This is a genomic window from Aeromonas sp. CU5 (genome assembly GCF_002586745.1).
Lineage (GTDB): Bacteria > Pseudomonadota > Gammaproteobacteria > Enterobacterales > Aeromonadaceae > Aeromonas > Aeromonas sobria.
Genome location: NZ_CP023817.1, coordinates 3,403,272 through 3,460,942, shown reverse-complemented (window position 1 = coordinate 3,460,942; position 57,671 = coordinate 3,403,272). Strand labels below are relative to the sequence as shown.

Below are 57,671 nucleotides of genomic sequence, written 5' to 3'. Positions count from 1 at the left end.
CAGCAAGGGGTGATGGAGGCGTTGCAGGGGCGAGGGCAGGTTCGTGGTGTCATCTGACTCAGCTGGGAAGTTGGCTTGCAATGGTGAGTCCGTCTTTTATATGGAAGCTAATTTGCTGTTTATGTTAATATTTCACACATTTAACCACTATTGATGGGCGAGCTTACATGAAACAACTGTTCAGGCGATCGACGCCAAGCCGCCAGGTGGGGCTGTTGCTGGCCAATGACAGGATCATGCTGGCAGCGGTGGGCAATTCCCCCGTTTTTGCGACTCGTTCTATTAACGGCCCACAGGAGTGGGCTGTTGCCATCAATGAGCTGTTCAGTCGTCATGGGCTGGCCAAGTCTAAGGTGCGGGTAGCCCTCGCCGCCAGCCTTTATCAACAGATCCAGATCGACAAACCCGCAGTGCCCGATGCCGAGATGGCGGGGGCGCTCCCCTGGGCGGTAAAAGATTATGTCAGCGAGCCGGTACTGCAACTGGCAATGGATTATGTCGATTTGCCCACCCCGCCTGCCGGTCGTCCGCGCATCAATGTGATTTGCCTGCCCAAGAGCCGGGTGCAACAGCTGGCCGATGCCATCAATGGTATTGCCACCCTGCAATCCATCATCAGCGACGAGTTGGCACTGACCTCTCTTTATGAGGCGGACGAGACCGTGCGCATGCTGCTGTGGCAGCCGAAGGGACAGGATCTGCAACTGCTGGTCTTCCATCAGGGGGGGCTCTGCTTCTCCCGCCAGCTGCGCGGTTTTACCAGCCTGACCGGGGAGCATGAGCCGGACAGCATGCTGCTCGACTCGCTGGCGCTGGAGATCCAGCGCTCTCTTGATTATTTGGCGGGCCAGCTCAAATTGCCCGAGTTGGGACAGATGCAGTTTGCCGTCGCCTCACCCTTTATCGGTACCCTGGTGCGTCACATGGAGCAGACCTTCGGCTTTGCCGTCTCCGCCATGGCCAACAAAGCGGTGCTGGCCGGGGTCGAGTACCTGTCGGCCTATGCCGCCGCCATCGGGGAGGATGCGTGATGAAACGTCAGATAAACCTCTATGGCGCCGAGTTTCGCCCCAAACGGCAGTGGGCCAGCCTCAATCAGATGGCGCTGGTATGGTGCTTCGCGCTGCTGCTGATCTTGCTGGCCGGCGTCGGTTACAGCTGGCAGCAGCAACAGGTCAGCCGGGCGCTGGCGCAGCGCAATGTCGAACTGGATCTAAAACGCGGCGAGGCCCAGCGACTGGACGCCGAGTTGGCGCGCCATCAGGCGGATCCCCGTCTGCAGCAGCAACTCACCAACCAGCAGGATGAGCTGACCGCCAAGCAGGGGCTGATGCGCCAGCTGGGCAGCCTGACCCTGCAAAAATCCCAGGGCTACGCCAGCCTGATGGCGGACTTGTCCCGCATTCGCAACAGCAACCTCTCGTTGCAGCGTATTGAAATCAACGAAGGGCGGATCAACCTCTCCGGCTTTGCTGGCCGCAGTCAGGATGTGCCGGCCTGGGTCAACCGCTTCAAGCAGACCCCGAGTCTGGTGGGCAAGGAGTTTGGTGAACTGACCCTGAGTCGTGACAAGGAGGGTCGTCTGACCTTCCAGTTGAGCGGCATCGCGCGGGAGAAACCCTGATGAACCTGAAAGCACAATGGCAAGCATGGAGTCAGCGCATCGCCGTGTTGAGCCAGCGGGAGCGGGTGTTAATGCTGCTGACCGGTCTGGTGTTGCTGGGGGCTGCCGGATTTTATGGTTGGCTCGATGACGCCGATATCCGTTTGCAACAGGATCGCATCGCCCTGAGCGCCGCCGAGCGCGACCTCGAAATCATGACGCTGGAAAACCTCGGCAAGCAGGCCCGGCTCAAGCGGGATCCCAACCAGGGGGTTCACGACCAGCTGGCGCAGGTAGCGGTCGATCTGGCCCGGGTCGATGGTGAGCTCAAGGCCCAGACCGTCGATCTGATCCCGGCCCACGAGATGCCGCTGGTGCTGGAGGCATTGCTCTCCCGCTCCGCCAATCTTCATATGCTGGCCCTCAGTTCGCTGGAGCCGACCCCGCTGATGGCGGGAGAGCAGCAGGTCAATCTCTATAAACACGGTATCCGGCTGCAACTGGAAGGTGGCTATTTCGATGTTTATCAATATCTTAAAGCGCTGGAAGCCTTGCCGCGCCACTTCTACTGGAAGCAGTTCGACTATCAGGTCAAGGCCTATCCCGGCGCTGTGGTGGAGATGGAGATCTACACCCTGAGTACCAGCAAGGAGTTTATCCGTGGCTAGAGTGTTTGCATTGTGCTGTTGCCTGTTCAGCGTGCTGGTACAGGCGGAGCCGGTCGAGGTATTGCAGGATCCCACCGCGCCGCTGGCGGATGTGGCGGTCGGTGCCAGAGCGACTGGCGAGAGCAGTGCCGGGTTGCCGAAGCTGCAGAGCGTCATACTGGGTAATGGCCCGGCACTGGCAGTGCTCAATGGCAAGAGTTATCGGGTCGGGCAGCAGGTGGATGGCTATATGCTGCTGGCCATCAATGCCGATGCCGTGGTGCTGGAAAAGGCGGGAAAACGCCATACGGTGGCGCTGTTTGCCAGCAAGATCCGGGTTTGAATCGGTGTTGCCTCCTGTGAGGTGAGCCTGTTTTATCGAGTTTAATTGCAAGTCAGGGTGCCCTAATTACATGAAAACACACCGTCTCTGTCTGATCACCGTGGCCATGATGGCCGCGGGCTGTACCACGTATCAGCACCCCGAGCCGACCCAGGCCAAGGATGCGCTCAAGCATGCCATGAACGAACAGCAGAAGCAGGCTGCCCCTCTGACGACTCTGCCCAAATCAGTGCAGAGCGAATTGCTGCAACTGAACCGGCCCCAGATGCCGGTCGGCATGCCTGAGAAGCGGCTGCGGATTGCGGCCAATGATGTGGAAGCGGTGGAGTTTTTCGGTTCCCTGTTCAAGGGCTCCCGTTATAGCGTGGCAGTCCATCCCGGGGTTGCCGGGCTGGTGTCGGTCGAGCTCAAGGATGTGACCCTGCCGGAAGTACTGGCGGTGGTGGGTGACATGTATGGCTTCGATGTGCAGCGCAAGGGCAATATATTCCATATCTATCCGGCTGGCCTGCGCACCGAGACCATCCCGGTCAACTACCTGATGATGTCCCGTCGTGGTCTCTCCCGCACCTCGGTCAGCACTGGCGGGGTGACGGCCAATGACAGCAATAACAGCAGCAGCGATAGCAGTTTTGATAGTGCGTCCAACAACAGCGGCAGCAACAGCTCATCCAGCAGCAGCTCGGGCGGTGACAACAACAACGGCACCCGTATCGAGACCGATACCAACAGCGACTACTGGACCGATCTGCGCGACTCCCTGCAGACCCTGATCGGCAGCGGTGACGGCCGCGCGGTGATCACCAGCCCGCAGGCGGGTCTGGTCACCATTCGTGCCTACCCGAAAGAGCTCAAGGCGGTCCGTGAGTTCCTCACCCAGTCCGAAAGCCACCTCAAGCGTCAGGTGGTGCTGGAGGCGCGGATCATCGAAGTGGCCCTCAACGAAGGCTACGAGCAGGGGGTGGACTGGAGCGGTCTCTCCGCCAGCTGGGATGGCAACAAGGGAATCACCGGTGGTGGCTCGGCGGCTAATTCAGGGTTGCCCACCACACCTAACCAGATTTTCAGCGCGCTGGGGGGCGGTGCAGGCTTTACCATCTCCGACGGCAACTTCAACGTGGCGGTCAACCTGCTCAAGACCCAGGGTGATGTGAATACCCTCTCCAGCCCCCGTGTCACCGCAACCAATAACCAGAAGGCGGTGATCAAGGTGGGGACGGACGAGTATTACGTCACCAATGCGTCCACCACCATTACCACTACCTCGACGGGCACAGACAAGACGCCCAATGTGGAGCTGACCCCCTTCTTCTCCGGTATCGCGCTGGACGTGACGCCGCAGATCGATGAAGAGGGTAAGGTGCTGCTGCACATCCATCCCTCCGTTATCGATACCGAAGAGCAAAACAAGGTGATCGACATGGGCACCTCGGGTGGCAAGTTGCAACTGCCGCTCGCCAAGAGCTCGATCCGCGAGTCCGATACCGTGGTGCAGGCCAATAACGGCGACATCATCGTCATCGGCGGCCTGATGAAGACCGACAAGCAGGAGATCGTCAGCAAGGTGCCGCTGTTGGGTGACATCCCCTGGATTGGCGAGGCCTTTACCAACCGCCGTGAAAGCACCAAGAAGGTGGAGTTGGTGATCATGCTCAAACCCACCGTGGTGGAGAAAGATACCTGGCAGAATGAGCTGAAACGATCCTCCGATCTGCTCGACAAGTGGTATCCGGCCAAGGGCTAAGCCATGACACACGACGCGGTCGCCCTTATCCCGAACGGCCTGTGCTGCCTTGCCAGCACCGGCTGCTTGCTCGCCGTGGCAGGTGATGTCTCATGTACCTGAGCCACTTCGGCCTGCAGGAGGCGCCGTTCAGCCTTACCCCCAATACCGGCTTCTACTACGGCCTGCCGCCTCACGAAGAGGCGCTGCAGGTGCTCAACTGGGCGCTGGCGCAGGGGGAGGGGTTTATCAAGGTGACCGGCGAGGTGGGCACCGGCAAGACCCTGCTCTGCCGCAAGTTGCTAAGCGAACTGGGCTCGGAAGCGTGTCCGGTGCGGCTCGCCTGGTTGCCCAATCCCCACCTCACCCCGGCCGAACTGCGTATCGCGCTGGCGCTGGAGTTGGGCTTGGCGGTGCGGGATCAGAGCGAACTGGATCTCACCGATCGGATCCATCGCCACCTGATCAGCCTGCATCAGCAGGGCAGTCGGGTGGTGGTGCTTATTGACGAGGCGCAGGCGCTGCCGGACGAAACCCTAGAGGCGATCCGCCTGTTTGGCAATCTCGAGACCGAGTCGAGCAAGCTGCTGCAGATCGTGCTGTTCGGCCAACCGGAGCTGGATGCCAGACTGGCCAAGCCGCACCTGCGCCAACTACGCCAGCGGATTGGCTTCTCTTACTGCCTGCGTCCGCTGCGTTTTGACGAGACCCGCGCCTATCTGGAGCACAGATTGCAGGTCTCCGGTTATCGCGGTGCGCCGCTGTTTGCCAGCAGCGCCATGCGCAGGTTGTGGCGGGCATCGCGCGGTATCCCGAGACTTATCAATGTGCTGGCGCAGAAGTGTCTGATGCTGGCCTATGGTCAGGGGGCGCGCCAGATCGACAGCCATCTGGTGCGGCTCGCCATTCGTGATACCGAAGATGCCAGCCGCCTTGCGCCGTGGCGCTGGTGGCCGTTGTTACTGCTGCTGGGGTGTGCCCTGGCTTATGGAGTCTGGCCATGAGTGTAATTAACCAGATGCTCAAAGATCTGGATCAGCGCCAGCAAGGATCCGATGGTGCTGCCGTCTATATTGCTCCTGTACGCCAGCAGGGATGGTGGATGTTGCTGCTGACCCTGATCTGCGGGTTGGCGCTGGGGATCCTCGGTTGGCGAAGCTGGATCTACTGGCAGCAGACCCATTTCGTTGCGGCAACCAGCGCAGTGGTCGCCCCCGATGTGGTGACGCGGGTCGCCGCGCCGGTGAGTCAGCCCGAGCCGGTCGAGGTGGCCGCAGCCCTGCCATTGCCACGTCACCAGGCTACCGCTGACGACGTGGCCGACGAAGATCAAGATGCTGTGTATCAAGAGGCAGTGGATGACGAGAGCGAGCTGGCTGATGGCGCGCCTTTCGATGCCTCCAGTGATGTCGATGAGTCTGAACCTAGCGCTGAAGAGCTGCAGCCCGAGCTCTACGCCGAATTGGCGGCAGAGCAGCAGGCGGTCGCCGCTGCCCCGCGCAAACCGAGTGTATTGAAGATTGAGACGGTGGAGCTGTCGGCCAAAGAGCTGGCGGCACTGGCGGAGCGCAAGGCAACCACCGCCATGGCCAAGGGCAGCCTGCGCGATGCCCAGGACAACTACTATCAGGTGTTGGCCCACGACCCTTATAGCCAAGGCGCGCGCGAGCAGCTGGCCGGGTTGCTCTATGGCGAGGGCCGCCTGACCGAGGCCCGTCAGCTGCTGGAGGAGGGGATCCGCCTCAACCCGCAACAGCCTGATTTTCGCCTGCTGCTGGCCCGCCTTGCCATCAGCGAGGGACAACAGCAGCAGGCCCTTGGCTGGTTATCCGGTTATCAGCCGGATCTGGCCAGCAACATGGACTATTACGCCACTTGGGCCGGGTTGACTCAGGAGCTGGGCCAGAATGCCGATGCGGCGGCGCTCTACGTGAAGCTGTTGCATCAGCAGCCGGATCAGGGCCGCTGGTGGCTTGGCCTCGGTGTTGCCGAAGATGGTCAGGGCCACAGTCAGCGGGCGCTTGATGCTTATCGCAATGCGCTACTGCACGGCAACCTCGGCGAGGCGTCAACCAGCTGGCTGGAACAACGTATTGGCCAACTAGCCCCGTGATAAATCGCAGGTTCGATTAGCGAAGCGGGCTTGGTGGCGGGTTTTGAATCACATTTATCGGAGTAGTAATGGCACAACCCAGACTGAAAATGCGCCTCGGCGACCTGCTGGTACAAGAGCAGATCATCTCTGATGATCAGCTGCAGCTTGCCCTGCAGCAGCAGCGTCAGACCGGTCGCAAGCTGGGCTCGACCCTGATTGACCTCGGTTTTATCAGTGAAGTGCAGTTGCTGCAGTTCCTGGCTCGTCAGCTGAATGTGCCCTTCTTCGATCTCAACAACCTCACCATTGACGCCGCCGCAGTGCCGCTGCTGCCCGAAGTGCAGGCGCGCCGTTATCGGGCGCTGGCGGTCAATCTGACCGATGACAGGGTCACGGTGGCGATGTCGGATCCTGCGGATCTGAGCGCATTGGATGCCATTGCCGCCCTGCTCAGCCCGCGCATCATGGTGCTGGCGGTAGCACGGGAAGGGCAACTGCTGGAGTACTTCGACCGCCTCTATCGCCGTACCCGCGAGATCGAGAGCTTCGCCGAACAGCTGCAGGAGGAGTATCAGGACTCCGGTTTCGAGCTGGGCTCCAGCAATCTGGGTGCCAACGACGAGGGGGAGGCGACGGTGGCCAAGCTGCTGCGCTCCCTGTTCGAGGATGCGGTGCAGGTGGGGGCCTCGGATATCCACATCGAACCGGACGAAAAGGTGCTGCGCATTCGTCAGCGGATCGACGGCATCCTCCACGAGAACATCCTCAACGAGGTGCGGATCGCCCAGGCGCTGGTGCTGCGCCTCAAGCTGGTGGCCGGGCTTGATATCTCCGAGAAGCGCTTGCCGCAAGATGGCCGCTTCAACATGAAGGTGCGTGGTCGTGATGTGGATGTGCGGATGTCCACTATGCCGGTGCAGTATGGCGAGTCGGTGGTAATGCGTCTGCTGGATCAATCCTCCGGCATCCTGTCACTGACTGACAGTGGCATGCCACCGGATATCCTGACCCGTTTTCGCCGCCAACTCCATCGTCCTCACGGCATGATCCTGGTGACCGGCCCGACCGGTAGCGGCAAGACCACCACCCTCTATGGGGCGCTCTCCGAGCTCAACCAGGCCAGCAACAAGATCATCACGGTGGAAGACCCGGTGGAGTATCGCCTCTCTCGCGTCAATCAGGTGCAGGTTAACCCCAAGATCGGCCTCACCTTTTCTCAGGTGCTGCGCTCTACCCTGCGTCAGGATCCGGACATCCTGCTGGTGGGGGAGATGCGGGACAACGAAACCGTGGAGATTGGCCTGCGTGGCGCCATCACTGGTCACTTGGTGCTGACCACCTTGCACACCAATGATGCCATCACCAGTGCCCTGCGCTTGATCGATATGGGCGCGCCGGGTTATCTGGTAGCGAGTGCGCTGCGCGCTGTGGTCGCACAGCGGCTGGTGCGGCGGGTATGTGAGCACTGCGTCGAGGAGAGTGCGCCGGACGAAGGGCAGGCCACCTGGCTCACCGTGCTCTCTGGCGAAGCGCCGGGTCAGCACACTTATCACAAGGGCCGGGGCTGCCAGAGCTGCAACTTTACCGGCTATTCTGGCCGGATCGGGGTGTACGAACTGCTGGAGCTGGATCAACCGATGATGGATGCCTTGCGCCGTAACGATGCAGAAGGATTTGCCAAGGCGGCGCGCCAGCACGAACATTTCCGCCCGCTGGCGCTGACGGCGCTCGATTATGCTCGCCAGGGGATCACCTCGGTGGACGAGGTGCTGCGACTGGCCGAGGATCTGGGGTAAGCCATGACTCACTTCATTGCCAACACCTGCTATGGCTGCCATGACGCTAGCGCGCTGTGGGGCAGGTACATCTTATGAGTTCCTTTGCCTACAAGGGTCGTGACAGTCAGGGCAATGCCACCAGTGGCGTCGTTGAGGCGGCCAACGAGATGGCCGCTGCCGAACAGTTGATGCGCCGCGGGGTGATGCCGACCGAGCTTAAACCGGGCAAGGCCAAATCTGCCGCCATCGACTGGTCACTGCTGCTGGAAGGGGGCGTCAAGCTGGACGAGCTGGTGATCTTCAGCCGCCAGATGTATGCCCTGACCCGGGCTGGTATTCCAATTCTGCGCGCCATCGCCGGATTGGAGGAGAGTTCCCACAGCAAGCCGCTCAAGCGGGCACTCCATTCACTGGGGGAGGATTTGGGTAACGGTCGGCCACTGTCGAGCTCGATGCAGGCTCACCCCAAGGTATTTAATAGCCTGTTTGTCGCCATCATCCATGTGGGTGAGAACACCGGTCAGCTGGAAGAGGCCTTCTTGCAGCTTGCCACCTATTTCGAGCTGGAGCTGGAGACCCGCAAGCGGATCAAGACCGCCATGCGCTACCCCAGTTTCGTGATGATCGCCATCGGCATCGCCATGGTGATCCTCAATATCATGGTGATCCCGGTGTTTGCCGGTATGTTCGCCAAATTCGGGGTGGAGTTACCGCTGGCGACCCGCATCCTGCTTGCCACCTCCCACTTTTTCGTCAACTACTGGTGGCTGCTGCTCGCCATGCTGGCGGGCATGGTGTTTGGCTGGCGTCGCTGGGTTGCCACCACCAAGGGCAAGCTGACCTGGCACAGATGGCAACTCAAATTGCCGATTGTCGGCACCATCATAGAGCGTTCCCTGCTGGCCCGGTTTGCCCGCAGTTTTTCGATGATGCTTAAAGCCGGCGTCCCGCTGAATACCGCCTTGACCCTGGTGGCCGATGCAGTGGATAACGCCTTTATGGCTGGCAAGGTGCGGGACATGCGCGCCGGTATCGAACGGGGCGAGAGCCTGCTGCGCACCGCCGGTAGCAGCGGCTTGTTTACCCCGCTGGTGATGCAGATGATTTCGGTAGGGGAAGAGACAGGTCAGGTCGATGACCTGTTGCACGAGGCGGCCGAGTATTACGAGCGGGAGGTGGATTATGACCTCAAGAGCCTTACCGCCCGCATCGAGCCGATCTTGATCGGGATCGTGGCAGTGATGGTGTTGATCCTGGCGCTCGGCATCTTTACGCCAATGTGGGACATGATGCGCGCGGTTCGCGGTAAGTAATCTTGCTGGAACTGGAGATCTTCACGTCTGAGTGGTGGGACATGATGAGAGCGGTAATAGGCAAGTAACTCGATATCTTCATGTCCCGGTGGTGGGGCATGATGCGTGCCCTCAGAGGAAAGTGACACCCAAAGCGTGGGTGCGGGAAGCAAAGGACGAAATGAGCAGACAGACGCAGCAAGATGATCGCTGGCTGGCGGGATATCGGCAGGTTGCCGCTGTGATCCTGCTGCTGGTGATTGTCGCAACCCTGGTGCGCAGCTATCAGAGCAACCGGGAGGAGGCGCAGCAGCTCACCCTCACCCTGCTGGGAGAGCAGTTTGCCGAACGGGCACAGCGTTTGCACGGACGTTGGCTTGATGAGCGGCGTCCACCAGTGCTGCATGTGGTGGGAAAGGGGTGGCAGTTTGACGCCCGCGGTTGGCCCTTGGGGCTCGTGCCACTGCAATCCCCTTCGGAAAATTGCCGCCAGTTGTGGTTGGCACTGGTGGGTGAGACGGACGGTGGCATGCCTCCGCTGCAGTTTCTGGCCAGCTCTGATGGCAGCGGTTGCGAGATAGGTTGGGACAGCTATTGGCTCTTTTATCAGTTTGCTGACGGGCGAGTGATAAAAAAGCCTTGAATGAAGCTAATCATATGGTCCAAGTACATGATTTTTTTAGGCCAGCATGGAATAATGCCGGCCCTTACCAAGGGAGCATGTCAATGAAACCAATGGCACCATCAATGCCACAGAACGGGATGATGAGAGACGCATCAGGCTTCTCCCTGATTGAGCTGGTGATCGTGATCGTGATCCTGGGGATCCTGGCGGTAACCGCGTTGCCCCGTTTTCTCGATGTGACAGATGAAGCGAAAAAGGCCAGTGTGGAAGGGGTTTCCGGCGGTTTTGCTACCGGTGTCTCGCTGGTGCGGGCCCAGTGGGAAGCGGAGGGGCGAGCCAAGCAGGACAGCCTCAATACCGTGCTCTATGATGGCAGCCGTTTCTATCTGACCACGCCGACCGAGACCCAGATCAGCAATGGCGAACTGTCCCCCGGTTATCCGATGGATAGCGCCGCCAGCGGCACACCGGATGTGGACCCGACCAATCTGACCGCAGATCGTTGTCTCAATATTTGGGAGGGGTTACTGCAAAACCCGCCCAAGGCTACGGCCAGCTTCAATGAAGTGCGCGGTAGCGGGAATGACCTGAAATACTATGCCACAGTGAGCAGTAATGGCCTGAGTTCGGTCTGCCGCTACTATCTGGTCAATAGTCTGAGTAAGGGCAGTGATGGCAAGTATCAGGATCCGCAAGGCAAAACTGATGCATTTATGAGTTTCAGTTACCGTCCGGCATCCGGTCAGGTGACCACCAATATTAATTAACAGAGGAAAGTGAAATGAAAAAACAGGCGGGTTTTACCCTGATCGAACTGGTTATCGTGATTATCATTCTGGGTATTCTGGCGGTCACCGCTGCACCCAAGTTCCTGAATCTGCAGGATGATGCCAAGAAGTCTGCTGCTCAAGGCGTACAGGCAGCTGTGAGCAGCTCTGCACAGTTGGTCTATAGCAAATCAGCATTGGCTGGCGTTGAGCGTAGCTCAACAGCTGCGATCAGTAGCAGCGATGGTACTAACATTTCTGTTGTTTACGGTTATCCGGCTGCGACCAGTGCAGGTATTCAGAGTGCAGTTACCATTGATGGCTCCTGGTCTGGTGCTGCATCTGGTGCTAACTATGTATTTGCTACCAGCGGTTCCAAATGCACAGTGATATATGCTCCTGCTAGCAGCACCGCTGGCGCAACGACCACTTTGAGTGGCGGATGCTAATTTATCGTTAGCTTAAGTGAGGCGAGGTAACTACCTCGCCTCACTGTTTATAAACAGGAACTGAGGATGCAACGAGGCTTTACCCTGATTGAACTGGTACTAGTGATCCTGTTACTCGGGATTCTGGCCGCCTTTGCCGTGCCCAAATGGCTGGGCAAAGGCGGCTTTGAAACTCAAACCGTGCGTGACGAGCTGCTGACCCGGCTGCGGTTGGTACAGACCGTCAATATGCATGAACCCGCCAACCGCTGTACCCAGCTGGTGGTCGCTTCTCCCCGTTTTGCCCACCGCACTTATACCGCGTGTCCCGACCGCGATGATCTGGATACCAATAGTGGTTGGGATTCCAATTTGGAGACGCGTGGCCGTCTGGTTGTTCCTTCGGTGGGGATAACTCTTTCTCTGAACAACCTCAGCAGCTTCGTGCTCCGCTTCGATCAGATGGGGCGGCCGCTTGACAAGTGTGCTGGTGGCTGCGAGCTGCAAGTGAGTGATGGTCGCGAAACCAGCCGCATCAAGATTGAGTCAGAGGGGTTTATTCATGAGATCCCTTAAGCGCGGTTTCACCCTGATTGAGCTGATCGTTGGCATCGTGCTGCTGGCTGTGGCCTTGACCGGCATTTTGGGGTTGCTCATTAATCAGGCGCCGCAGGCGGTGGATCCGGTGCAACAGGTGCGTGCCGCCCAGCTGGCCCAGCGCCTCTCCGGTGAGGTCCTGCAAAAGTCGTTTGATGAACAGTCGGATCATAACGGAGGCCGTTATCGTTGCGGTGAAACCTTCAATAGCCAATTTTACGGGGACTGCAGTTGCCCTGTTGGTGTGGCCTGTACCCAGCAGCCTCCTGCTCCAGTAATCACCGGTTGGCAAGCCAGCGCTTATGGCCCAGATAGTGGTGAAGCGGCACCCTACACCTTTAATGATGTGGATGATTTTGATACTGCAGGCAGCTGGCAACAGGCTAGCTGGTTTACGCAAACCAGCGTGGTGACGAATAACGACGATGAGTATCGCAACTATCAGGTCAGGATCGCCGTTACGCCGGATAACCTGTTTGGAAGCCCAGGTCTTAAGGCTGAGTCTATCGGCAAGCGGATCCTGTTGCAGGTAAAGCTGCCGGATGGGAGTGTGCTCGACTTCTCCTTCTATCGGGGGAACTACTGATGGACCGCTCCGCTGTCGGGTGTTGCCTGCCTGCCCGAATGTCTGCTCCTGCAGCTACTTCCGACGTCCGATTACGCCTACCGGCTAATAGAACTTGCGGCAAACCTCGGGGTAACAGCGGTTTTACCTTAGTTGAGCTGGTGATGGTGATCCTGCTGCTCGGTATCATGGCGACCTTTACCAGCCAGTTTATCGGCATTGGCACCCAGATTTATGGTGATGCCAGCAGCCGTGAGCAGCTGATGAGCGACGCCCGCTTCGCCATGGAGCGGCTTAACCGCGAACTGCGTGATGCGGTGCCGGGCTCGGAGCGAATTGAAGATCAGGGTGGCAACTGGCTGGACCAAGGCCCCTGTCTGCGGTTCTGGCCGATCAGCAACTCCGGCCGCTATCTTGCCCTCAATCGCCCGTCTGGCTCCTCGTCCACACTTGAGCTGGTGATGGTAGCGCCGCCGGTAGCGGTCAAGAAGACGGACGATTGGCTGGTGGTGTTTCCCCAACCCGTTTCCAGTGGTACGCAGTCGATACGGGACCGCTGTGATTATGGCCGCTGCGTGGCGCAGGTTGAGACGGTGGGGGCGGTGATTTCTGGCGCCCAAACAATAGGGTATAGCGGTGCGCAGCTGGATGGGCAGTCGCCCGGTATGCGGGCCTATTTTGCTCGTGAGCAGGTGCGTTACTGCGTATCTGGGGGGGCGCTATACCGAACCAGTGCCGGGATCAGTGCCGCTGGCAGCACCTTGCCGTTAGGAGTCCTGATGGCCGAGTCACTGCGGCCTGGCAATGTCTTCTATCGGGAAACATCGGCGTTTAATGTCGAAGGGGAGTTTGGCATGCGCTTTGTCTTTGAGCGCAAGGGCGAGTCGGTCACCTTCAACCACAAGATAGAGGTGCTGAATGTCCCTTGATCCGCACTCTTTCGGCCGGATGCGCGGCAGTGCCCTGATGATCGCCCTGTTCGTGATTGTGGTCATGGCGCTACTGGCTGCTGCCATGGGCCGTTTTTTGGTCGATAGCGGCGAGAAAAATACCGTGGAGGTGCGCAGCGTGCGTGCCTTGCTGGCTGCCCAAAGCGGGCTTGAAGTAGCGTTGTACCAGCTTTTTCCCAACCGACCGACTCAGACTGCCCCTCTGGATCGCTGTGACTGGGTGCGCTTACCGCCCTCGTTTGCTGGAGTTGCCGGTTTGGCGCCGTGTCAGGTGGTCGTTCAGTGTTCTCAGATACCCGTGACCTACAATGGTGGCCAAGCCAATGGCTATCGTCTCGAGAGTGTCGGAACCTGTGGTAGCTCTGACCTCAACAGTGCCAACCCCGATTTTGCTGTAAGCAGAACCTTGATGGCAGAAGCTTATGATGGAGCTAACCCATGATTCGTTACATGATCAATTTCTGTATTCTAATTGGCCTCTTATTTAGCTCGCTGTTATGGGCTGATGTTTTTTTGCCAGGTAAATTTTACATTGGTAATAATAATGGTGATGCGTTACTCCCTACTGTAATGGTGCGGCAGAGCGGGGGGGTATTTATCCCTGTTGCACCAATTAATTTTTCACTATCAGAAGCATTAACTATTAGTGAGGTGCAACTGGATGGAGCTGCAGGATTAGATGCTGGGGTTAATGTTGTTATATGGAATGAAAACGCTGATGTATTGTTTGACAAGAAGGCAACCGATTTAACACCAGACCTCATATCCAGTCCAATATCGCTTCCAGCTGGCGAATATAAAATGGCGGTTTGGGGGGGGTGCTTCAGAAATGGTATATATCAGGGGCGTTATCAATTAAATTGTTCTGACTGGGATGATTTTCAGTTTAATGGTATAAGGCTCGTGTCTGCAGGAATAAGTGATGCTTTTCATTTTATCGAGCGAACTCATCTTGGTGATAACTCGGATGGAAGTCGTTGGTATCCACCTTCTCCAAGTGGAACGTACGTTAAGCACTTATTTACACTCAATCAAAAATCAAAATTAAAAAATCTCAGTTTATTTAATTTAAGGGACTGGGGTGTGCCGAATGGCAGTCGGATGTTTATAAGGACGCAAGGGTCTGTCGATACACCGCTGGTCTTCTATTTTTCTGGAAATGGTGAGGTCAACTGGCCAATTGAGTACGAGTTAGCTGCGGGTACCTATGAGTTATGGTTAGAGACATTAGGGAGAGGAGATCTCGATGATATTTCTTGGGATGACATCATCTTACGGTATGAACCGAGACCTCAGCAAAATGACTTTTCTGCGATTTGCAAGCAAGCATTCCCTTATCCAGCACAAGGGCGAGCAGCAGATCATAATATCAATTTTGGTGGTGGTAACCCTGATGAATTATTTGGTATTGTGCTGGGTACAACGCAGGGTAGGCTGGGCTATAAAAATGATGGCCAGATAAAGGGTAGTTATCGTAAAGCGTGTGATGGGGGTGTGTGCCTGCCTACCGCAAACACGAATAGCTTGTCGTTGCCTGTTTCTCGTTTCCCATTGCCATCTGGCCCAGATATAGCCGTTCAGTATGGTCAAGATAAGCAATTGACGACATCAGATGGTATGCGGTTCGGCACAATAACGACAAACTACTACGCGTCAATAGATATAAAACAGGCTGGGATCACTATAAAGAAACTTGATTTGGGTAGTGGTCGTGGCGGTAAGCCTTATACGGTACGTTTGGCAGCAGGGGACTACTGGATTGAAACCTTGGCCATGAATGATGATACATTAATTGAGCTGTCAGGACCTGTCAGATTATTTGTGAAAAACTTAAAGATGGTGGGTGGTAGTTTTATTAATAGTAAAGGAGTAAATCAGCGGGGGGATATCGGGAAACTACTACTTGTTACATACGACTCGTTGAGTATGGGCGACAAAGCCACCATCAGTGGCTTGGTTTATCAGCAGGAGGGGGGGGGCAAGGATGCTTTTATTATGGGGTCCTCTTCCTATATCCATGGCCGTGTAAGCTCACCTAGTATAGCGGTTGGCAAACATTCAGTTATCGACTCTTCTGGATACTCATGTGGTGGCAGCGAGAAGCAAGTTGATCATTATGAACTGCACTATGGTGCCCAGACGCTGACCTGTGAAGTGGCTAATGTGCAGCTCAAGGCGTGTGCCAATGACGAATGTTCAACCTTGTTTGATCTCGGCGCTAACGTGACGCTGTCACCCACGCAGGGGTGGAGTAGTAATCCGGTCGTGATGGGTTCTTCAGGTAGTGCCGCGTTGAATTTGCAACGTTATCAGGCTGGCGCTATCCCGCTTTCTATTGTTACAGCAACGCCCTCTGCTCCGCTGCGTTGTTTTAAAGATGGCGTGCTTGACGCCAATTGCACAATTTCATTTGTCGATGCCGCATTGCGTTTCAATGTGCCCACCTTCTATGCCGGTGCCTCGGGTGTCACCTCGATTCGCGCTATCAAATCAAACGATTCGGGGGCGACCAAGGTATGTGTGCCATTACTGACCGGTAATCAGACCCTCCAATTTGCATCGACCAAGGTCGTCTCTGAGGCCACTAGTGCCGTGCCGACGGTCAATAGCACAGCTATCGCGCCATCAGGAGACGTTAAAGTGGAGTTTAATAGTGATGGTGTTGGCCAACTGACCGTGGAATACCCGGATGCGGGGGTGTTGCGGCTGGATGCGACTTTCCAGAAAAGCGATGCTACAGGCACGCTCAGGCTTACCGGCAGCGATACGTTTGCAGTGTTGCCCAGCTCTATTTTATTGCGAAGTAAGGATCAACCTGCTTGTAGCGGTACAAATGATACAAGCTATATGGCCAACTGTGGCGTGTATAGCAAGGCTGGTGCAGAGTTCACGCTGCAGGCCCAGGCGCTTAATCAACTGGGGGACCTTACCCCCGGTTTTGGCGCGACAAATTTGGCCGTGCAATGGGCGAGGCTGGCCCCACTAACAGGCGTGAATGGCACTGTGTCACCGGCCTTGTTATCTATCTCTAAAGGCGTGAGTAGCACGATAGCAAAGTGGGATGAAGTGGGGGTGCTCAAGGCGGGTATTACTGATTTTGTGCCCTATCCAGGTTATCAGGACGAGACGCCCCAGTTGAAGGTGCCATTGCGCTGGAGCGCCCCCATCGGCCGTTTTGTGCCTTGGGATTACAGTTTGAGTGGTGGTTTTATCACGCCAGCCTGCAATGCCTTTACATATATGAGTCAACCCTTTGCCAGTGGCTTTGTACTCACTGCGCGCAATCTGCAGCAAGGAACGACAAAGAACTATCAGGGGGCGTTCGCTAAAGGGGTTGCTGAGATGGTGGCGGCCAATGCTCTGGATGGGGTTGCGCGTGACAAGCGTATTACACTATCTCCCTCGCTCAGCTGGGCAAGTGGTATTGCGAGCGTTAATCAGCAGTCACCTTTCGGGCTGAATACCCGCTTTGATCGTGCTGCTAGTCCAGAGGCACCGTTCGCTTCGTTGAGCTTTGGTATCAAAGTCGATGATAAGGATGGCAGTAACACGCGCTTAGCGACGCCGAATATGAATGCGGCTGTAGCAGGAGCCTGCGCTGGGGCTAGTTGTGATGCAGTGCGGCTGGGCACTCAAAAACTGTTGTATGGCCGCCTTTTGGCAGGGACTGAAGCCGGGGTTGCCTCTGCACCGCTGGCCATTCCACAGCGGATGCAATATTACGAAGCGGGTAACTGGCTGCTGAATAAGGAAGACCAATGTACCCAGCTCTCTTTGGCCAATCAGGGGTTCACTTTCATCAACCCGAGCCAGACCTTTGATGCGGCGACCCGCGAGTTGAATCTGGGGGCGGGTCGCAAGATCAAGCTGGGGTTGGGAAGCTCGGCACCGGGTGGTGATGCTGCATTGGCGAAAGACGGGGAGATCCTGTTCCACTTTGCCAAGCCGGACATCTCGGTGCGCATCCCCTACAAGGTCGATTTGGCAAAACAGCCGTCGCAGCCCCTCTGGTTGTCTGACCCAACGAGTGCCAATGACGGCAACCTGCAAGGTGAGGCCATTTTCGGCTCCAGCCGTGGTAATGACAGAATTATTTATCGACGTGAAGTGATGCAGTAACGGAGGTGGGGGGATGGATCTTCAGGATCTTACCCCCTATCTCCTTGTTTATTAGCGTTTGTAAGCCCGTGGCAGTGAGTGATGACTCGCATTTTTGTCGCGACTGATTGACTGGCGACAGTTTGAGCGCTTGCCCATTGGGGTGGGCATTGGTAAAGTTAGCCGGTTTTCTGCACCTCCAAATTCTTAGGATTTCCCGTAGCCATGTTTAAAAAGCTCAGAGGCGTTTTTTCCAACGATCTGTCGATCGATTTGGGAACTGCCAACACCCTGATCTATGTAAAAGATCAAGGGATCGTCCTTAACGAACCCTCAGTTGTCGCCATTCGCACAGAGCGCGGGAACGCCAAATCGGTCGCTGCTGTCGGTCATGCCGCCAAGCAGATGCTGGGCCGTACCCCAGGCAACATCTCTGCCATCCGCCCGATGAAAGATGGCGTGATCGCTGATTTCTACGTGACCGAGAAGATGCTGCAGCACTTCATCAAGCAGGTTCACGACAATAACTATTTCCGCCCTAGCCCCCGTGTGCTGGTGTGTGTGCCGTGCGGTTCCACTCAGGTCGAGCGTCGCGCCATCAAGGAGTCCGCTCTGGGCGCCGGTGCCCGCGAGGTCTACCTGATCGATGAGCCTATGGCTGCTGCTATCGGTGCTGGCCTGCCGGTCTCTGAAGCGACCGGTTCCATGGTGGTTGATATCGGTGGTGGTACCACTGAAGTGGCCATCATCTCCCTGAACGGTGTGGTCTACTCCCAGTCCGTCCGTATCGGTGGCGACAAGTTTGATGAAGCTATCATCAGCTACGTCCGTCGCAACTACGGCAGCCTGATCGGTGAAGCCACTGCCGAGAGGATCAAGCACGAGATCGGCTCCGCCTATCCGGGTGAAGAGGTGCGCGAGATTGAAGTGCGTGGCCGTAACCTGGCGGAAGGTGTACCGCGCAGCTTTACCCTCAACTCCAACGAGATCCTGGAAGCGCTGCAAGAGCCGTTGTCCGGTATCGTCGCTGCTGTTATGGTGGCGCTGGAGCAGTCCCCGCCGGAACTGGCGTCCGACATCTCCGAGCGCGGCATGGTGCTGACCGGTGGTGGCGCACTGCTCAAAGACATCGACCGTCTGCTGATGGAAGAGACCGGCATTCCTGTTGTCGTTGCTGAAGATCCCCTCACCTGTGTGGCCCGAGGTGGCGGCAAGGCGCTGGAGCTGATTGATATGCACGGTGGCGACCTGTTCCACTACGAATAAGACCCAAAGCCGGCCAGCGTGCCGGCTCTTTTTTGACGACCCATGAAACCCATTTTTGGTAGAGGCCCTTCGCTTCAGTTACGGTTGTTTCTCGCCGTCATCATCTCCATCGCTGCCATCGTCGCGGATTCCCGCTTCGGTGTGTTTACCCACGTCCGCGTCTACCTCAGTTCGTTAGTCAGTCCCCTGCAATACATGGCCAATGCGCCCGGTACCCTGCTCGACACCATGTCGACCCAGGTGCAGACCCGTGCCGATCTCATCGAACAGACCAAGCTGCAGGAACAACAGCTGTTCACCCTGCGTTCCCGTTTGCTCAAGATGGATCATCTGGAGCACGAGAACCAGCGGCTGCGCGAGCTGCTCGGTTCGCCGGTGCATAAAGAGTCCCGCAAGATGGTGGCCGAGCTGCTGTCGGTGGATTCCGACCCTTTTAGTCATCAGGTGCTGATCAACAAAGGCGCGCTGAATGGCGTCTATAACGGTCAGGCGGTGATCACTGATCAGGGGGTGATTGGTCAGGTGCTCCATGTGGGCTCCACCACCAGTCGCGTGCTGCTGATCACCGACTCCAGCCACGGCATTCCGGTGCGGGTGCTGCGTAACGACTTGCGCGCCATCGCCTCCGGCAGTGGCGAGCTCGACACGCTGGAGCTGCGCAACCTGCCGCGCAACACCGATATTCAGGTGGGTGACCTACTGGTTACCTCGGGTCTTGGCGGCCGTTTCCCGGAAGGGTATCCGGTGGCGACCGTGACTCGCTCCGAGTATGTGGAGGGCAAGCCCTTCGCCCAGGTCGAAGCCAAGCCGCTGGTGGAGCTGGATCGCTTGCGTTACTTGCTGCTGCTGTGGACCGACAAGAACCCTGAAGTGCATGATGAGGATGGTGAAGCTGCCGCGCCGGCTACGTCCGCCGCAGGAGCGACGCGCTGATGTTACAACCCGCCAGTGGCAGGATCTGGATCTGGATTTCGATCCTGCTGGCCTTGAGCCTGTCGATCCTGCCGCTTCCTTTCGAATTTGATCCCTTCCGTCCGGACTGGTTGGCCATGGTGCTGATCTACTGGGCGCTGGCTTTGCCCCATCGCACCAACGTTGGTACCGCCTGGGTAGCTGGTCTGCTGCTGGATGTGCTGCTTGGCAGCACCCTCGGTGTGCGGGCGATGGCGATGGCCATCACCACCTATCTGGCAGCCTTCCAGTTCCAGAAGATCCGCAACTTCTCCCTCTGGCAGCAGGCGCTGATCATCGGTTGCCTGTCGCTGGTGGGCAAGATGACGATATTCTGGGCCGAGCACCTGTTCAGCCAGGCCAGCCTGAATCTTGCCTATTTCTGGTCGACGTTGACGACGATGTTAATATGGCCTTGGGTGTTTCTGGTGCTGCGCAACCTGCGGCGCCGCTTCAACATTAGGTAAAAATGAACAAAAACAACGAACCACAACTCTATCTCGCCTCGGCTTCTCCCCGCCGCCGTGAGCTGCTGACCCAGCTTGGCTACCGCTTTGAGGTATTGAAACTGGATGTGCCCGAGCAGCGGGAAGAGGGTGAAAAGGCGCAGGATTATGTCTGCCGCCTCGCCCGTGACAAGGCCACCGCCGGTGTCGCCGCCGCGCCGACGGCTTTACCTGTGCTCGGTGCCGACACTATTGTGGTGCTGGGGGATCGGGTGCTGGAAAAGCCATCCGATCTGCTGGACGCCAAAGATATGCTGGAGGCGCTCTCCGGCAAGGTCCATCAGGTGATGACGGCAGTGGCGCTGGCCAGCAAGGATCGTTGTGACGTTCGTCTGGTCAGCACCAACGTGGCGTTTCGCAAACTGGACGAGGCCGAGATCGAGGCCTACTGGCAGACCGGAGAGCCCTGTGACAAGGCCGGGGCTTATGGCATTCAGGGCATTGCCGGCAAGTTTGTCAGCCGTATCGAGGGGAGCTATAGCGCCGTGGTCGGCCTGCCCCTGCTGGAGACGGACCTGTTGATCAAGCATCATCTGGAACAGCTCAAATAATTTCCCGTCAGCTGTGCTCTGCTGCGTTTCCCTTGCGCGCGTTGTACCGGATTGGCTCTATAGAATTCAAAACTGGAACAGGCAAGGTTACTTATGTCAGTAGAACTGCTGGTTAACGTTACTCCCTCTGAAACCCGGGTTGCGCTGGTCGAAAACGGCCTGCTGCAGGAAGTGCATGTCGAGCGTCAGGCCAAGCGCGGCATTGTGGGCAATATCTACAAAGGCAAGATCAGTCGGGTGCTGCCCGGTATGCAGGCGGCATTCGTCGATATCGGCATGGACAAGGCCGCTTTTCTCCATGCCTCCGATATCGTGCCTCACACCGAATGTGTGGCAGTAAAAGAGAAAGAGCAGTTCCAGGTCGGCAACATCGCCGAGCTGGTACGCCAGGGTCAGGACATCATGGTGCAGGTGGTGAAAGATCCGCTCGGTACCAAGGGGGCCCGTCTCACTACCGATATCACCCTGCCCTCCCGCTATCTGGTCTTTATGCCGGGCAGTGCCCACGTCGGCGTCTCCCAGCGTATCGAATCCGAAGGGGAGCGGGAGCGACTCAAGCGCACCGTGGCTAGCTATGTAGATGATCTGGGTGGCTACATCATCCGTACCGCCGCCGAAGGGGTAGGTGAGCAGGAGCTGGAGCAGGATGCAGCCTTCCTCAAGCGACTGTGGCGCAAGATCCTCGAGCGCAAGCAGAAGTATCCCCCTTGCAAGATCCTCTATGAGGATCCCAGTCTGGCGTTTCGGGTGGTGCGTGACTTTGTCGGTGCCGAGCTCGACAAGATCCGGGTCGATTCACGCCAGAGCTTCGATCAGCTCAAGCGCTTCACCGAGGAGTACGTGCCGGAGCTGGCCAACAAGCTGGAGTATTACTCTGGCGAGTCGCCGATCTTCGATCTCTATGATGTAGAGAACGAGATCCAGCGGGCGCTGGAGCGCAAGGTGGAGTTGAAATCTGGCGGTTACATCATCATCGACCAGACCGAAGCCATGACTACGGTGGATATCAACACCGGCGCCTTTGTCGGCCATCGCAATCTGGAAGAGACCATCTTCAACACCAACGTCGAGGCAACGGCGGCCATTGCCCGTCACCTGCGGCTGCGCAACCTCGGCGGCATCATCATCCTCGATTTCATCGATATGCAGTCCGAAGATCACCGCCGTCGGGTGCTGCACAGTCTGGAACAGGCGCTGTCCAAGGATCGTGCCAAGACCAACGTCAACGGCTTCTCCCAGCTCGGTCTGGTAGAGATGACCCGCAAGCGCACCCGCGAGAGTCTGGAGCATGTGCTCTGCTCGGAGTGCCCGGAGTGCAAGGGGCGTGGTCGGGTCAAGACGGTGGAGTCGGTCTGCTTCGAGATCCTGCGCGAGCTGATCCGGGTCAACCGTGCTTATGATGCGGATCAGTTCACCGTCTATGCGGCGCCAGCCGTGGCCGATTATCTGCGTGGCGAAGAGTCCCACAGTCTGGCTGAGCTGGAGGTGTTCATCGGCAAGCAGGTGAGGGTGGTGAGCGAACCCCTCTGCGGTCAGGAGCAGTTTGACGTGGTGATGATGTAATTGGTCTATCGCTGGCTGAGTCGGGGCTGGTTTGCCCTGGGGATCCTGTTCGTACTGTTGGCCATGATGGTCACTTTGGTGCGGGTCGGTGGTCCTTTGCTGAACCAATACCGGGAGAGTCTGATCCACACTCTGCTGGGGGATTCACAACTCAAGGTCAGCGTAGGTCAGGTGGGACTGGACTGGACACAGTCCGGCCCTGCCCTCGAACTGCAGCAACTTGCCATCGCCCCGGATTCGGGGCGTTTTACCGTACAGCTCGGCAAAGCCTGGGTGCATCTCGACTTCTGGCGCACCCTCAATCAGCTCAAGCCGGTGTTTGGCGAGCTGATCCTCAGCGACGGCGACATTACCCTCGATTTCAGCCAGCCAGCCAATAGCCGCGAGCCCGAGGGAGACGCGCAGCAAGGTGCCTTGCTGCGCTTTCTGCTGACCCAGCTCACCACCTTTGATGTACATAACACCCGCCTTAGTGTCACCACCTCCGTTGGTGATTTGCGGGCCCTCGATATTGCCCAACTGCGCTGGCAGAACCGCGGCAAACGCCATCAGGGGGTCGGCAAGGCCTATCTGATCAACGGGGTGGGCGAAAGCACCATCGACCTGATCCTCGAAGTCGAAGCTCCCAGCGCTCGCCTCGACCGTCTCAAGGGGCAGCTCTATCTGGGCGCCCGCCAGCTCGATATCAGCCCCATTCTTGCCAAAATTCATGCCGGTGAGCCGAAACTGGCGGGCCAGATCGATTTTCAGCTCTGGAGTGAGTTCGACCACGGCAAGCTGGGCAACACCTTGCTGGAATTTGGCAACAACTACCTGATTTGGAAGGATCTCAAGGATCAGAGGCTGCATCGTCTCGGGCTGGATGGTGGCAAGATCCAGTTGCGCCGTGATGGCCAGAACTGGCAGTTGGCCAGCCACAATGTGATTTTCAAGCTGGATGACAAGCCCTGGCTACATAGCCGGTTGCAGCTGGAGCGGGTCGGTGAGCGAGTGCAAGGCTATGTGCCGCAGATCGATCTCGATCAGATCGCCCAGCTGAGCCAGCTGGTCTCCGGGATTTACCCTGCCCAGAGTGAACTGCTCAAGCAGAGCAATCCCAAGGGCAAGCTGACCGATTTGACCCTGCAGGCCGATGCCGGGTGGCAGGATCTCTCCCTCAGCGGCCAAATCGCCCATGTGAGCTTGAACGCCTGGCACGATGTGCCCGGCTTTGGCGATCTCAACGGTGAGTTCTGGCTGACCCCCAAGGGGGGCCGCGTCAGTGTGGCACTGCTCAGCGACAAGCTGGATCCGGCCCGCCATTTCAAGGAGCCGATCCCGGTGGACCGCCTCTCGGCCCGCCTCGACTGGTGGCGTGAGGCGCAAGGGTGGGTGCTCTATGGCCAGGATATCGCGCTGGATAACCCGGACCTGACTCTGGCCAGCCGCTTTCGGCTCGATCTGTTCGAACACCCCTTTCTGGCGCTGACTGGCCGCATCGACGTGAAGAACGCGGGCAACGCTGATCGCTACTACCCGTTACAAGTGATGGACAAGGGGCTGGTGGACTACCTGAGCGGCGCACTCAAGGGTGGCAAGGCCAAGGGTGCTGACCTGCTCTGGTATGGGGAGTTCAGGGATTTTCCTTATGAGCAGGGCGAGGGCATCTTTCAGGTGGCGGTGCCCCTTGAGCAGGCCACCTACCAGTTCTTCCCCGGTTGGCAATCGCTGACTGACTTGCAGATCGATCTGCTGTTCCAGAACGCCAGTCTCGATATGCGCAGCCGTTCGACCATGCTGGGCAAGGCGAGCTCTGACTCGGTGCATGCCTGGATCCCGAGCCTCTCTCCCGGCGGCCATCTCTACGTGGATGCCAAAGTGCAGGGTGAGGGCCAAGCCATCAGTGACTACCTGCAGGACTCCCCGCTGGGCAGTTCGGTGGGGCAGGCGCTGCGGGAGATCGAGATCCGCGGCCCGATGGCCGGTTCGGTCAAGCTCGATATCCCTCTCGATGGCGAGAGCGAGGTGAAGGCGAGCGGCGATGCCATCTTCAGCAACAACAAGGTGCGGGTCGCCAGTCTGGATCTGCCGCTGGAGAAGGTGCAGGGGCGCCTCGAATATGACAACGAGCAGACCCGTTTCAGCAATCTCAAGGCGAGCCTGTGGAATCAGCCGCTGACCCTCGACTATCAGGGGCGTCAGCATCCGGATCACTATCAGGTCGACCTCAATTTCAAGGGGCAGTGGGATAGTCGCCGCCAGCCAGCAGCCATCTCCTCATTCGGTATCCTCAACGGCCGCAGCAACTGGGGCGGCAAGCTGGGGCTGACCCTGCCCGAGAGCAAGCCGTTCAGCTTCCAGCTGGCGATGGACTCCAACCTGCAGGGGATGGGGCTGGATCTGCCGTTGCCGCTGGCCAAGGTTGCCAGCAGCCGTCTACCGCTCAAGGTGATCGCCCGTGGCCGGGATGGCAGCGCCGACATTCGCGCCGTGCTGGGTGCCGATGTGGATATGCAGACCCGACTGGTCTACGGCGAAGGGGTGCCCTACCTCAGTCGGTTAAGGGTCGATGTGGGGCAGCCTGGCGCCCGGGTACTACGGGATGTGCCCATGCTGCTTGCCATCAACCAGCAGGAGGCCGACGTGGGCGGCTGGCTGGCGCGACTCAAACAGTGGTTGCCGGCGCAGAACCAGACCGGCAATGCGGTGGTCGGCCCCTCCTTCCTGCCGCAGGAGTGGTGGGTAGACGGTCAGTTGGCCCGCGCCTATATCGGCAGTGCTACCCTCAAGGCGACCCGCTTCACCGTGGGGCCGACCAATCAGGCGACCGAGGTGATGATCGACAGCCCCGATGTGATGGGGGTGATCCGCCTGCCTGCGGTGGCCAATCGCCCGGTGGATGCCAAGTTTGCCCGCATCCACTGGTCCGGCAAGAGTTCGGATCTCAGCCCAGATCCTGATGCCAAGCAGGACAACGCCATCATGGCCTCCATTCCCTGGCTGCAGGTGAGCTGTGTCGATTGCCGCTTTGGCGAATTGCCGCTCGGTGAAGTGAAAGGGGAGCTGGTGCCCGGCGCCAACAAGGTGACCCTCAAGGGGCTGGATGTGCGGCTGGCGGGTAGTCAGCTCACCGGCAGCGTCGATTGGCTGGCTGATGGCAACCGGATGCAGACCCGCGCCCGTGGCAAGCTGACCAGCAATAACAGCGAGCTGCTACTCAAGCGGCTCGGCTACACCTCGCCCATCGGCGATGCCCCCGGCTCCCTCGCCTTTGATCTGAACTGGCAGGATGTGCCCTATCGTCCGAGCCTGCCGACTCTGGGGGGAAGTGCCAACTATCAGCTGGAAGGCGGCACCCTGCGGGAGGTCAACGACAAGGGGGCACGGCTGCTCTCCCTGCTTAGCCTCGACTCCCTGTTGCGCAAGCTGCGCCTCGATTTTCGCGATGTGTTCGACAAGGGCTTCTACTTCGAATCCATGTCCGCCTCTGCCACCATCAAGCAGGGGCAGGTCAGCAATGATGATTTCTATATGAAGGGGGCGGCAGGTAACCTGCGCGGCGAGGGGATCGCCGATCTGGTGCGCTGGCAGCTCGACTACGAGCTGAGCTTCTCCCCCAATCTGGGGGGCACCTTGCCGGTGGTGGCGGCCTTCTCCATCACCCCGGTCACAGGCCTCTACGTGCTGGCCCTCTCCAAACTGCTGGAGCCGGTGGTGGATGTGGTGACCCGCATCGATTTTCGCATCTCGGGCCCGCTCGACGCACCCAAGCTGATCGAAGCGGGGCGGGATCGCGCTCGCATCAAGCTCAACCAGCAGCAGAAACAGGCGGTCGATGCGGCGGCGCCCACGCTGCCAGCGGCCACCCCTTTCCTGCTGAATCCACAACCGGGTAGCCCGCGCCAGCCCTGATGCTGGCGCCGACCCTTGCCTCGACCTGCTCACGCTCAAGGAGAGAGCCATGATCCGACATATTCTGCTGATCACCTTCAAGCCCGATGCACTCCCCGCTGATATTGCCGCCGTCAGGGCCGCCTTCCTCGCTATACCGACCAAGGTCAGCGGCGTGACCGCCGTGGAGTGGGGGGAGAATGACAGCCCCGAGGGGAGGGATGACGGCTTTACCCACAGTGTGCTGATGACCTTTGCCGACGAAGCGGCCCGCCAGCGCTATCTGCCCCATCCTGATCACGATGCCCTCAAGGCCATCTTCCGCCCAGTGCTGGCGCGTATCATAGTGCTGGATTACACCCTGCAGGCGGGGGATCGGGTGATGGCCGAGGGGCCGTTATGATGGTTGATGAGCGCAGGTCTGCCATCCCGCCACTGCAACGCGCACTACTGGACTCGGTTATTGAACATGGCGCAGCTCATCCTTCCATCGAGGCCGGTGTGGTCGTCGGGTCGCTCGCCAAGGGCAAGGCAGACCGGGTCTCTGATGTTGATCTCTTGCTGCTGGCCGAGCCGGGCTTTCATAAGCAGGGAGACGAACTGGTGCGCACCATTGTGGGGGATCGGCCGATCTTTCACTGCTGGCAAGGTAGTCATGACGATACTGCCTCTTACTGGCGGTTCATCTTCCTCGACATGTCCAGCATCGAGATCCACATCCTTGATCGAGGGGCCGAGTTCCCCCTTGCCAAACCTTACCTGCCACTATTCGATAAAACCTCCTCCCTTCATGCGCTGGAGGTAGCTGGCCCGGCGCCCAGCCATTGGGACTTTCCCGCCTATATGGCCGAAGGGGATGGCCTGGTGTGGGAGCTGTTCGATTGCCTCAAATGGGCGGAGCGGGGCCAGCGTGGATTGGTCAGGCATCATCTGCGCAAACTGTTGGCCGAGATGGATAAAGACCCGAATATTGTGGATCGCGATTAGCGCGGACAAGGAGAGCGACATGTGGTTAGCCGCAATACAGCTGGTATCTGGCCGTCACTGGCAGGATAACCGGGAGCAGATCGCCGCCGAGCTGGCAGTCTTGCCAAAAGAGCGGCCAATGCTAGTGCTGCTGCCAGAGAACTTTGCCCTGTTTGGCGAGCGGCAGGGCTATCTGGATGGTGCCGAGGCAATTGGCCCCGATCAGAGCGGAGCCGCGCCCATCCAGCAGCAGTTGGCCGAGTGGGCGCGAGATTACGGCATCTGGCTGGTGGCCGGGGCCATGCCGACCACCATCGCAGGTTCCGACCATATCCACACCAGCTCGCTGGTGTTTGACCCAAGCGGCGAGCTCAAGGGCCACTACCACAAGATCCACCTGTTCGACGTGGATGTGGCGGACAATCACGGTCGCTATCGGGAGTCGGAAACTTTCAGTGCTGGTCAGGAGTGCGTGCTGGTGGACTCCCCCTTTGGTCCCCTTGGCCTCTCGATCTGTTATGATTTGCGCTTTCCCGAGCTCTACCGCCAGCTGACCCGTGCCGGTGCCCGGGTACTGCTGGTGCCGGCCGCCTTTACCGCCGTGACCGGCGAGGTGCACTGGGAGCCGTTGCTGCGGGCCCGCGCCATCGAAAACCAGTGCTACGTAGTCGCAGCCAATCAGGGCGGCACTCACGAGACAGGGCGCCAGACCTGGGGCCACAGCATGGTGATCGATCCTTGGGGTCGGGTGATGGCTTGCCAGCCATCGGGCCGCGCCACTGTGCTGGCACAGATGGATGCCGGGTTTATCGATGAATTGCAGCGCACTATGCCGGTGCTGAGGCATGCCCGGTTGCTGTGATCCCGGGGTGTTGATTGACGTAGGGTGCAACAAGCGAAGCGCATTGCACCTGTGCCGATCTTGGGGTTGGCAGCGCCATTCACGGCGTTTATTGCACCCTGCGAATACGAACTGAACACCGGGCCACACCGGATGAATTAACCGTTACGACATCTCACAGCGAGATTGGAGAAGAAGATTGAGTCTATTGAGCCAGGTTAGTGCCTCCCTGTTGGCCCCGAATGACCTCGACGAAGGGCGTCTGCAGCAACTGCTCGGCAGCCTGATGAGCCATCAGGTGGAGTTCGGCGATCTCTATTTCCAGCGCAGCTGGCACGAGTCCTGGATGCTGGAAGATGGCATCGTCAAGGATGGTAGCTACAACATCGATCAGGGGGTCGGGGTGCGCGCCGTCAGCGGTGAGAAGACCGGCTTCGCCTACTCGGACGAGCTGAGCCTGCTGGCGCTGCAACAGTCGGTGACTGCCGCTCGCGGCATCGCCGCTGCCGGTGCTCACGGCAAGGTGAAGGCGTGGGCTCGCACCGAAGCGAACCTGCTCTATCCGGCCATGGATCCGCTGCAGACCCTCGACAAGCACCAGAAGATCGCTCTGCTGGAGCAGATGGACAAGTTCGCCAGAAGTCTGGACCCTGCCATCAATCAGGTGATGGCCTCCATCAGCGGTGTTTATGAAGAGATCCTGGTGGCCGCCACCGATGGCACCCTGGCCGCCGATGTGCGTCCGTTGGTGCGCTTGTCGGTGACCGTGATCGCCGAGAAGGGGGATCGCCGCGAGCGCGGCAGTGCCGGGGGCGGTGGCCGCTTTGGCTACGACTGGTTCCTCGAACTGGACGGGCTGGAGAGCCGCGCCTTTGGCTATGTGCGCGAAGCGGTGCGGCAGGCACTGGTCAACATGGAGGCCATCGATGCGCCAGCCGGTACCATGCCGGTGGTGCTCGGTTCCGGCTGGCCGGGTGTGCTGCTGCACGAGGCGGTGGGTCACGGTCTGGAAGGGGATTTCAACCGTAAGGGATCTTCCGCGTTTGCTGGCCGCATTGGCGAGCAAGTGGCTTCAAAGCACTGCACCATCGTCGATGATGGCACTCTGCCGGGTCGGCGCGGCTCAGTCTCCATCGATGACGAGGGGACGCCGGGCGGTTACAACGTGCTGATCGAGAACGGCATCCTCAAGGGCTACCTGCAGGACAAGCAGAACGCCCGCCTGATGGGCGTGCCGCTCACCGGCAACGGTCGCCGCGAATCTTACGCCGCCATGCCGATGCCGCGCATGACCAACACCTACATGCTGGCGGGTCAGTATGATCCGGCCGAGATCATCGCCTCGGTGAAGAAGGGCATTTATGCCCCCAACTTCGGCGGCGGTCAGGTGGACATCACCTCCGGCAAGTTCGTCTTTTCCGCCTCCGAGGCCTATCTCATCGAGGATGGCAAGATCACCACCCCTATCAAGGGTGCTACTTTGATCGGCAACGGCCCGGAGGCGATGAGCCAGGTCTCCATGGTGGGGTGTGACCTCGCGCTGGATCGCGGGGTCGGCATCTGCGGCAAAGAGGGGCAGAGCGTACCGGTCGGTGTCGGCCAGCCCACCCTCAAACTGGATCAGCTCACCGTGGGCGGCACGTCGTAGGTTGGGTTAGCCGCGCAGCGGCGTAACCCGACGCAGTCAAACCCCGGCCATGTGCCGGGGTTTTGCTATTCAGGGGGGTGTTGATAACAAAAAGCCCCGGTCAGTTGGCCGGGGCTGGCGGAGTAATCAGTATCAGTTGACGGAGATGGCGCGGGCGTCGATGAAGTAACGGGCGTTACCCAGTTTGTCGATCTGGATTTTGGCAACCAGCTGTTCTTGATCTTTATATTCCCAGCGCTGTTCGATCTTGGCGAGAGATGGGCTCGCAATCCCCACCACGTTCAGGTATTCGTGAAACAGGCTATGGCTTCCTATTTCGGTCAGCATTTTATCCATCTGCATACTCTCCTGAAATTGAGTGGGTATTCACCAACAAACCTATCAGCGTCCGTCTGAATATGGTCTGTATGAAAAACAAGCTAACTCATCTGTGTGTCAATAACATGATCAGGAACAAGATCAGTGCAGATCGTCAGGGACTTTTTGATACCGTTTTCAATCAGCGCTGGCGGGCTTCTGCGGTAACTGATCAAACGCGCTGGAAACCTGCGGTAGTGCCGGTGCGGTTTGCACGGCCTGGCCACCGTGGAAGACCGGATCTTGTGCCACTTCCTTGATGCCATTGATACAAAATTGCATGCCCATGCAAACCAGCAGGAAACCCATGATACGGGTCATGGCGTCGATGCCGGTGGCGCCGAGGATCTTGCAGACCGGATCCGCCAGCTTCAAGACGCCCCAGCTGATGAGGCTCATCAGGGCAAAAGCAGTGATCATGGCGCCGTAGATGGTCAGGCGGTTGTACTCGTCAGGCAGCTCGGCAATCTGGGCGGCACCGCTGATCACCAGCGCCATAGTGCCCGGCCCGCACATGCTGGGCATGGTGAGCGGCACAAAGGCGATGCTCTGGTTGATATCGACTCCGCTTTGCTGGCTGGGGGCGGGGAACAGCATGCGAAAGCCGATGAAGCCGATGATGAGGCCACCGGCCAGTCGCAAGCCCGGGATGGAGATCCCGAACAGATCCAGGATCGAGGATCCGATAAAGAAGGTGATGCAGAGGGTGCAGAACAGATAGATGGCCGCCAGGTTGACCTGACGGCGCACATGTTCGCGCGACATCCCCTTGCTCAGCCCCAGCAGCAGGGTGGCAGTGGTGGGTGGATTGACCATGGGCAGCAACGCCAGCAAGGCGAGGAAGACGACCTGAAAAAACATGTTGAGCCTCGGATAACAGGGATGGATGGGGAGCCTGAATCAGGTGCTCGCCTGACTCAAGAGGGAGGCTATCTTATGTTGGCCAGAGTGAACACAAGCCGTACAACAATTTCTGATTAACCCGAGGTTTGCTGGCTACAGGGATGGGGTAAATCTGCCGGTGCGGCGAATTCACTTGCGAAGCCGAGGAGGGCATTCTGCCTGACCAGATAGGGGGATCCGTATCGCGGTCGCACGGGTCGTCCGGAAGTGTCTGCAGCAGAAAAGAAACAGCCCAGCAAGGCAGGCTTGCTGGGCTGTAGGTCAGACAGCGCTCAAAGTAGAGGAGTGTCTGTCGCGCGCGGTACGCGGTATTAGAGGGCGGCGATCTCGGCTTGCTGGGCTTCCAGCTTGGTCAGTTGGAGACGGTAATCTTCCAGCTTCTCACGCTCTTTGGCGATGACCGCTTCCGGCGCCTTGGCGACGAAGGCTTCGTTGCCAAGTTTGCCTTCGATACGGCCACACTCACCAACCAGCTTGGCCACTTCTTTGGCCAGACGGGCCAGTTCGGCGTCCTTGTCGATGAGACCGGCCATCGGGATCATCAGCTCGGTGGCACCGATCAGCTTCTTCACTGACAGGGGGGCCACTTCACCGTCCGCCAGCACGCGGATGGATTCCAGACGGGCCAGGGACTTGAGGAAGGCCTCGTTGTCACCGGCACGCTGGGCATCTTTGGCATCGCACTTGAGCAGCACGTTCAGACCGACGCTGGGCGCTACGTTCACCTCGGCACGAATGTTACGCACCCCTTCGATGAACTCCTTTACCCACTCCTGATCCGCCATGGCGGCTTCGTCCACCTTGGCGGCGTCGAATTCCGGGAAGGCCTGAATCATGATGGTGTCGGCGTGCACGCCAGCCAGCGGTGCCACCGATTTCCAGATGGTCTCGGTGATGAACGGGATGATCGGGTGCGCCAGACGCAGCAGGGTTTCAAGGACGCTTACGAGCGTGTGGCGGGCAGCGCGCTGCTCAGCCTCGGAACCCTTGCCCAGTACCGGCTTGGTCAGCTCCAGATACCAGTCACAGAACTGGTTCCAGATAAATTCGTACAGCACGCCAGCGGCGATATCGAAACGATATGTATCGAGGGCGGTACGGAAGTCACGGATGGCCACTTGCAGCTGGGACTGGATCCAGCGATCCGCCAGGCTGAACTGCATTTCGCCACCGGCAAAACCGCAATCCTGATCTTCGGTGTTCATCAGCACATAGCGGGAGGCGTTCCACAGCTTGTTGCAGAAGTTGTTGTAGCCGTCCAGGCGCTTCATGTCCCAGTTGATGTCACGACCGGTAGAGGCCAGCGCTGCCAGCGTGAAGCGCAGGGCGTCGGTACCGTGTGCATCAATCCCTTCCGGGAATTGCTTGGCGGTACGCTTGCCGATCTTCTCGGCCATCTGCGGCTGCATCATGTTACCGGTGCGCTTCTCCAGCAGATCTTCCAGCGAGATGCCGTCGATCATGTCGAGGGGATCCAGCACGTTGCCCTTGGACTTGGACATCTTCTGGCCTTCTTCGTCACGGATAAGACCAGTGATGTAGACGGTCTTGAACGGGACTTGCGGCTGGCCGTTTTCGTCCTTGATGAAGTGCATGGTCATCATGATCATCCGGGCAATCCAGAAGAAGATGATGTCGAAGCCGCTCATCAGTACGTCGGTCGGGTGGAAGGTCTTGAGTGCTTCGGTGTTGTTCGGCCAGCCCAGGGTGGAGAAGGTCCACAGGGCGGAGCTGAACCAGGTGTCGAGCACGTCTTCGTCCTGACGCAGGGTGGTCACTGACGGGATGCTGTGCTTGGCACGCACTTCCGCCTCGTCACGGCCCACGTAGACATTGCCAGCGTCGTCATACCATGCCGGGATGCGGTGACCCCACCACAGCTGACGGGAGACGCACCAGTCCTGAATGTCGCGCATCCAGGAGAAGTACATGTTTTCGTACTGCTTTGGCACGAACTGGATGCGGCCATCTTCCACCGCTTCGATGGCGGTCTTGGCCATCGGTGCCACGCGCACGTACCACTGGTCGGTCAGCATCGGCTCGATGGGCACGCCGCCGCGATCGCCGTAGGGCTGTTGCAGTACGTGATCCTTGATTTCGGCCAGCAGGCCCAGCTCGTCCAGCTTGGCCACGATGGCTTTGCGGGCGGCGAAGCGCTCCAGACCGGCGAACTCGGCCGGCAGGGCGGCGTCGTAGGCGGTGCAGGGGTTGCCGTTGGTGTCGACCACTTCGGCCTCGGCACGCACATGGGCGTCCAGAGTGAAGATGTTGATCATCGGCAGGCTGTGGCGCTTGCCCACTTCGTTATCGTTGAAGTCGTGCGCCGGGGTGATCTTCACGCAACCGGTGCCCTTCTCCATGTCGGCGTGTTCATCGGCGACGATGGGGATCAGACGGTTCACCAGCGGCAGCAGGATGTGCTGGCCGATCAGCGCCTTGTAGCGCGGGTCTTCCGGGTTCACTGCCACGGCGGTATCGCCCAGCATGGTCTCCGGACGAGTGGTGGCGACGATCAGATGATCCTGACCTTCGGCGGTCTTGGCGCCGTTGGCCAGCGGATAACGAAGGTGCCACATGTAGCCCTTGATCTCGCGGTTTTCCACTTCCAAGTCGGAAATAGCGGTGTTGAGTTTCGGATCCCAGTTCACCAGACGCTTGCCACGGTACATCAGGCCATCTTCGTAAAGACGGACAAACACTTCCTGCACGGCGGCGGAGAGACCCTCATCCATGGTGAAGCGCTCACGCTCCCAATCCACCGAGTCGCCCAGACGGCGCATCTGGCGGGTGATGGTGCCACCAGACTCTTCCTTCCACTGCCAGATCTTGTCGATGAAGGCATCACGGCCGTAATCGTGACGAGTCTTGCCCTCTTCTGCAGCGATCTTGCGCTCAACCACCATCTGGGTGGCGATACCGGCGTGGTCGGTACCTGACTGCCACAGGGTATTCTTGCCCTGCATGCGGTTGTAGCGGATCAGGGTGTCCATCAGGGTCTGCTGGAAGGCGTGACCCATGTGCAGGCTGCCGGTGACGTTCGGCGGCGGGATCATGATGCAGTAGGAGTCTTTACTGGTGTCGCCGTGGGGCTTGAAGTAACCCTGGGATTCCCAGTGCTGATAGAGCGCCTGTTCGATGGCATTGTGATTAAAAGTCTTTTCCATGGTCTCGCCGTAATCTGGATGGATGGAGTCTGGTGTTGATTGTTTTTTAGATCAATAGCTTGCAGTCAGGGCTGCGCCGGATCCGGTGCGGCAAGGACGGGCTGCTCCCTCATCTCGAGGGTATGACCTGCCTGGCGATAGTGCTTGTAGCGCTCGCGGGCTTGCTGCTTTTGTGTTTCATCAGTGGGGACAAAATCTACCACTTGAGCGAAGTGTCCTGCAAACAAAGGTGTCTGTCTGGCCAGATTGATGAGGCGGGCATAGCGCCGTTTCGGCGGCTGATAGCCAATTTCCACCGGCGCCATGCCGCTTTCGCCCTGCAGTTGATGCGGCACGAAGCGCTCCGGTGGCAGTTGCCACAGCAGCTCGTCGAGGCGCAGGGCCTGGGCTTCATCGTCACACAACAGATAGAGATGGCCCGCGCCCCACGACTCGGCCGCCAGGGTACAGGCGAGCCGCTCGACCGCCGAGGCTTGCTCGTCATCCGGTTCGTTCATCAGGTAAAAGGTCACTTGGCTCATCAGGTGGATCCCGTTTTGCGGTGACGGACTATTGACCGCCGCAGAGGCTGACGGGGGATTTTCCCGTCTGCATCTCACTGAAACAACAATGAAACAAGGAAGAGGCAGGCCTCTTCCTTGTGGTTCAGGGTAACGCCAATCCTTCCGATGCAGCCATCGGAAGGGGCAGGGGAGTTACTCTTTTTCTTCGATATCCACGCCAGCCCTGTTCAGCAGGAACTGGGTCAGCAGGGGCACCGGACGACCGGTAGAGCCTTTATCCTTGCCACTCTTCCAGGCGGTCCCGGCGATATCCAGGTGGGCCCAGTTGTACTTCTTGGTGAAGCGTGACAGGAAGGCGGCTGCGGTGATGGTACCGGCCGGACGACCGCCGATGTTGGCCATATCGGCAAACGGGCTGTCGATCTGCTCTTGATACTCGTCAAACAGCGGCAGACGCCAGGCGCGATCGCCAGCCTGCTCGGAGGCGTTGAGCAGCTCGTGGGCCAGCGGGTTGTGGTTGGCCAGCAGACCTGAGGTGTGGTGACCCAACGCGATGACGCAGGCACCGGTCAGGGTTGCCACGTCGATCACGGTTTCCGGATCGAAGCGGTCGACATAGGTCAGCGCATCGCACAGTACCAGACGACCTTCCGCATCGGTGTTGAGCACTTCGATGGTCTGGCCGGACATGGAGGTGAGGATGTCACCCGGGCGATAGGCGTTGCCACCGGGCATGTTTTCGCAGCCAGCCAGCACACCAATCACGTTGATCGGCAGTTGCAGCTGGGCCAGCGCATGCATGGTACCCAGCACGGAGGCGGCGCCACCCATGTCGTACTTCATCTCGTCCATGCCATCGGCCGGTTTGATGGAGATGCCGCCGGAGTCAAAGGTCAGACCCTTGCCGACCAGCACGATGGGCTTGGCATCGGCGTTGCCCTTGTATTCGATGATGGCCATCATGGCTTCGTTATCGGAGCCGCGAGCCACCGCCAGATAGGAGTTCATGCCGAGTTCGGCCATCTCCTGCTCACCGATCACTTTGGTGGTGATGTTGTCGAAGGCATCGGCCAGACGACGGGCCTGGGAGGCCAGATAAGCCGGATTGCAGATGTTGGGCGGCATGTTCGCCACATCACGACAGACCCGCACACCCTTGGCTACTGCCAGACCGTGGGCGATGGCTTTTTCACCAATGGTCAGTTCCCGACGCGTCGACACGTTGAATACCAGCTTGCGCAGCGGGCGACGTGGTTCGGCTTTGTTGGTCTTGAACTGATCGAAACTGTAGAGGCCCGCCTTGGTGGTTTCTACTGCCTGGCGTACCTTCCAATAGGTATCCCGGCCCTTGACGTGCAACTCGGTCAGGAAGCAGACAGCTTCCATTGAACCGGTTTCGTTGAGGGTGGTGATGGTCTTGTTGATGATCTGCTTGTACTGGCGTTCGTCGAGTTCCCGCTCCTTGCCGCATCCGACCAGCAGTACGCGCTCGCTGAGCACGCCCGGTACTTGATGCAGCAGCAGCATCTGGCCTGGTTTCCCTTCCAGGTCGCCACGGCGCAGCAGCGAACTGATATAGCCATCGCTGATCTTGTCCAGTTGTTCGGCAACCGGAGAGAGGCGACGAGGCTCGAACACGCCGACCACGACGCAGGCGCTACGTTGCTTCTCAGGACTGCCACTCTTTACACTGAACTCCATGGAATCTCCTACATCCTAAAGACAAAAGGCACCTTTTATTGAATAATGCGGTGCTTGTTGGGGTATCAGAGGCGGAGCGAACAGCCACAGGCTCCGCAGTTCAAACTGGTAAAAATCCAATATACGGCCCTATTTTTCAGGCATTCGACTAAAAACACAAGTTTACTTGGGAATGACTGTGATCGTATTCCGATATTTGTTCAGGGAAACCCTGAAAACCCAGCTGGCAGTGCTCTTCGTATTGCTGCTTATCTTTGTCAGCCAACAATTTATCAAGATTATCGGTGATGCCGCCGATGGTGAGGTACCGACACGGCTGGTATCTACCTTGTTGCTGCTCAACTTGCCCAATATGGCGCTGTTGATGCTGCCAATCAGTCTCTTTTTAGCCATCTTGTTTGCCCACGGGCGTCTCTATGCCGAAAGCGAGATGACGGTGATGCATGCGGTGGGTTTCAGTCACCGTTTCGTGATGCGCAGCGCCATGCTGCTGGCTTTGCTGACTGCTGCCGTAGCGGCGTTCAACACCGGTTGGATCGCCCCGCAGGCTAAGGAGCGCGAGTATCAGGTGATCGACGAGTTCAAGGCAGATCCGGGGATCTCCTTCCTGCAGGCAGGCCGCTTTATGGAGCTCGACAAGGGGCGTCTGGTTGCCTATATCCAGGATTTGAACGAAAACGGTTCAAAACTGCAGAAAATCTTCGTATTGCAACGGGCGGAGGGAAACAATCCTCCCTCGGTAGTGGTGGCAACCGAAGGGGTGGTGACAGTCGATGATAACGGTCTGCAGTGGCTGACCCTCAAAGATGGCTCCCGCTACGAGGGGAACTTCTCCGGCAAGCAGTTCCAGGTCTCCGATTTTAGCGAATATGGTCTGGTGATCCGCCAGCAAGAGCTGGAGCGTTCCAACCGTAAGGCGGCGGCCAAACCGACTCTGGAGCTGTTCGGTACCCAGGACAACAGCATGATGGCGGAGCTGCAGTGGCGTCTGTCGCTGCCCCTCTCCATTCCGGTGCTGACTCTGCTGGTGGTACCGCTGGCGCGGGTTAACCCGCGTCAGGGGCGCTATGCCAAACTGCTGCCGGCCATCATGCTCTATCTCTCTTACTTCCTGCTGCTCAGCGCGGCCCGCTCGGCCATCGACAGCGGTCGTTTGCCCTACTGGCCGGGGATGTTCCTGGTGCCGCTCGGTTACCTGCTGTTTATCGGCTTGCCCCTCAATGTGCAGGGTACCAGCTGGTGGAACGGGGTGAAGGGCCGTTATTTCAACAGAAAATCAGCATGATGCTGCAACATAGGAACTTCTGCTGATGTTTGGCATTCTCGACAGATATATCGGTAGGGTCATTTTCATGTCGATCCTGCTGTGCGAAATCACGCTCGTTGGCCTTGCGGCGCTCATCAAGTATGTGGAGCAGCTCAAGTCGGTCGGTGATGGCAACTATGACATGATCAATGCCCTCTACTATGTGCTGCTCTCCATGCCCAAGGAGGCGGTGCTGTTCTTCCCGCTGGCGGCGCTGCTTGGCGGCCTGATCGGTTTAGGCCAGCTGGCGACCAGCTCCGAGCTGGTAGTGATGCAGGCTGCGGGCCGCTCCAAGATCAGTATTGTGATGGCCGCGCTCAAGACCGCCATTCCGCTGATGCTGCTGGTGGGGCTGATGGGCGAGTATGTGGCCCCCATCGCCAAGCGGATGGCGGATGATATCCGTGCCGGTGCCATCTCCGAGGGGCGATTGACGGTCTCTGCCTACGGGGTGTGGGCTCGCGATGGCAACAACTTCGTCAATATCAACGGGGTGCGCAATGATGGTGCTCTGACTGGCATCACCCTCTATCGCTTTACCCCCGAGCGCAAGTTGATCGATGTGGTACAGGCGCAAGAAGGGGTGTTTGACCAGCACCACTGGCTGCTCAAGCAGACTCAGGTCACCCGTTTTGACGACCCAGCGCAGATCAACAGCGAGCAGCATGCCCAGATGGAGTGGAACTCCGAGCTGACCCCAAAGCAGCTGGGGGTGGTGAGTATCGACCCTGAAAATCTCTCGGTCTCAGGTCTGCGTGACTACATAGGTTATCTGGACGCCAACAAGCAAGATGCCGGTCGTTACAAGCTGGAGATGTGGCGCAAGCTGCTGTCACCGCTCTCGGTGGTGGCGATGATCCTGCTGGCCTCCTCCTTTATCTTCGGCCCGTTGCGCTCGGTGAGCATGGGCGCGCGGATGCTGATGGGGATCATGACCGGCTTCGCCGTCTATGTCAGCGATCGGGTATTTGGTCCCGTCAGTCTGGTCTACGCGGTGCCGCCAATCCTGGCTGCCGTCGCCCCCAGCCTGCTGTTTGGCGGTATCTCTTTCTACATTCTCAGTCGCAAGCAGTAAGCCGTGGCGCGACCATGCAAAGAGGGCACCTTTTGGTGCCCTCTTTCGTTGCTACATTGCTTCGGAATTACTTGTTTAGCAGCTCCAGATTCTCTTGCTTGCTCAACACAATGACCTCGCACTCGGCCCAGATATCCTGGAAGGCGCGTGGTTGCTTGCGGTTGAACAGGCACATCAGGTTGCCCAGCCCAAAGGCGGCGGTGGCGAGGCGGATCAGCGCCTGGGTGACACGGATATGGCTGCCATCCTCGTTCTGAATACGCAGGCGCCAGGCGCGCATACCGATGGTCTGGCCAGCGCGGGTCCAGAACCAGGTGTAGAAACCGCAGACAACAAAGGCGAGCCACAGGGTATAGATCAGGCTCAGGGGGTGGCGGGTCAGCAACCAGACCGTATCTTCGCCCGCCGGGACGCTGGCCATACCGCTGACCAGCAGCAGTTTTGCCACTGCCATCCCGATAAAACCGGCGATGATGAGCAGGGAGGTCACGACCAGCGCATCATAGATCAGCGCACCAATTCGTCGCAGCAGAGTGGCCGACGGGTATCGGGGGAGTGTGGGGGATTTTTGTTGGACTTGTTTAGGCTTGGCCATCGTTTTTATTCCATTAAGATGATGGCGGCATTCTATGTAACTGGCCCCGTATCGGCAAGGCGTTGAATAAATGAGCAAACGAGCGTATTCAATAGAAAAACCCCTTGCATGGCATCGCGCCATTCGTATAATCCCTCGCAGTTGCCCGGGTGGCGAAATCGGTAGACGCAGCGGATTCAAAATCCGCCGATGAATAATCGTGTCGGTTCGAGTCCGACCCCGGGCACCATTCTTTTCCCTGTTTGGTCAACAGGTTACAGCGCTCAAGAGCGCTCCTGCTCAAAGTTTCTGCGGTTGATAACACTCATTCATGTGCAAATATGTGCAAGAGGTTTCAACCAATGGCAAGCATCCAAGTTCTCACTCGAAAAACCGGCAAGTCCTATCGCGTTCAGTTCATGCGTAACGGCAACCGCGTATCCAAAGTTTTTACCCGAAAAAAAGACGCAGAGCAGTTTCTGGCTCAGATCACTGTATCTGACGAGCTGGCAGATGCCTTAACCAACGTCACCCTCACCAGTACCACCATTCAACAAGCTATCCATGAGTACCTTGAACAGCACAAGGGACGGGACAAGTCTGTGCCACAGCGTCTGGGCTGGTGGGCTGAACATATCGGCGACAAGACGTTGAACAAGGTAAATCGCCAGCGGATCAAGAACGCCATCTCGATTCTGGAGGCAGAAGGGAAAGCTCCTGCGACCCTGAACCGCTACAAAGCAGCGTTGTCGGCAGTCTTTGCCTACATGTGCGACCGCTATGACCTCAAAGTGAATCCTTGCCTGGAAGTGAAACAGAAGCGGGAAGACAATGCTCGCACACGCTTCTTGTCTACAGACGAACTGGCTCGATTGATGAAGGCCACCAAGTCGAGCAAGTGGGAGCGACTTCATATGTTGGTTCATATGGCGTTGACCACTGGAGCACGGAGAGGTGAGCTTATCGGCCTCAAATGGTCAGACATCAACTTCAACACGCGAACAGCTCACTTGGCGGTGACCAAGAATGGTAGTCAGAGGGCTCTGTCTCTGACTGCTGACTTGCTTACTGAGCTCTCCAAGTTTCGCGAGATTGGTGCCAGCTTTGTGTTCCCTCATCCCTCTGGCCTCAATCGACCGTTTACCGAGTTTGATTACCATTGGCAGGCCGCTAAGAAAGCCGCGTTGCTCTCTGATTTCCATTTTCATGACCTTCGGCATAGTTGTGCCAGCTTGTTGGCGATGAACGGTGCCAGCATTCTGGAGATCGCAGAGGTGTTAGGCCATAAGTCGATCACCATGACCCAACGATATTCCCATTTGTGCAATGCCCACAAAGCCAAACTCACTGATCGGGTATTTGGTAATCTCATGGGTGGTTAATCAATTAGGCTGTGCAGCTTAGATGTATTGAACATGTTAGCCTGAGCCCCTCGCATCTATGGATGCGGGGGGCTTTTGTTTGTCTGGGGATGTAGTAGATGAGTGATCAATATATAAACAGTGATTTTCTGGAGGGTTTAGTCGTATGGCAAAAATCACCAGATGATGAACCCATCATCGTTAATGAGGAGGAGGGCATACCATACTTCTCCCCAAATGGCCGCCCGAGGTTGGCCATTACAAAAGATGGCCAATTAATAGACTCCGTATCAATTGACATCACAGCCAAAAAAGTAACATCCGATGATGAGGTCGAGCGCCAAAATGACCAATGTCATATTGGGAGCTGGGAGAATAAAACTCCTCGTCTGATGGTCACCCGGAAGGCGATTAAGAGGGCGATGGGGTATAGCGCAAAGCTAAGGAAAATCGGGTGGACTGATGAACGCCTCAAGTTGGAATTGAGCTGCCTTGCGCAAAGGGTAACTGACCCTAGTGCTGCGGATCAGTTGGTGGCTGCTATCTGTACGAGAAATAGAATTTCTCCCCAGCAAGATGATATCCCATTGTTAGCTGTGGAAGCCTATGAGCATTACCAAGGTTTCGGTCCGAGAAAGGGCTTTAAAGTACCGCTAAAAAAGATAAATGAGGGGGAGCTTGCAGATACAGTAATGAGATTAGCCCTCTACATTGCGCTGATCAATCCGTGTCTGGGAAGGCCTTGGGGAAAGCAGTACACCCGGCAGGGTCATCGTTCCAGTGAGCGCCCTAAGACTGCTCTGGAAATGACGTTGGAGTCCTTGGAGGACAGGCTCACAGACTTGTTTTGCCAACAAGAATGTAATGACCTTCATGATGAATGGTATCGAGATGAGATTTCGAGTTTAGAGATTTCAATCGCGTCAATTCGGCGTGATATCCAGATTGAAGCAATTAATCGAATGGCGCAGCCAGATGCAGTAAAGGCCGCGAAGATTAAGCTAATGGCCTTAGGAATAGAATGTGAGACAAAAACGATGGCTCAGGAATGGACTCAATTTATTGCCAAAGCCTGGGGGGTAACCCCCTCAAACGTCGTCAGTGCTGCCAAGCAAATAGACGAATAAAAGTCAAGAACAGAAGTTCGCTGACTTCTGTTCTAAAATAAAACCTATCACATCGCGTTAAATACTCCCCGACCAAACCGCAGAACATTATGAGCAACAGGAAAGGGAGTATAAGCAGTATGCAAGACCTCAATCTCATCGCAATCAGCCAAGATCTAAACAACTGGCTGCCTGTGACCGAAATCCCCAAGCACTACCCCCAATTTAACTATCCCACACTGAAGGCCATGTTCTGGAAGCGAGCCGAGAAGCCCGGCTTGGAACGTTGCTGCCGAATTGTCGGCAAGCGGATGTTTGTGAACACCAAACTCTTCGGCTTGTGGATGGCTGGTGGACTGCCTGAACAACACCCGACGGATGATTAAACCGCAGGGAACCCATCTGTTATCGAATATAGGCAAACATGGTGTGCAAACCCATGGGGAAAACATGAAAAAAAGCCCTTACCTGCGACAGTAAGGGCATTTCGGATTACTCACTGGCTCTGACAGTTTGGCGACCAAGGAGCCAGTGAGTGCGAGGTAATTTTAACATGAAAGTTCACTTATTAATCCATAAAGGTCATCAAGGCTTGCTGGCCGAGATCCATGCTCTTTCTTCTGATTCGGAGGGCAAGCGATGATCTATTTTGCATGGGCCGCTGATAGCCAGACTGAAACCTTCTATGGGCCACCCAATCCCAGAACCGGCAAACGCTCCCATGTTGGGGTCTTAAGTGCCTTCACCAGCCGAAAAGCGAGATCCGTTTTTATAGAGCAAAGCCAACGGGCCGTGGCTGTTGTAACTCGCCCCTATGCTCGCCAAATGAAGGCAGGCTTAGACGAGCGGGCATTCAATGAGCTGGTAGCCGCTCTGGTTGGGGGCGAGGTATGAGCACTGTAAGGTTTGTTTCTGATGTGGCTGCAGCAGCTGTTGGGCACTGGCCGGAGCTGCTGGCGGGCCTTGGTCTCGATATTCCTCGTCATGGCAAGCATGGCCCCTGTCCTGCCTGTGGTGGAAAAGATCGCTTTCGACTCGATGACAAGGAAGGGCGAGGGACTTTTATCTGTAGTCAGTGCGGTGCCGGGGATGGGTTGGAGCTGGTATGTCGGGTGACGAGCAAGAGCCCCAAGGAGGCCGCCGAGTTGATAGCGCCTATGGTGGGGTTGGCTGCCGGTGGGCTAGATCCTGCCAAACGGGAGCGCATCCACCAGCAACAACAAGCCAAGGCCAAAGAGGCAGCCCGAAAGAGGGAACACGGCTACAAGAGGGCGGCAAAACGCGCAAGCCGTATCATGAACGCGCATTCGTTGGGCTGTAGCGCTTACCTATCCAGGAAAGGTTTTGCGGGGCACCAGATCGCGATGAGCAACTCCAAGGAGACGATAGATGGTGAGGTGTTTCCTGTCGGTAGCGTAATTGTTTCCTTGCTGAATGCTGCAGGGACGCTGGTGAACGTGGAGCTAATCCGCAACGAAGATGGTTTGAAACACGCCTTGGGGGGTGGCCGCAAGGCTGGTGTATACCATCGCATTGATGGTGGGGCGCTGGTGGCCGTGGTGGAAGGCTACGCTACCGGCCTATCAGTCCAGCAGACGACAGGGGCAACAGTCTATTGCGCGATGACAGCCAACAATCTGATGAACGTGGCTGAGATTGCCAGAAGCCAGTACCCAGACGCCGAAATCATCATCTGTGGTGATCACGACTTGGATAATGCAACAGGCCAGCGTAATGCCTCTACCAAGCACCAGACTGAGCAAGCAGCACTGGCCGTGGGCGGGCGTGCAATATTTCCACCAGAGGCCGGGGATTGGAACGATTACCACCAAGCTCATGGGCTGAGCAAGACACAAGAGGCCATCATGAGCGCCAGTACCAGACTGGCGACCAGCCAAAGCCAAAACGCCAACCAGAAGGGAGAGGAATCCAGGAAGATCGAGGTGAACCCGCTCCAACGGGGGCATGAGCCACCAGCCACCATGATCGACAAGATGAGTGCTAGTCAGCGGGCTGCACTACTGGTCGAACGATTGGGGAAAGTTGCTATCAGCCTTGAGGCCGAGCGTGTTTATCGCTATGACGGCAGTCTATGGACGCCATGGACAGATACCGAACTGCGCCGCGAAATGGCTGCCATCTTTACCGAGCATGGCGTTCCGTTTAGTGACAAAGGTATTGCCACCACAGTTTCCACGATGAAGCTGATGATCCCAACCATGGGCCAGCCAACAAAAGAGCTGATCGGCTTTGCTAATGGGGTTTATGACATGGCGACTCGCCAGTTTCGGCCACATTCGCCCAATGATGGACTGCTCACGCACAACGGTATCAACTATGCGCCGCCGCTCGCTGATGAATGCCTCGAGCGGGATGCCCCCAACTTCACTCGGTGGTTATGCCACGCCGTCGATAATAGCGCCGCCAAGATGGCTCGCATCAATGCTGCCCTATATATGGTGCTGGCGAACCGCTATGACTGGCAGCTATTCCTTGAGGTTACCGGTGAGGGGGGCAGCGGCAAGAGCATCTTTGCCAATGTTGCAATCCTGTTGGCTGGTGGAAAACGGAACACTGGTTCCGGCAACATGGCCGCGCTGGACCACGCTAAAAGCCGCTACCAGTTTGTCGATAAACGACTGATTGTGCTGCCTGACCAGCCCAAGTACATCGGTGACGGCAGTGGCATCAAGGCGATTACCGGGGGGGATCTGGTCGAGATCGATGGGAAGTATGAGAAACAATTTGCAACTGTCATCCAGGCTGTTGTGTTGGCCACCAATAACGAACCTATGGTCATTACTGAACGCAATGGGGGCATATCCCGACGCAGGGTGATCTTTACCTTTGACCGGGTTGTGGCCGACGCGGATAAAGACCCGTTGCTTGGCGACAAGATTGCCGCTGAGTTGCCGGTGGTGATCCGCCATCTGTTAGCCCAGTTCGCCGAACCTGAGCATGCCCGTCATTTATTGCTGGAACAGCGTAACTCTGATGATGCCTTGACCATCAAACGAGCCACTGACCCCGTGATCGACCTTTGCGGGATGGTGCTCTTTCTGGATGAACCCAAGGGATTGATGATGGGTGGCAATCCCGAGATCAAGCGGGAACCCCGGCGCTATCTCTATCATGCCTACCTTGTCTTCATGGAGTATCACGGTCTAGGCCGTCCGCTATCAGTTCAAGGTTTTAGCCGTGCGCTCAAGGCAGCAGCCAAAGAGTATGGCCGCCAATACTGCAGCAGGGTGATCAAGGGCAAGTCACAAACCAACATTATGTTGACCGAGGTAGCGGAGATGTTCTTACCCCAAGCTGTCTATGCCGATCAGTAATGACGGAACAGTGATGACAGAATGATGAGCTTGGCCGCTGTACCTGATGATACGTAGGACTTTCATCTACAAACCCTACCCTCCCTACCCATCACAGCTGAAAGCCTTGCCAGGCAAGGGATGTAAAGAGGTAGGGTGAGTATTCTCTAACCCTACCCAAACCCTACTGGTCATCTTTATCCCTACCGTCATGGCTGATTTGGCTTGGTTGCAAATCTACGCTGTTCTGATCAACCAAACGGATGAGATCTTGGGGCCGAGGTAGGGTATGGGTAGGGTCTGAATGTTGAACCCTACACGCTTCAAGCCAGTCTTGGTAAGGCCTGCCACGGAGGTAGGCTGGGTAGGAGCAAAAAAGCGGTAAAACAATTCAGGGGGATTAGCGGGCCAAGCCAATGATGATCCACCAAGCCCAACGTGAAGCAGAAGCGAATGATCGACGAAGTTCTGAAGATGTATGCCAAAGAGATAGCGGAAGAGGAAAAGCAGCGGCTAAAGGAGCAAAAACGAGCAGAGCGCCAACGCAAGCAGTTAGAACGATTGTGCAAGCCAGCACCGGGAGTCGAAGACATTTTTCGGTATCGTAATGCTTGGGCTCGGAATGTCGGGCAGTCTAACCGTCGATTGATGGAACGAGCAGAGCGAGACCATGCCATAGCCAAGCTGGGGCCGATCAATCACTTGGCTGCTCTTGTCGTTGCAATGGAGTGGCATCCGCACCATGCCTATATTCTGGTCGTCGCAACAGACCCCGGCGTGACCTGTGAGGAGCTGACTGATTTCTACAACCTGAGTCATTCAAATCACAGGATGGTGTTCCGTCGCTTGAACACAGTGTTGAAGCAGTTGGGTTGGCGTTTCGCCTCATACCCTAGGGGCGCACCAAATGAGCCATGGGGTTGGGAGTTGGAAGTCATCCCGGAGTGATCATCCCTAAAATGATCACTTTTTGCGTTACAGGCGATTATTATTGCCCTGTGTGGCCATAGGGTTGGCATAACCCAATAAGAATGCGGGCTACAGCCCTACTTATGTTCCAAAATGCGGTAAAACGATCGCTTTTGACTGTACGACTCTAGTGCAAAAACAGGATCGCTTACTCTCGGCAAATATCGTAGTAACTCACAGTAAAATAAAGGTTTTTATTAAAAGTGATCGTTTTGCATAACGATCCTTTTTCTCTACTATCGGAGATCCCTTTTCTGGCTAGCCAGGATCGTTTTTTATGGTTAATTACCCCCTTCTTAGCCTCCAGGCCAGTTATGACAAGGAATTGCTGGTAGGGGCGATCGCACACACCTCTTCGACTAAGCCCCCCAAAATGAAAAATCCTTTGTCCTGTTACGAGTGATCATTTGCAGAGCACCCTTGAGCTTCGCTGTATCGAAAGCGGGCGATTGATGCTTGTGAGGGAGCAAGGGAGGTATTGGTTCATCAAACTGCCTAGCTCACGAAAACACTATGCCCCCTGTGGTAAACTGTCATCATTTCCGTTTGGCCCTGAATATGCCTCGGCAGTTCCCCGTATTTTGAGAATCCCGATGACCACCAATATCTCTTCCCTGGCTAGCCTGATCTGGTCGGTTGCCGACCTGCTTCGCGGTGATTTCAAACAGTCCCAGTATGGCCGCATCATCCTGCCCTTTACCGTGCTGCGTCGTCTTGAGTGTGTGCTGGCACCGAGTAAGACCCAGGTGCTGGCCATGGTGGATACCACCAAAACCATGCCGGAGCTGGCCAAAGAGAAGCTGCTGCTCAATGCCAGCGGCCACGCCTTCTACAACAGTTCGCCGCTGGAACTGGCCAAGCTGGGTGAAACCCATGTGGGTGACAACCTGGATGCCTACGTGCGGGCCTTCTCCAAGGATGCTCGTGAGATCTTCGAGCACTTCAACTTCGATGCCAGCATCAACCTGCTGGAAGATGCGGATTTGCTCTACAAGGTGGTTCGCTCCTTTGCCAATGTGGATCTCTCCCCGGAAGCGGTAGACAACTACCACATGGGTCTGGTGTTTGAAGAGCTGATCCGCCGCTTTGCGGAAAGCTCCAACGAAACCGCCGGTGAACACTTTACCCCTCGCGATATCGTGCGGCTCACCACCTCCCTGGTGTTTGCCGGTGATGACGAGGCGCTCGGCAAGCCAGGCATTGTGCGTTCCATCTATGACCCCACAGCGGGGACTGGTGGCTTTCTCTCTTGCGGCATGGAGTATCTGTACGAGCTGAACCCCGCCGCACGGCTGGCCACCTTCGGTCAGGAGCTCAACCCCGAGTCCTACGCCATCTGCAAGGCCGACATGCTGATCAAGGGACAGGAGATCAGCAACATCAAGCTGGGCAATACCCTCTCTGATGACCAGTTGCCCTACAAGACCTTTGATTACTGCCTCTCTAACCCGCCATTCGGGGTGGACTGGAAAAAGGTCGAAAAACAGGTGCGGGATGAAGCGACCAAGCTGGGCTTTAACGGCCGCTTTGGCCCAGGCTTGCCACGGGTATCTGACGGCTCCTTACTGTTCCTGATGCACCTTATCGCCAAGATGCAGCAACCCACGGCCGAGTGCACGGGTTCCAAGATCGGGATTATCCTCAACGGCTCACCGCTCTTTACCGGTGGGGCGGGCAGTGGCGAGAGTGAGATCCGCCGTTACATCCTCGAGCACGACCTGCTGGATGCGTTGGTGGCCTTGCCCACCGATATGTTCTACAACACCGGCATCGCCACCTATATCTGGGTGCTCTCCAACCACAAACCGGCCGAGCGTAAGGGCAAGGTGCTGCTCATTAACGCCAGCGATATGCACAGCCCTATGCGTAAATCGTTGGGGTCCAAGCGCAAACAGCTGAGCGATGAGGCGTTAACCGAGATCGTCAGCCTCTACAGCCGCTATGAAGAGAGCCCGATCGCCAAGATCCTCCCTACTACAGCCTTTGGCTATCGCGGCCTTACTATTGAACGACCGCTCAAGTTGGCATTTTACCCGCAGGATGCCGAGCGTCTCGCCAGCCTCACCGCCGACAAGGGGTGGGCCAAGCTCGATGGCACCCTGCAGTCTGCCATCCTGACTGCCTTGGGCCAGTTCTCTGAGGCCAAGTTGCTCTCCCGCGATAAGTTCAAAAAGCAGCTGACCAAGCTGCTGGGAGAGGTCAAGCTGCCTGCCCCGGCCTTTAAGCTGCTGGTGAACCATCTAGCTGAGCAGGACGACGCCGCCGAAGTGTGTAAAACCAAAGGTGAACCGGAAGCCAACCCGGATCTGCGGGATAACGAAAATGTGCCGTTGGGGGAGGACATTGATGAGTATCTCAAGCGAGAGGTGCTGCCATATGTTCCAGATGCTTGGCTCGATCAGGAAAAGACAGATCCCCGTGATGGTAAAGTTGGAACAGTCGGTTATGCAATAAACTTCAATGTTTATTTTCATACAAGTGGGAAGGAGTATGGATCTGATATTCAAAAATATAAGATGAAAAGGCTTATAACAAAGAATAAATCAGGTAAATATATGCTTTCTCCTAGAGGTGAAATTGTTTCTTGCGAGGATAAAGAATATATTTCAACTCGATTCTCAGTAGATAGAGAAAAACTGGATGTAGACTATTATAATACGTATGTAAAATCAGTGGATGGTATTGTTTGGTTGTCTGCAGGTGCGAAGCATACTTATTCCACATCGATTTCATTTGATTCTTGGTCTAATTTGTTGTTATCTATCCCATCACTAAAGGACCAAGTTGAGTCATTAGATTTATACAAACAATGCAATCTTTTGCTAAATAAGATATCTATGGTGAAGAGGAGTATTTTTGTTGATCTAAGATCAGCCAAAGATGAGCTGGCCATATATAATAACTTATCGAATAGATTTAATGATGAATTTTCATCTCTTCTTCCAACACCATTGGCGATCTTATGGATTATTGTTGAGTCAAAAAATACGCCCCATGAAAAATGTGAGGCGTACATCAAGTTTTTTGAGTGTCTCTCCTATTATTTTCTGTCTATTGTCACTGGATCAAATGAGAAGGCGTTATATGAATTTTCCCAAAGATTCAAAAGGCATAAATCAATTAGCATGGCCTTCCCATATAATGTCTTTGAGCAGCTTCTAAAAAACAAAGTAGAGTTAGATTCTATTTTTCATGTTGTTGTTTCAGATGATTCTGTAGGTGTGCTTAAGAGAGCTGCGAATCTTAGGAACGATATTGCTCATCGTGGACTTCCATCAGAAAAAATTGCTAGAGAGACATTGTCAATATGTGAAAAGATAATGTCTGATATTGTATCTATATATAGAGATTTTTTTGAGTCAACTCGCCTTGTTCGTGTAGGGAAAATGCAATTTAATGGTGTTTTTTACTCCTGTGATGTAGAAGTCGCAAAAGGTTTGGCTCTAAATCCTTGTAAGACAGATACTATCGATAGTTTGTGTCCTCTTGTTTGTGGAGAGTTATATATTACAGAGGATGTAAGCGAAGCAAATGTTGAACAAAAATATATAAAAATCACTCCTATTATGATGTGTGAAGAGGTGTCTGATGGTTCAGGTCTTCTGGGGTTTTATTTTTTATCAGACCAGTATGGGGATGTATCTAATGATTCAGAGATATCTAACAAAGCATTTAGATATGTCTGCCCATATCCCAATGTTATATCAGTAAAAATTAATGATGGTAATAAAAACTGGATGATAGTCTGATGGTGGATCGCAAACAGCGGAATGATGTCATCTGGGAGCGGATGGAAAATAAGCGCAAGCAAGCCATTGAACGTAGGCGTTTGGATGAAGGTGCAATTCAACGGGCTGTAGACCAACTGGTTACCCGATTACAAACAACGCATTCTGTGATCGGTCCGGTGGAGGAGGGACCCAAGGTTTGTAAATATTGCTTCCTTGAGTCGCAAACACTTACTCTGCATGGTTACTGCTATCGCGAGCAGTGTGTCGGAGGCGGTTTTGGTAAGTATGTAGAACTTCCAGAGACTGGCCTGCAGCAGTCTCTGGCAAGCCGATAACACCGGCGGTCAAACCGCTTGCACCACTCCTCTCTGCCCTGAGTGACCGCTATCTGAAAGAGAAGGCCCTCTCCTGGGCACCGAAAGAGATCAGCAACTAGAAGAACTATCTCGGCTCCTTTATCGAAGCGGTGGGGGATAGACCGGCTGACGAGTATGGGAAACCGGAGGTGATTAAGTGCAAGGATGGGCAGCTGAACTCTGGCAAGCGCCCGACCACTATCAACAAGTACCTGCAGAAGCTCTCCCAGCCTTTTAACTGGTTGGCCAATCATCAGGAAGGGAGTCAAAGAGACCATGGCCAGAAACGGTTACTCAGAGGTGGAACGCTGCCAGTTTATCTCGTGGGCAGGGCAGCAGGAGCTCCACCGCAAGGGGCAAGGCGTCAGCCCAGGATCGGCAGACCAGCCTGAAAAGACGACGAGGCCATCGGTCCAGTAGCCCAGAGAGGGAAAAGGGGCTTAGGATAACGGTTGGGGTCACGCCCATGGCCAGCCCCCTGTGGTAAACTGCCCACATTTCCGTTTGGTCCTGAATATGCCTCGGCAGTTCCCCATGTTTTGAGAATCCCAATGACCACTAATATCTCTTCCCTGGCTAGCCTGATCTGGTCGGTTGCCGATCTGCTTCGCGGTGATTTCAAACAGTCCCAGTATGGCCGCATCATCCTGCCCTTTACCGTGCTGCGTCGTCTTGAGTGTGTGCTGGCACCGAGTAAGACCCAGGTGCTGGCCATGGTGGATACCACCAAAACCATGCCGGAGCTGGCCAAAGAGAAGCTGCTGCTCAATGCCAGCGGCCACGCCTTCTACAACAGTTCGCCGCTGGAACTGGCCAAGCTGGGTGAAACCCATGTGGGTGACAACCTGGATGCCTACGTGCGGGCCTTCTCCAAGGATGCTCGTGAGATCTTCGAGCACTTCAACTTCGATGCCAGCATCAACCTGCTGGAAGATGCGGATTTGCTCTACAAGGTGGTTCGCTCCTTTGCCAATGTGGATCTCTCCCCGGAAGCGGTAGACAACTACCACATGGGTCTGGTGTTTGAAGAGCTGATCCGCCGCTTTGCGGAAAGCTCCAACGAAACCGCCGGTGAACACTTTACCCCTCGCGATATCGTGCGGCTCACCACCTCCCTGGTGTTTGCCGGTGATGACGAGGCGCTCGGCAAGCCAGGCATTGTGCGTTCCATCTATGACCCCACAGCGGGGACTGGTGGCTTTCTCTCTTGCGGCATGGAGTATCTGTACGAGCTGAACCCCGCCGCACGGCTGGCCACCTTCGGTCAGGAGCTCAACCCCGAGTCCTACGCCATCTGCAAGGCCGACATGCTGATCAAGGGACAGGAGATCAGCAACATCAAGCTGGGCAATACCCTCTCTGATGACCAGTTGCCCTACAAGACCTTTGATTACTGCCTCTCTAACCCGCCATTCGGGGTGGACTGGAAAAAGGTCGAAAAACAGGTGCGGGATGAAGCGACCAAGCTGGGCTTTAACGGCCGCTTTGGCCCAGGCTTGCCACGGGTATCTGACGGCTCCTTGCTATTTTTGATGCACCTTATCGCCAAGATGCAGCAACCCTCGGCCGACTGTGTGGGCTCCAAGATCGGAATTATCCTCAACGGCTCACCGCTCTTTACCGGTGGGGCGGGCAGTGGCGAGAGCGAGATCCGTCGTTATATCCTCGAGCACGACCTGCTGGATGCGCTGGTGGCCTTGCCCACCGATATGTTCTACAACACCGGCATTGCCACCTATATCTGGGTGCTTTCCAACCACAAACCGGTCGAGCGTAAGGGCAAGGTGCTGCTCATTAACACCAGCGACCTACACAGCCCGATGCGTAAATCGCTGGGGTCCAAGCGCAAGCAGCTGAGCGACGAAGCATTAAGCGAGATCGTCAGCCTTTATAGCCGCTACGAAGAGAGCCCGATCGCCAAAATCTTCCCCACCACCGCCTTTGGCTATCGTCGTCTGACCATCGAGCGGCCACTGAAATTGGCGTTCTATCCGCAGGATGCCGAACGCCTTGCCAGCCTCACTGCCGATAAGGGGTGGGCCAAGCTCGATGCCACCCTACAATCCGCCATCCTGACCGCCTTGGGCCAGTTCCCTGAGGCCAAGTTGCTCTCTCGCGACAAATTCAAAAAGCAGCTGACCAAACTGCTGGGTGAGGTAAAGCTGCCTGCTCCAGCCTTTAAGCTGCTGGTGAGCCATCTGGCTGAGCAGGACGACGCCGCCGAGGTGTGTAAAAGCAAAGGCGAGCCGGAAGCCAACCCGGATCTGCGGGATAACGAAAATGTGCCGCTGGGGGAAGACATTCATGAATATCTGCAGCGTGAGGTGCTGCCCCATGTGCCGGATGCCTGGATAGACTCCAGCAAAACCGACCCACTCGATGGTCAGGTGGGCATCGTGGGCTACGAGATCCCCTTTAACCGCCACTTCTACCAGTACCAGCCGCCCCGCGATCTGGCGGCCATCGATGCCGATCTGGATGCGGTTGCCAAGGAGATTATGCAGTTGCTGGCGGAGGTGCATTCATGAGTGAGGCAGTAGCAACACAGCAAGGGCTGGTGGGCAAGTATCGTCCCTATCCGGAATATAACGATTCGGGAGTGGCATGGTTGGGTCATATTCCTGCACAATGGTCGTTAAAAAAATTAAAGTATCTATGTAGCATACAGACTGGAAACAAAGATACGGTAAATGCAGAGGATGATGGGGAATATCCATTCTTTGTCCGATCACAAACAGTAGAACGAATAGGTACTTATACTGCTGATTGTGAGGCTGTACTGACAGCAGGTGATGGCGTTGGTGTTGGGAAAGTTTACCATTATTATAATGGTAAGTTTGATTACCATCAGCGAGTATATATGCTGAGTGATTTCACCAGAGTTACTGGTCGATTTGTATATTACTATCTGTCATCAAACTTTTATAAGGTCGCCTTAGAGGGAAATGCAAAGTCTACAGTGGACTCGTTGCGGCTACCTCAGTTTTTAAATTTTGAGTTTTCTATACCACCTCTCGATACTCAAGATGTAATAGTTGCCTTTCTCGACTACGAAACAGCCCGGATTGATCGGCTGATTGCCCAGCAGCAGCATCTTATTGCGTTGCTCAAAGAGAAGCGGCAAGCAGTGATCTCCCACTCCGTCACCAAGGGCCTTAACCCCGACGCCCCCATGAAAGACTCCGGCGTCGAGTGGCTCGGCCAAGTGCCGGAGCATTGGAATGTCACTAAGTTCGGATTTATCTCTAATGTTGTAAGAGGCGGTTCTCCTCGCCCAGCTGGTGACCCCGAACTTTTTGATGGCGACTATTCTCCTTGGGTCACAGTTGCAGAGATTACTAAAGATGAAGAAGTGTATTTAGAAAGCACGGAGAGCTTTCTTACTGAAAAAGGAAGTAAACAGTGCCGAGTATTCAAGCGAGGTACGCTTTTGCTGTCAAACAGTGGAGCAACTCTTGGTGTACCTAAAATATTATCAATAGATGCAAATGCCAATGATGGTGTGGTTGGTTTTGAAAAACTTTCTGTAAACACTGAATATGCTTACTTTTACCTATCGACCCTGACTGATAATCTCCGAGAACGCATAAAGCAAGGCTCGGGGCAGCCTAACCTTAATACTGACATCGTTAAGTCAATTGTGATACCTCTACCTCCATCGGGTGAAGTCGAAGCAATTCTATCTGAAATAAAAACTCATCGGATAACCTTCTCAGTTTTAATTAGCAAGGCGGATACCGCAATCAAACTGATGCAAGAACGCCGTACCGCCCTGATTTCCGCCGCCGTCACTGGCAAGATCGATCTGCGCGGCTGGACACAGCCAGCAGAAGAGGCCGCAGCATGAGTTCAATGCCGCAAACCGAGGCGACTGATGCCATTGCTCCAGCCAGCAATGACGAACAGTACCGCTGGCTGACCGAGTTGATCTTCGATAGCAAGGAGCTCGATAAACTGGGGGGTATGGTCTCCGAGTTCAACCTGTTTGAAGCGATGGGGATGGTGCGTCAGGAGATCCGCCACTCCCATTTTCTTGGCACCCTATTTAATCCTCGCGAGCCCCATGGCTTGGGCTCTCGCTTTTTTGAGTCGCTGCTTTCAAGGTTGCTCTATGACTTGCCGGATCGGCGAAGTGGCGATGTTTCCCTGCTTGATATCGATCTCTGCGATTACGACGACCTGCAGGTATTTCGCGAGCAAGATCGTATCGATCTGCTGCTGGTGAGCGAGCAAAACCGTCAGGTCTTTGTTATCGAGAACAAGATTGATGCCGGTGAGCACGGCAATCAGCTGGAACGGTATGAGCAGGCCGTAAACCGCCGCTACCCCGAGCATCGCAAGGTCTTTGTCTTCTTGACTCTGGACGGCAGAGAGGCCAGTCGCGATGGCTGGTTAAACCTGAGCTATGCCCAGGTAATTGAATGCCTGAGCGAACTGGTCACTGATTATGGCCATCAGATCCCGCCATCAGCCCGTATCGGCATTGAGCACTACATCACCCTATTCAAGCGATATTTTATGGAAGATACCGAGATTGCGGAGCTCTGCCGCCGCATTTACAAAAAGCACCAGAAAGCTCTGGATCTGATTTTTGAGCACAGACCTGCGGATGGCGATGGCCGAACCGAGCGCCGGGATTGGGCGAAAGATGTTATCGCTCTTGTCGCAGAGCAGCACGGTTGGGAGCTCGATAGTGAGACAAGAACCATGGTTCGCTACGCCCATTTGCCGTGGGATGACGGGAAGGGGATACGTTCTTCAAACTGGACCAAAAGTGGCCGCGTTGTACTGTTTGAAATCCAAAGCAATACCGACAAGCTGGAGCTGAAACTGCTGATTGGCCCTAGCAGTGACGCTTCATTGCGTGACCATCTGTTTAGCCGTGTGGAGCAAAGTGGTGTTGCAGCGCTGTCGACACGAAAACTGCGGCAAAGCCCGCAATGGAGCCAAGTCTACTCACTGCGTTTGCTCGATAAAAAACACACCGTCGAGGAGTCTGACGAAGAGGCGTGCAAAAAACAGATCGACAAGAAGCTACAGCACTTCTGGTTGCAAGACTGGCCCCTGCTGAAAGAGACCATGGACAAGGCGATTGAGACCTTGTAGCGAGGATGGCGATAACAATGGATAACAAAGCACGGGAAAAGACGTTTCAAGACCATATCATCGCAGATTTGGAGCAACTCCATTTATTGGTTGGTCGTGGTTATCAGGAGAGCTAATGCTGATTCGGATACTCAAAAAACTACTGCTATGGTGCGGCGATGATTCATATCAGCGTCAAGCTACGCGGATAAAAGAGGCTGATGTATTAAATGATGCTCTTTTAAAAAAAACTGTGTGCTTAGTGGAAGAGCGGGACACTAAGTCTACAGCATTGGAGCACGCTGAGCTTCGAGTTCAACGATTGCTATCTGAGCTCAATGATATGGATGAGGCATCTCAGAAACAGGCATCCATCATTCGTAGCATGGGGAGCAAGCAAAGGGATTTGGAAGATAAAGTCTATGAGCTGCAACAGTGGGAAACTCGATATCGGCAAATGATCCATAAGCTCACGCCAAAAGATCAAACTCCCAAAATCATTAAAGTAGATGCTGAATCAACCGCTGTCTTACCTCCCTATAGCAGGGACGAATGCCAAGCATGTGGTGGAATTGGGCCATATTGCAGATGCTCTAACTAAAAACATCCTTACCGATTAAAACGTAGAAGAAGAGTTATGGACAGTAAAGCACGGGAAAAGGCATTTCAAGACCATATCATCACGCAACTGGCCGCTTCGGGTTGGCTGGTGGGTGAGTCGTCTCACTACGATAAAGATCGAGCTCTCTATCCGGAAGACTTGATCGCCTTTGTGCAAGAGAGCCAGCCTGAGGGGTGGCAGAAGTTCTGCAAGACCTACGGCGAGCAGCCGGAACGCCACCTGCTGGATGGTGCGGTACGCCAGCTTAAACGCAGTGAAGGGGGAACTCTGTGGCTGCTGCGTAATCAGATTGAAGATCGCGGCCATCGACTCAAGGTGGCCAGCTTCAAGCCTGATCATGACTTGAATCCAGAGCTGCTGGCTCGCTATCAAGCCAACCGGTTGCGGGTGGTGCCCGAGTTGGTTTATAGCCCCCATGGCTATGATGGCCGTATCGATCTGACCCTCTTTTTGAACGGCATCCCGGTAGCGACACTGGAGCTCAAATCTTGCTTCAAGCAGTCGCTGGAGAATGCCAAGAAGCAGTATCGAGAAGATCGCTTGCCCAAGACCAATGGCCGCGATGAACCACTGCTGAGCTTTCGCCGTGGGGCGCTGGTGCACTTTGCAGTGAATCAGTTCGAGGTGGCGATGACCACCAAGCTGGCGGGCGACTCGACTTTCTTCCTGCCATTCAATCAGGGCACCCGTGAGGGTGGGGCGGGCAATGATCAGCCCTTGCCAGTGAATGGTGAGGAGGGCATTGCTACCGGTTATCTGTGGCAAGAGATCCTGCAACCGGATAACTTCCTGCGGATACTGAGCCGCTATCTGCACCTTGAGGTCAAGGTGGAAGAGGATGAGCTGGGGCGGCAGAAGAAGAAAGAGACGATGATCTTCCCTCGCTATCACCAGTGGAAAGTGGTTCAGAATTTGTTGGCCACGGTGGGACAGGAGGGAGCTGGTCAGAAGTACCTGATCCAGCACTCGGCGGGGTCTGGCAAATCCAACTCGATTGCCTGGCTGACCCATCAGCTGGCCTCGCTCTACCTGGATAAGGGGGAGAAACTGTTCAATTCGGTGATAGTGATTACCGATAGAACGGTGCTCGACAGCCAGTTGCAAGAGACTATCGCCCAGTTTGACCATGCTGATGGGGTAGTGAGCCGCATCAACCGTGAAGAGGGAGATGGCTCCAAGTCAGCACAGCTGACCGATGCACTGGCCAGCGGCACGCCCATCATCATCGTCACCATTCAAACCTTCCCGCACGTACTCAAGGCCATTCAGGAATCAACCACACTGAAAGGCTCTCGCTTTGCAGTGGTTGCCGATGAGGCGCATTCAAGCCAGACCGGCAGCACGGCTCGCCAGTTGCGTGAAGTCTTGATGGCCGAGCAGCTGGATGGGGAAGAGGAGCTCAGTGGCGAAGATGTGATGAACATGACGCTGGCCGCTCGTGGCGGCAGCCAGAACATCAGCTATTTCGCCTTTACGGCAACCCCGAAGGGTAAAACGCTGGAGCTGTTTGGCCGCCCAGCGAACCCGGCGATGCCGCTTGGCCCGGATAACAAGCCCAGGCCATTTCATGTTTACTCCATGCGTCAGGCGATCGAGGAGGGTTTTATCCTCGACGTGCTGAAGAACTACACCAACTATTCGCTTGCTTACAAACTCGCCATGAAGGCAGAAGAGGCTGATAAGGAAGTGGATGCCAAGAAGGCTCGCATCCGGCTATCCAAGTGGGTGCGGCTACACCCGCACAATATCGGCCAGAAAGTGGCGATCATCGTTGAGCATTTCCGCACCAACGTGGCCAATCTTCTGGGAGGGCAGGCCAAGGCGATGGTTGTGACGTCGAGTCGGCTGGAGGCGGTTCGCTACAAGCTGGC

At 56.3% G+C, this 57,671-nt stretch carries 48 protein-coding genes and 1 tRNA gene (2 of these 49 cut by a window edge); 42 read left to right on the top strand and 7 right to left on the bottom strand.

Going from position 1 to position 57,671, the window contains the following annotated elements:
• Window positions 1-81: the start of a 1-aminocyclopropane-1-carboxylate deaminase/D-cysteine desulfhydrase gene (locus tag CK911_RS15485; protein WP_098971049.1), read on the bottom strand. The gene continues 843 nt to the left of window position 1, outside the view; the window shows 81 of its 924 coding nt (coding positions 1-81); it begins with the start codon at window positions 79-81; its stop codon lies beyond the left edge, outside the window.
• An 86-nt stretch (window positions 82-167) separates the two neighbouring features.
• Between CK911_RS15485 and CK911_RS15480 the strand changes: the two genes are divergently transcribed.
• From CK911_RS15480 to tldD, 27 genes are all read left to right on the top strand, one after another.
• Window positions 168-1,031, top strand: coding sequence for an MSHA biogenesis protein MshI (locus CK911_RS15480; RefSeq protein WP_098971046.1), 864 nt, complete (start codon window positions 168-170; stop codon window positions 1,029-1,031).
• Window positions 1,031-1,624, top strand: a complete 594-nt coding sequence (locus CK911_RS15475; protein ID WP_098971043.1) for a PilN domain-containing protein — start codon at window positions 1,031-1,033, stop codon at window positions 1,622-1,624. Before CK911_RS15480 ends, CK911_RS15475 begins: the two co-directional genes overlap by 1 nt.
• Window positions 1,624-2,271, top strand: coding sequence for an MSHA biogenesis protein MshJ (locus tag CK911_RS15470; RefSeq protein WP_098971041.1), 648 nt, complete (start codon window positions 1,624-1,626; stop codon window positions 2,269-2,271). The genes CK911_RS15475 and CK911_RS15470 overlap by 1 nt, the downstream gene beginning before the upstream one ends.
• Entirely contained in the window at window positions 2,264-2,593 is a 330-nt protein-coding gene (locus tag CK911_RS15465) for an MSHA biogenesis protein MshK (RefSeq protein ID WP_042019675.1), read from the top strand. The genes CK911_RS15470 and CK911_RS15465 overlap by 8 nt, the downstream gene beginning before the upstream one ends.
• A 70-nt stretch (window positions 2,594-2,663) precedes the next feature.
• Window positions 2,664-4,337 carry a pilus (MSHA type) biogenesis protein MshL gene (gene mshL / locus CK911_RS15460; RefSeq protein ID WP_098971039.1) on the top strand — a complete coding sequence of 558 codons (1,674 nt, stop codon included), beginning with the start codon at window positions 2,664-2,666 and terminating at the stop codon, window positions 4,335-4,337.
• A 92-nt stretch (window positions 4,338-4,429) separates the two neighbouring features.
• Window positions 4,430-5,320: an ExeA family protein gene (locus CK911_RS15455; RefSeq protein WP_098971037.1), complete on the top strand. Its 891-nt coding sequence runs from the start codon at window positions 4,430-4,432 to the stop codon at window positions 5,318-5,320.
• Complete coding sequence (locus tag CK911_RS15450) at window positions 5,317-6,429, top strand: tetratricopeptide repeat protein (RefSeq protein WP_172954032.1); 1,113 nt, start codon at window positions 5,317-5,319, stop codon at window positions 6,427-6,429. The genes CK911_RS15455 and CK911_RS15450 overlap by 4 nt, the downstream gene beginning before the upstream one ends.
• Before the next feature lie 68 nt (window positions 6,430-6,497).
• Window positions 6,498-8,207 carry an MSHA fimbrial ATPase MshE gene (gene mshE, locus CK911_RS15445; protein WP_068978345.1) on the top strand — a complete coding sequence of 570 codons (1,710 nt, stop codon included), beginning with the start codon at window positions 6,498-6,500 and terminating at the stop codon, window positions 8,205-8,207.
• 74 nt (window positions 8,208-8,281) lie between these two features.
• Window positions 8,282-9,502 carry a type II secretion system F family protein gene (locus CK911_RS15440; RefSeq protein ID WP_098971035.1) on the top strand — a complete coding sequence of 407 codons (1,221 nt, stop codon included), beginning with the start codon at window positions 8,282-8,284 and terminating at the stop codon, window positions 9,500-9,502.
• Window positions 9,503-9,662: 160 nt separating this feature from the next.
• Window positions 9,663-10,124 carry a hypothetical protein gene (locus tag CK911_RS15435; protein ID WP_098971033.1) on the top strand — a complete coding sequence of 154 codons (462 nt, stop codon included), beginning with the start codon at window positions 9,663-9,665 and terminating at the stop codon, window positions 10,122-10,124.
• 77 nt (window positions 10,125-10,201) lie between these two features.
• Complete coding sequence (locus CK911_RS15430) at window positions 10,202-10,873, top strand: prepilin-type N-terminal cleavage/methylation domain-containing protein (RefSeq protein ID WP_098971030.1); 672 nt, start codon at window positions 10,202-10,204, stop codon at window positions 10,871-10,873.
• A gap of 14 nt (window positions 10,874-10,887) precedes the next feature.
• On the top strand, window positions 10,888-11,322 hold the full coding sequence (locus CK911_RS21600) for a prepilin-type N-terminal cleavage/methylation domain-containing protein (RefSeq protein ID WP_098971028.1): 435 nt from the start codon (window positions 10,888-10,890) through the stop codon (window positions 11,320-11,322).
• A gap of 66 nt (window positions 11,323-11,388) precedes the next feature.
• Entirely contained in the window at window positions 11,389-11,877 is a 489-nt protein-coding gene (locus CK911_RS15420; RefSeq protein WP_098971026.1) for a prepilin-type N-terminal cleavage/methylation domain-containing protein, read from the top strand.
• Window positions 11,864-12,484, top strand: a complete 621-nt coding sequence (locus CK911_RS15415) for a prepilin-type N-terminal cleavage/methylation domain-containing protein (RefSeq protein WP_098971024.1) — start codon at window positions 11,864-11,866, stop codon at window positions 12,482-12,484. The genes CK911_RS15420 and CK911_RS15415 overlap by 14 nt, the downstream gene beginning before the upstream one ends.
• On the top strand, window positions 12,484-13,392 hold the full coding sequence (locus CK911_RS15410) for a PilW family protein (RefSeq protein ID WP_098971022.1): 909 nt from the start codon (window positions 12,484-12,486) through the stop codon (window positions 13,390-13,392). The genes CK911_RS15415 and CK911_RS15410 overlap by 1 nt, the downstream gene beginning before the upstream one ends.
• A 37-nt stretch (window positions 13,393-13,429) precedes the next feature.
• Complete coding sequence (locus CK911_RS15405; RefSeq protein WP_098972721.1) at window positions 13,430-13,855, top strand: MSHA biogenesis protein MshP; 426 nt, start codon at window positions 13,430-13,432, stop codon at window positions 13,853-13,855.
• Window positions 13,852-17,532, top strand: coding sequence for a DUF6701 domain-containing protein (locus CK911_RS15395; RefSeq protein ID WP_157774562.1), 3,681 nt, complete (start codon window positions 13,852-13,854; stop codon window positions 17,530-17,532). The genes CK911_RS15405 and CK911_RS15395 overlap by 4 nt, the downstream gene beginning before the upstream one ends.
• A 204-nt stretch (window positions 17,533-17,736) precedes the next feature.
• On the top strand, window positions 17,737-18,777 hold the full coding sequence (locus CK911_RS15390) for a rod shape-determining protein (RefSeq protein WP_042019651.1): 1,041 nt from the start codon (window positions 17,737-17,739) through the stop codon (window positions 18,775-18,777).
• A gap of 42 nt (window positions 18,778-18,819) precedes the next feature.
• A complete protein-coding gene (mreC, locus tag CK911_RS15385) occupies window positions 18,820-19,710 on the top strand; it encodes a rod shape-determining protein MreC (protein ID WP_098971016.1) in 891 nt (296 codons plus the stop codon).
• Window positions 19,710-20,195, top strand: coding sequence for a rod shape-determining protein MreD (gene mreD / locus CK911_RS15380; RefSeq protein WP_068978355.1), 486 nt, complete (start codon window positions 19,710-19,712; stop codon window positions 20,193-20,195). The genes mreC and mreD overlap by 1 nt, the downstream gene beginning before the upstream one ends.
• Window positions 20,196-20,197: 2 nt before the next feature.
• A complete protein-coding gene (locus CK911_RS15375) occupies window positions 20,198-20,785 on the top strand; it encodes a nucleoside triphosphate pyrophosphatase (protein WP_042019646.1) in 588 nt (195 codons plus the stop codon).
• Window positions 20,786-20,878: 93 nt separating this feature from the next.
• Window positions 20,879-22,348 (top strand): ribonuclease G, encoded by a 1,470-nt coding sequence (rng, locus tag CK911_RS15370; protein ID WP_042019644.1) that lies wholly within the window; start codon window positions 20,879-20,881, stop codon window positions 22,346-22,348.
• Window positions 22,349-26,239, top strand: a complete 3,891-nt coding sequence (locus CK911_RS15365) for a YhdP family protein (protein WP_098971014.1) — start codon at window positions 22,349-22,351, stop codon at window positions 26,237-26,239.
• Window positions 26,240-26,288: 49 nt separating this feature from the next.
• Complete coding sequence (locus CK911_RS15360; RefSeq protein ID WP_098971012.1) at window positions 26,289-26,621, top strand: Dabb family protein; 333 nt, start codon at window positions 26,289-26,291, stop codon at window positions 26,619-26,621.
• The gene (locus CK911_RS15355; protein ID WP_172954105.1) at window positions 26,621-27,205 is read left to right on the top strand and encodes a nucleotidyltransferase domain-containing protein; all 585 of its coding nucleotides are present in this window, start codon (window positions 26,621-26,623) and stop codon (window positions 27,203-27,205) included. Before CK911_RS15360 ends, CK911_RS15355 begins: the two co-directional genes overlap by 1 nt.
• Window positions 27,206-27,224: 19 nt before the next feature.
• A complete protein-coding gene (locus CK911_RS15350) occupies window positions 27,225-28,046 on the top strand; it encodes a carbon-nitrogen hydrolase family protein (protein WP_098971007.1) in 822 nt (273 codons plus the stop codon).
• A gap of 178 nt (window positions 28,047-28,224) precedes the next feature.
• A complete protein-coding gene (gene tldD / locus CK911_RS15345; protein ID WP_172954031.1) occupies window positions 28,225-29,673 on the top strand; it encodes a metalloprotease TldD in 1,449 nt (482 codons plus the stop codon).
• A 132-nt stretch (window positions 29,674-29,805) separates the two neighbouring features.
• Here tldD and CK911_RS15340 read toward each other — a convergent pair whose 3' ends face one another.
• From CK911_RS15340 to pepA, 5 genes are all read right to left on the bottom strand, one after another.
• Window positions 29,806-30,009: a hypothetical protein gene (locus tag CK911_RS15340; protein WP_042019766.1), complete on the bottom strand. Its 204-nt coding sequence runs from the start codon at window positions 30,007-30,009 to the stop codon at window positions 29,806-29,808.
• Between the two features lie 159 nt (window positions 30,010-30,168).
• Window positions 30,169-30,891: a MarC family NAAT transporter gene (locus CK911_RS15335; protein WP_042019628.1), complete on the bottom strand. Its 723-nt coding sequence runs from the start codon at window positions 30,889-30,891 to the stop codon at window positions 30,169-30,171.
• A gap of 353 nt (window positions 30,892-31,244) precedes the next feature.
• Window positions 31,245-34,097, bottom strand: a complete 2,853-nt coding sequence (locus CK911_RS15330) for a valine--tRNA ligase (RefSeq protein WP_098971003.1) — start codon at window positions 34,095-34,097, stop codon at window positions 31,245-31,247.
• A 65-nt stretch (window positions 34,098-34,162) separates the two neighbouring features.
• Window positions 34,163-34,618, bottom strand: coding sequence for a DNA polymerase III subunit chi (locus CK911_RS15325; RefSeq protein ID WP_098971001.1), 456 nt, complete (start codon window positions 34,616-34,618; stop codon window positions 34,163-34,165).
• A 174-nt stretch (window positions 34,619-34,792) separates the two neighbouring features.
• Window positions 34,793-36,301 carry a leucyl aminopeptidase gene (pepA, locus tag CK911_RS15320; RefSeq protein ID WP_042019624.1) on the bottom strand — a complete coding sequence of 503 codons (1,509 nt, stop codon included), beginning with the start codon at window positions 36,299-36,301 and terminating at the stop codon, window positions 34,793-34,795.
• A gap of 172 nt (window positions 36,302-36,473) precedes the next feature.
• Between pepA and lptF the strand changes: the two genes are divergently transcribed.
• Both lptF and lptG read left to right on the top strand, forming a co-directional pair.
• Complete coding sequence (gene lptF, locus CK911_RS15315) at window positions 36,474-37,586, top strand: LPS export ABC transporter permease LptF (RefSeq protein ID WP_172954030.1); 1,113 nt, start codon at window positions 36,474-36,476, stop codon at window positions 37,584-37,586.
• Window positions 37,587-37,611: 25 nt separating this feature from the next.
• Window positions 37,612-38,682, top strand: a complete 1,071-nt coding sequence (lptG, locus tag CK911_RS15310) for an LPS export ABC transporter permease LptG (protein ID WP_042019621.1) — start codon at window positions 37,612-37,614, stop codon at window positions 38,680-38,682.
• Between the two features lie 67 nt (window positions 38,683-38,749).
• Here the strand turns inward: lptG and CK911_RS15305 are convergent, their stop codons facing one another.
• Window positions 38,750-39,277, bottom strand: coding sequence for an RDD family protein (locus CK911_RS15305; protein WP_042019620.1), 528 nt, complete (start codon window positions 39,275-39,277; stop codon window positions 38,750-38,752).
• 143 nt (window positions 39,278-39,420) lie between these two features.
• Here CK911_RS15305 and CK911_RS15300 point away from each other — a divergent pair.
• From CK911_RS15300 to CK911_RS15235, 13 genes are all read left to right on the top strand, one after another.
• Window positions 39,421-39,506, top strand: a tRNA-Leu gene (locus CK911_RS15300).
• Window positions 39,507-39,618: 112 nt separating this feature from the next.
• Entirely contained in the window at window positions 39,619-40,638 is a 1,020-nt protein-coding gene (locus CK911_RS15295) for a site-specific integrase (RefSeq protein WP_098970998.1), read from the top strand.
• A gap of 98 nt (window positions 40,639-40,736) precedes the next feature.
• The gene (locus CK911_RS15290) at window positions 40,737-41,744 is read left to right on the top strand and encodes a hypothetical protein (RefSeq protein ID WP_098970996.1); all 1,008 of its coding nucleotides are present in this window, start codon (window positions 40,737-40,739) and stop codon (window positions 41,742-41,744) included.
• Between the two features lie 119 nt (window positions 41,745-41,863).
• Window positions 41,864-42,109 carry a hypothetical protein gene (locus tag CK911_RS15285; RefSeq protein ID WP_047438419.1) on the top strand — a complete coding sequence of 82 codons (246 nt, stop codon included), beginning with the start codon at window positions 41,864-41,866 and terminating at the stop codon, window positions 42,107-42,109.
• Window positions 42,110-42,613: 504 nt separating this feature from the next.
• On the top strand, window positions 42,614-45,058 hold the full coding sequence (locus CK911_RS15275; RefSeq protein WP_098970991.1) for a primase-helicase zinc-binding domain-containing protein: 2,445 nt from the start codon (window positions 42,614-42,616) through the stop codon (window positions 45,056-45,058).
• A gap of 432 nt (window positions 45,059-45,490) precedes the next feature.
• Window positions 45,491-45,985: a hypothetical protein gene (locus tag CK911_RS15270; protein WP_098970989.1), complete on the top strand. Its 495-nt coding sequence runs from the start codon at window positions 45,491-45,493 to the stop codon at window positions 45,983-45,985.
• 614 nt (window positions 45,986-46,599) lie between these two features.
• On the top strand, window positions 46,600-49,755 hold the full coding sequence (locus tag CK911_RS21525; protein ID WP_253860334.1) for a class I SAM-dependent DNA methyltransferase: 3,156 nt from the start codon (window positions 46,600-46,602) through the stop codon (window positions 49,753-49,755).
• Window positions 49,755-50,072, top strand: a complete 318-nt coding sequence (locus CK911_RS15260) for a hypothetical protein (protein WP_098970987.1) — start codon at window positions 49,755-49,757, stop codon at window positions 50,070-50,072. Before CK911_RS21525 ends, CK911_RS15260 begins: the two co-directional genes overlap by 1 nt.
• A gap of 572 nt (window positions 50,073-50,644) precedes the next feature.
• Entirely contained in the window at window positions 50,645-52,621 is a 1,977-nt protein-coding gene (locus tag CK911_RS15255) for a class I SAM-dependent DNA methyltransferase (protein WP_098970985.1), read from the top strand.
• A complete protein-coding gene (locus tag CK911_RS15250; RefSeq protein ID WP_098970983.1) occupies window positions 52,618-53,940 on the top strand; it encodes a restriction endonuclease subunit S in 1,323 nt (440 codons plus the stop codon). Before CK911_RS15255 ends, CK911_RS15250 begins: the two co-directional genes overlap by 4 nt.
• Window positions 53,937-55,199 (top strand): PD-(D/E)XK nuclease family protein, encoded by a 1,263-nt coding sequence (locus CK911_RS15245; protein WP_098970981.1) that lies wholly within the window; start codon window positions 53,937-53,939, stop codon window positions 55,197-55,199. The genes CK911_RS15250 and CK911_RS15245 overlap by 4 nt, the downstream gene beginning before the upstream one ends.
• 115 nt (window positions 55,200-55,314) lie before the next feature.
• A complete protein-coding gene (locus tag CK911_RS15240) occupies window positions 55,315-55,779 on the top strand; it encodes a hypothetical protein (protein WP_098970978.1) in 465 nt (154 codons plus the stop codon).
• A gap of 36 nt (window positions 55,780-55,815) precedes the next feature.
• Window positions 55,816-57,671: the 5' portion of a type I restriction endonuclease subunit R gene (locus tag CK911_RS15235; RefSeq protein ID WP_098970975.1), read on the top strand. It continues 1,318 nt past the right edge of the window; only the first 1,856 of its 3,174 coding nucleotides appear in the window; it begins with the start codon at window positions 55,816-55,818; the stop codon falls past the right edge of the window.

Excerpts from the sequence above, each read along its gene's own strand:
- CK911_RS15480 (WP_098971046.1), top strand. The coding sequence starts at position 168 with ATGAAACAACTGTTCAGGCGATCGACGCCAAGCCGCCAGGTGGGGCTG.
- CK911_RS15475 (WP_098971043.1), top strand. The coding sequence starts at position 1,031 with ATGAAACGTCAGATAAACCTCTATGGCGCCGAGTTTCGCCCCAAACGG.
- CK911_RS15470 (WP_098971041.1), top strand. The coding sequence starts at position 1,624 with ATGAACCTGAAAGCACAATGGCAAGCATGGAGTCAGCGCATCGCCGTG.
- mshL (WP_098971039.1), top strand. The coding sequence starts at position 2,664 with ATGAAAACACACCGTCTCTGTCTGATCACCGTGGCCATGATGGCCGCG.
- CK911_RS15455 (WP_098971037.1), top strand. The coding sequence starts at position 4,430 with ATGTACCTGAGCCACTTCGGCCTGCAGGAGGCGCCGTTCAGCCTTACC.
- CK911_RS15450 (WP_172954032.1), top strand. The coding sequence starts at position 5,317 with ATGAGTGTAATTAACCAGATGCTCAAAGATCTGGATCAGCGCCAGCAA.
- mshE (WP_068978345.1), top strand. The coding sequence starts at position 6,498 with ATGGCACAACCCAGACTGAAAATGCGCCTCGGCGACCTGCTGGTACAA.
- CK911_RS15440 (WP_098971035.1), top strand. The coding sequence starts at position 8,282 with ATGAGTTCCTTTGCCTACAAGGGTCGTGACAGTCAGGGCAATGCCACC.
- CK911_RS15435 (WP_098971033.1), top strand. The coding sequence starts at position 9,663 with ATGAGCAGACAGACGCAGCAAGATGATCGCTGGCTGGCGGGATATCGG.
- CK911_RS15430 (WP_098971030.1), top strand. The coding sequence starts at position 10,202 with ATGTCAATGAAACCAATGGCACCATCAATGCCACAGAACGGGATGATG.
- CK911_RS21600 (WP_098971028.1), top strand. The coding sequence starts at position 10,888 with ATGAAAAAACAGGCGGGTTTTACCCTGATCGAACTGGTTATCGTGATT.
- CK911_RS15420 (WP_098971026.1), top strand. The coding sequence starts at position 11,389 with ATGCAACGAGGCTTTACCCTGATTGAACTGGTACTAGTGATCCTGTTA.
- CK911_RS15415 (WP_098971024.1), top strand. The coding sequence starts at position 11,864 with ATGAGATCCCTTAAGCGCGGTTTCACCCTGATTGAGCTGATCGTTGGC.
- CK911_RS15410 (WP_098971022.1), top strand. The coding sequence starts at position 12,484 with ATGGACCGCTCCGCTGTCGGGTGTTGCCTGCCTGCCCGAATGTCTGCT.
- CK911_RS15405 (WP_098972721.1), top strand. The coding sequence starts at position 13,430 with ATGATCGCCCTGTTCGTGATTGTGGTCATGGCGCTACTGGCTGCTGCC.
- CK911_RS15395 (WP_157774562.1), top strand. The coding sequence starts at position 13,852 with ATGATTCGTTACATGATCAATTTCTGTATTCTAATTGGCCTCTTATTT.
- CK911_RS15390 (WP_042019651.1), top strand. The coding sequence starts at position 17,737 with ATGTTTAAAAAGCTCAGAGGCGTTTTTTCCAACGATCTGTCGATCGAT.
- mreC (WP_098971016.1), top strand. The coding sequence starts at position 18,820 with ATGAAACCCATTTTTGGTAGAGGCCCTTCGCTTCAGTTACGGTTGTTT.
- mreD (WP_068978355.1), top strand. The coding sequence starts at position 19,710 with ATGTTACAACCCGCCAGTGGCAGGATCTGGATCTGGATTTCGATCCTG.
- CK911_RS15375 (WP_042019646.1), top strand. The coding sequence starts at position 20,198 with ATGAACAAAAACAACGAACCACAACTCTATCTCGCCTCGGCTTCTCCC.
- rng (WP_042019644.1), top strand. The coding sequence starts at position 20,879 with ATGTCAGTAGAACTGCTGGTTAACGTTACTCCCTCTGAAACCCGGGTT.
- CK911_RS15360 (WP_098971012.1), top strand. The coding sequence starts at position 26,289 with ATGATCCGACATATTCTGCTGATCACCTTCAAGCCCGATGCACTCCCC.
- CK911_RS15355 (WP_172954105.1), top strand. The coding sequence starts at position 26,621 with ATGGTTGATGAGCGCAGGTCTGCCATCCCGCCACTGCAACGCGCACTA.
- CK911_RS15350 (WP_098971007.1), top strand. The coding sequence starts at position 27,225 with ATGTGGTTAGCCGCAATACAGCTGGTATCTGGCCGTCACTGGCAGGAT.
- CK911_RS15340 (WP_042019766.1), bottom strand. The coding sequence starts at position 30,009 with ATGGATAAAATGCTGACCGAAATAGGAAGCCATAGCCTGTTTCACGAA.
- CK911_RS15335 (WP_042019628.1), bottom strand. The coding sequence starts at position 30,891 with ATGTTTTTTCAGGTCGTCTTCCTCGCCTTGCTGGCGTTGCTGCCCATG.
- CK911_RS15330 (WP_098971003.1), bottom strand. The coding sequence starts at position 34,097 with ATGGAAAAGACTTTTAATCACAATGCCATCGAACAGGCGCTCTATCAG.
- CK911_RS15325 (WP_098971001.1), bottom strand. The coding sequence starts at position 34,618 with ATGAGCCAAGTGACCTTTTACCTGATGAACGAACCGGATGACGAGCAA.
- pepA (WP_042019624.1), bottom strand. The coding sequence starts at position 36,301 with ATGGAGTTCAGTGTAAAGAGTGGCAGTCCTGAGAAGCAACGTAGCGCC.
- lptF (WP_172954030.1), top strand. The coding sequence starts at position 36,474 with ATGACTGTGATCGTATTCCGATATTTGTTCAGGGAAACCCTGAAAACC.
- lptG (WP_042019621.1), top strand. The coding sequence starts at position 37,612 with ATGTTTGGCATTCTCGACAGATATATCGGTAGGGTCATTTTCATGTCG.
- CK911_RS15305 (WP_042019620.1), bottom strand. The coding sequence starts at position 39,277 with ATGGCCAAGCCTAAACAAGTCCAACAAAAATCCCCCACACTCCCCCGA.
- CK911_RS15295 (WP_098970998.1), top strand. The coding sequence starts at position 39,619 with ATGGCAAGCATCCAAGTTCTCACTCGAAAAACCGGCAAGTCCTATCGC.
- CK911_RS15290 (WP_098970996.1), top strand. The coding sequence starts at position 40,737 with ATGAGTGATCAATATATAAACAGTGATTTTCTGGAGGGTTTAGTCGTA.
- CK911_RS15285 (WP_047438419.1), top strand. The coding sequence starts at position 41,864 with ATGCAAGACCTCAATCTCATCGCAATCAGCCAAGATCTAAACAACTGG.
- CK911_RS15275 (WP_098970991.1), top strand. The coding sequence starts at position 42,614 with ATGAGCACTGTAAGGTTTGTTTCTGATGTGGCTGCAGCAGCTGTTGGG.
- CK911_RS15270 (WP_098970989.1), top strand. The coding sequence starts at position 45,491 with ATGATCGACGAAGTTCTGAAGATGTATGCCAAAGAGATAGCGGAAGAG.
- CK911_RS21525 (WP_253860334.1), top strand. The coding sequence starts at position 46,600 with ATGACCACCAATATCTCTTCCCTGGCTAGCCTGATCTGGTCGGTTGCC.
- CK911_RS15260 (WP_098970987.1), top strand. The coding sequence starts at position 49,755 with ATGGTGGATCGCAAACAGCGGAATGATGTCATCTGGGAGCGGATGGAA.
- CK911_RS15255 (WP_098970985.1), top strand. The coding sequence starts at position 50,645 with ATGACCACTAATATCTCTTCCCTGGCTAGCCTGATCTGGTCGGTTGCC.
- CK911_RS15250 (WP_098970983.1), top strand. The coding sequence starts at position 52,618 with ATGAGTGAGGCAGTAGCAACACAGCAAGGGCTGGTGGGCAAGTATCGT.
- CK911_RS15245 (WP_098970981.1), top strand. The coding sequence starts at position 53,937 with ATGAGTTCAATGCCGCAAACCGAGGCGACTGATGCCATTGCTCCAGCC.
- CK911_RS15240 (WP_098970978.1), top strand. The coding sequence starts at position 55,315 with ATGCTGATTCGGATACTCAAAAAACTACTGCTATGGTGCGGCGATGAT.